Source organism: Nonomuraea sp. K271 (genome assembly GCF_009908215.1).
Taxonomy (GTDB): domain Bacteria; phylum Actinomycetota; class Actinomycetes; order Streptosporangiales; family Streptosporangiaceae; genus Nonomuraea; species Nonomuraea longispora.
This window is the reverse complement of record NZ_JAAAHR010000033.1, coordinates 1-56,266: the sequence shown is the minus strand read 5'-3', so window position 1 is coordinate 56,266 and position 56,266 is coordinate 1. Positions and strand designations below refer to the sequence as shown.

The 56,266-nt window shown below is 70.8% G+C and carries 52 protein-coding genes, 2 tRNA genes and 1 pseudogene (1 of these 55 cut by a window edge); 29 read left to right on the top strand and 26 right to left on the bottom strand.

Annotated features, from left to right (window positions below):
- Both GUY59_RS14620 and GUY59_RS14615 read right to left on the bottom strand, forming a co-directional pair.
- Positions 1–993, bottom strand: partial view of a BTAD domain-containing putative transcriptional regulator gene (locus GUY59_RS14620; RefSeq protein ID WP_138200375.1) — the 5' portion only. Its footprint begins 2,382 nt before the window's first position; the window shows 993 of its 3,375 coding nt (coding positions 1–993); the start codon lies at positions 991–993; the stop codon falls past the left edge of the window.
- A 279-nt stretch (positions 994–1,272) separates the two neighbouring features.
- Positions 1,273–2,331, bottom strand: coding sequence for a lysylphosphatidylglycerol synthase domain-containing protein (locus GUY59_RS14615; protein WP_138200374.1), 1,059 nt, complete (start codon positions 2,329–2,331; stop codon positions 1,273–1,275).
- A 149-nt stretch (positions 2,332–2,480) separates the two neighbouring features.
- Here GUY59_RS14615 and GUY59_RS14610 point away from each other — a divergent pair.
- Positions 2,481–3,686: pseudogene (locus GUY59_RS14610) on the top strand (RNA-guided endonuclease InsQ/TnpB family protein); the annotation flags it as partial.
- Positions 3,687–3,759: 73 nt separating this feature from the next.
- Here the strand turns inward: GUY59_RS14610 and GUY59_RS14605 are convergent.
- The gene (locus GUY59_RS14605; RefSeq protein WP_252374891.1) at positions 3,760–4,578 is read right to left on the bottom strand and encodes a PIG-L deacetylase family protein; all 819 of its coding nucleotides are present in this window, start codon (positions 4,576–4,578) and stop codon (positions 3,760–3,762) included.
- Positions 4,579–4,601: 23 nt separating this feature from the next.
- Here GUY59_RS14605 and GUY59_RS14600 point away from each other — a divergent pair, with 23 nt between their 5' ends.
- Positions 4,602–5,744: a glycosyltransferase gene (locus GUY59_RS14600; protein WP_171055351.1), complete on the top strand. Its 1,143-nt coding sequence runs from the start codon at positions 4,602–4,604 to the stop codon at positions 5,742–5,744.
- Here GUY59_RS14600 and GUY59_RS14595 read toward each other — a convergent pair.
- From GUY59_RS14595 to GUY59_RS14585, 3 genes are all read right to left on the bottom strand, one after another.
- Positions 5,720–7,192 (bottom strand): DUF2079 domain-containing protein, encoded by a 1,473-nt coding sequence (locus tag GUY59_RS14595; RefSeq protein ID WP_252374890.1) that lies wholly within the window; start codon positions 7,190–7,192, stop codon positions 5,720–5,722. The genes GUY59_RS14600 and GUY59_RS14595 overlap by 25 nt on opposite strands.
- A gap of 90 nt (positions 7,193–7,282) precedes the next feature.
- A complete protein-coding gene (locus GUY59_RS14590; RefSeq protein WP_138200372.1) occupies positions 7,283–7,657 on the bottom strand; it encodes a hypothetical protein in 375 nt (124 codons plus the stop codon).
- Positions 7,658–7,744: 87 nt separating this feature from the next.
- Positions 7,745–8,308, bottom strand: a complete 564-nt coding sequence (locus GUY59_RS14585) for a TetR/AcrR family transcriptional regulator (protein WP_138200371.1) — start codon at positions 8,306–8,308, stop codon at positions 7,745–7,747.
- Positions 8,309–8,358: 50 nt separating this feature from the next.
- Here GUY59_RS14585 and GUY59_RS14580 point away from each other — a divergent pair, with 50 nt between their 5' ends.
- Together GUY59_RS14580 and GUY59_RS14575 are read left to right on the top strand one after the other, a co-directional pair.
- Positions 8,359–9,489, top strand: coding sequence for an FAD-dependent oxidoreductase (locus GUY59_RS14580; RefSeq protein WP_161714543.1), 1,131 nt, complete (start codon positions 8,359–8,361; stop codon positions 9,487–9,489).
- A gap of 63 nt (positions 9,490–9,552) precedes the next feature.
- The gene (locus GUY59_RS14575) at positions 9,553–10,665 is read left to right on the top strand and encodes an aromatic ring-hydroxylating oxygenase subunit alpha (RefSeq protein ID WP_132330561.1); all 1,113 of its coding nucleotides are present in this window, start codon (positions 9,553–9,555) and stop codon (positions 10,663–10,665) included.
- On the opposite strand, the gene GUY59_RS14570 is transcribed toward GUY59_RS14575, so the two are convergent.
- A complete protein-coding gene (locus GUY59_RS14570; protein ID WP_236667149.1) occupies positions 10,635–11,189 on the bottom strand; it encodes a DUF1707 SHOCT-like domain-containing protein in 555 nt (184 codons plus the stop codon). The genes GUY59_RS14575 and GUY59_RS14570 overlap by 31 nt on opposite strands.
- 180 nt (positions 11,190–11,369) lie before the next feature.
- Between GUY59_RS14570 and GUY59_RS14565 the strand changes: the two genes are divergently transcribed.
- Complete coding sequence (locus GUY59_RS14565; protein WP_138200369.1) at positions 11,370–12,299, top strand: sensor histidine kinase; 930 nt, start codon at positions 11,370–11,372, stop codon at positions 12,297–12,299.
- Positions 12,300–12,308: 9 nt separating this feature from the next.
- Here GUY59_RS14565 and GUY59_RS14560 read toward each other — a convergent pair whose 3' ends face one another.
- Positions 12,309–13,283, bottom strand: a complete 975-nt coding sequence (locus tag GUY59_RS14560) for an aldo/keto reductase (RefSeq protein ID WP_138200368.1) — start codon at positions 13,281–13,283, stop codon at positions 12,309–12,311.
- Positions 13,284–13,518: 235 nt separating this feature from the next.
- Here GUY59_RS14560 and GUY59_RS14555 point away from each other — a divergent pair, with 235 nt between their 5' ends.
- The 6 genes from GUY59_RS14555 to GUY59_RS14530 all read left to right on the top strand — a co-directional run bounded on the left by GUY59_RS14555 (position 13,519) and on the right by GUY59_RS14530 (position 18,472).
- Complete coding sequence (locus GUY59_RS14555) at positions 13,519–14,148, top strand: DUF998 domain-containing protein (protein ID WP_138200367.1); 630 nt, start codon at positions 13,519–13,521, stop codon at positions 14,146–14,148.
- Between the two features lie 70 nt (positions 14,149–14,218).
- Complete coding sequence (locus GUY59_RS14550; protein WP_132330569.1) at positions 14,219–14,689, top strand: universal stress protein; 471 nt, start codon at positions 14,219–14,221, stop codon at positions 14,687–14,689.
- A gap of 109 nt (positions 14,690–14,798) precedes the next feature.
- Positions 14,799–16,367 carry a class I tRNA ligase family protein gene (locus GUY59_RS14545; RefSeq protein WP_236667148.1) on the top strand — a complete coding sequence of 523 codons (1,569 nt, stop codon included), beginning with the start codon at positions 14,799–14,801 and terminating at the stop codon, positions 16,365–16,367.
- A gap of 38 nt (positions 16,368–16,405) precedes the next feature.
- Positions 16,406–17,383, top strand: a complete 978-nt coding sequence (locus tag GUY59_RS14540; RefSeq protein ID WP_138200366.1) for a phosphotriesterase family protein — start codon at positions 16,406–16,408, stop codon at positions 17,381–17,383.
- Positions 17,384–17,424: 41 nt separating this feature from the next.
- On the top strand, positions 17,425–17,811 hold the full coding sequence (locus tag GUY59_RS14535) for an STAS domain-containing protein (RefSeq protein ID WP_138200365.1): 387 nt from the start codon (positions 17,425–17,427) through the stop codon (positions 17,809–17,811).
- A gap of 217 nt (positions 17,812–18,028) precedes the next feature.
- Positions 18,029–18,472 (top strand): hypothetical protein, encoded by a 444-nt coding sequence (locus GUY59_RS14530; RefSeq protein WP_138200364.1) that lies wholly within the window; start codon positions 18,029–18,031, stop codon positions 18,470–18,472.
- Positions 18,473–18,515: 43 nt separating this feature from the next.
- Here GUY59_RS14530 and GUY59_RS49985 read toward each other — a convergent pair whose 3' ends face one another.
- From GUY59_RS49985 to GUY59_RS14520, 3 genes are all read right to left on the bottom strand, one after another.
- A complete protein-coding gene (locus GUY59_RS49985; RefSeq protein WP_269128796.1) occupies positions 18,516–18,638 on the bottom strand; it encodes a hypothetical protein in 123 nt (40 codons plus the stop codon).
- Between the two features lie 55 nt (positions 18,639–18,693).
- Complete coding sequence (ilvD, locus tag GUY59_RS14525) at positions 18,694–20,343, bottom strand: dihydroxy-acid dehydratase (RefSeq protein ID WP_138200363.1); 1,650 nt, start codon at positions 20,341–20,343, stop codon at positions 18,694–18,696.
- 75 nt (positions 20,344–20,418) lie between these two features.
- On the bottom strand, positions 20,419–21,639 hold the full coding sequence (locus GUY59_RS14520; RefSeq protein ID WP_138200362.1) for a saccharopine dehydrogenase family protein: 1,221 nt from the start codon (positions 21,637–21,639) through the stop codon (positions 20,419–20,421).
- A gap of 97 nt (positions 21,640–21,736) precedes the next feature.
- Between GUY59_RS14520 and GUY59_RS14515 the strand changes: the two genes are divergently transcribed.
- Genes GUY59_RS14515 through GUY59_RS14505 form a run of 3 tightly spaced genes read left to right on the top strand, consistent with a single transcriptional unit; the run spans position 21,737 to position 24,283 of the window.
- A complete protein-coding gene (locus tag GUY59_RS14515; RefSeq protein ID WP_132330585.1) occupies positions 21,737–22,435 on the top strand; it encodes a TetR/AcrR family transcriptional regulator in 699 nt (232 codons plus the stop codon).
- Between the two features lie 9 nt (positions 22,436–22,444).
- A complete protein-coding gene (locus GUY59_RS14510; RefSeq protein WP_138200361.1) occupies positions 22,445–23,191 on the top strand; it encodes a DNA-formamidopyrimidine glycosylase family protein in 747 nt (248 codons plus the stop codon).
- 18 nt (positions 23,192–23,209) lie between these two features.
- On the top strand, positions 23,210–24,283 hold the full coding sequence (locus GUY59_RS14505; protein WP_138200360.1) for a spore photoproduct lyase family protein: 1,074 nt from the start codon (positions 23,210–23,212) through the stop codon (positions 24,281–24,283).
- Between the two features lie 491 nt (positions 24,284–24,774).
- Here GUY59_RS14505 and GUY59_RS14500 read toward each other — a convergent pair whose 3' ends face one another.
- Entirely contained in the window at positions 24,775–25,770 is a 996-nt protein-coding gene (locus GUY59_RS14500) for a hypothetical protein (RefSeq protein ID WP_138200359.1), read from the bottom strand.
- Positions 25,771–26,153: 383 nt separating this feature from the next.
- On the opposite strand from GUY59_RS14500, the gene GUY59_RS14495 reads away from it, so the two are divergent.
- Entirely contained in the window at positions 26,154–26,576 is a 423-nt protein-coding gene (locus tag GUY59_RS14495) for a hypothetical protein (RefSeq protein WP_138200358.1), read from the top strand.
- A 135-nt stretch (positions 26,577–26,711) separates the two neighbouring features.
- Here the strand turns inward: GUY59_RS14495 and GUY59_RS14490 are convergent, their stop codons facing one another.
- The 6 genes from GUY59_RS14490 to GUY59_RS14465 all read right to left on the bottom strand — a co-directional run bounded on the left by GUY59_RS14490 (position 26,712) and on the right by GUY59_RS14465 (position 31,361).
- Positions 26,712–29,252, bottom strand: a complete 2,541-nt coding sequence (locus tag GUY59_RS14490; protein ID WP_138200357.1) for a Tex family protein — start codon at positions 29,250–29,252, stop codon at positions 26,712–26,714.
- A gap of 27 nt (positions 29,253–29,279) precedes the next feature.
- Positions 29,280–30,443: an amidohydrolase gene (locus GUY59_RS14485; protein ID WP_138200356.1), complete on the bottom strand. Its 1,164-nt coding sequence runs from the start codon at positions 30,441–30,443 to the stop codon at positions 29,280–29,282.
- A 63-nt stretch (positions 30,444–30,506) separates the two neighbouring features.
- Positions 30,507–30,728 (bottom strand): hypothetical protein, encoded by a 222-nt coding sequence (locus tag GUY59_RS14480; RefSeq protein WP_138200355.1) that lies wholly within the window; start codon positions 30,726–30,728, stop codon positions 30,507–30,509.
- A gap of 15 nt (positions 30,729–30,743) precedes the next feature.
- Positions 30,744–31,178 carry an RpiB/LacA/LacB family sugar-phosphate isomerase gene (locus GUY59_RS14475; protein ID WP_132330595.1) on the bottom strand — a complete coding sequence of 145 codons (435 nt, stop codon included), beginning with the start codon at positions 31,176–31,178 and terminating at the stop codon, positions 30,744–30,746.
- A gap of 34 nt (positions 31,179–31,212) precedes the next feature.
- A tRNA-Arg gene (locus GUY59_RS14470) sits at positions 31,213–31,285 on the bottom strand.
- A gap of 3 nt (positions 31,286–31,288) precedes the next feature.
- Positions 31,289–31,361 (bottom strand) — tRNA-Met (locus GUY59_RS14465).
- Between the two features lie 229 nt (positions 31,362–31,590).
- Between GUY59_RS14465 and GUY59_RS14460 the strand changes: the two genes are divergently transcribed.
- Genes GUY59_RS14460 through GUY59_RS14430 form a run of 7 tightly spaced genes read left to right on the top strand, consistent with a single transcriptional unit; the run spans position 31,591 to position 39,475 of the window.
- A complete protein-coding gene (locus tag GUY59_RS14460) occupies positions 31,591–32,661 on the top strand; it encodes a DUF917 domain-containing protein (protein WP_138200354.1) in 1,071 nt (356 codons plus the stop codon).
- Complete coding sequence (locus tag GUY59_RS14455) at positions 32,654–34,312, top strand: hydantoinase/oxoprolinase family protein (protein WP_138200353.1); 1,659 nt, start codon at positions 32,654–32,656, stop codon at positions 34,310–34,312. Before GUY59_RS14460 ends, GUY59_RS14455 begins: the two co-directional genes overlap by 8 nt.
- 23 nt (positions 34,313–34,335) lie before the next feature.
- Positions 34,336–35,949: an ABC transporter substrate-binding protein gene (locus GUY59_RS14450; RefSeq protein ID WP_138200352.1), complete on the top strand. Its 1,614-nt coding sequence runs from the start codon at positions 34,336–34,338 to the stop codon at positions 35,947–35,949.
- A 4-nt stretch (positions 35,950–35,953) separates the two neighbouring features.
- Positions 35,954–36,970, top strand: coding sequence for an ABC transporter permease (locus GUY59_RS14445; RefSeq protein WP_138200351.1), 1,017 nt, complete (start codon positions 35,954–35,956; stop codon positions 36,968–36,970).
- Complete coding sequence (locus GUY59_RS14440) at positions 36,967–37,833, top strand: ABC transporter permease (RefSeq protein ID WP_138200350.1); 867 nt, start codon at positions 36,967–36,969, stop codon at positions 37,831–37,833. The genes GUY59_RS14445 and GUY59_RS14440 overlap by 4 nt, the downstream gene beginning before the upstream one ends.
- A complete protein-coding gene (locus tag GUY59_RS14435) occupies positions 37,830–38,582 on the top strand; it encodes an ATP-binding cassette domain-containing protein (protein WP_132330607.1) in 753 nt (250 codons plus the stop codon). Before GUY59_RS14440 ends, GUY59_RS14435 begins: the two co-directional genes overlap by 4 nt.
- A gap of 2 nt (positions 38,583–38,584) precedes the next feature.
- Entirely contained in the window at positions 38,585–39,475 is an 891-nt protein-coding gene (locus GUY59_RS14430) for an ABC transporter ATP-binding protein (RefSeq protein ID WP_201760873.1), read from the top strand.
- On the opposite strand, the gene GUY59_RS14425 is transcribed toward GUY59_RS14430, so the two are convergent.
- Positions 39,468–39,935 carry a MarR family winged helix-turn-helix transcriptional regulator gene (locus tag GUY59_RS14425; protein WP_138200348.1) on the bottom strand — a complete coding sequence of 156 codons (468 nt, stop codon included), beginning with the start codon at positions 39,933–39,935 and terminating at the stop codon, positions 39,468–39,470. The genes GUY59_RS14430 and GUY59_RS14425 overlap by 8 nt on opposite strands.
- A 75-nt stretch (positions 39,936–40,010) precedes the next feature.
- Here GUY59_RS14425 and GUY59_RS14420 point away from each other — a divergent pair, with 75 nt between their 5' ends.
- On the top strand, positions 40,011–41,411 hold the full coding sequence (locus GUY59_RS14420; protein WP_138200347.1) for an MFS transporter: 1,401 nt from the start codon (positions 40,011–40,013) through the stop codon (positions 41,409–41,411).
- A gap of 61 nt (positions 41,412–41,472) precedes the next feature.
- Here the strand turns inward: GUY59_RS14420 and GUY59_RS14415 are convergent, their stop codons facing one another.
- From GUY59_RS14415 to GUY59_RS14405, 3 genes are all read right to left on the bottom strand, one after another.
- Positions 41,473–43,104, bottom strand: coding sequence for a glycoside hydrolase family 27 protein (locus GUY59_RS14415; RefSeq protein WP_201760870.1), 1,632 nt, complete (start codon positions 43,102–43,104; stop codon positions 41,473–41,475).
- A gap of 352 nt (positions 43,105–43,456) precedes the next feature.
- Positions 43,457–43,825: a DUF742 domain-containing protein gene (locus tag GUY59_RS14410; protein ID WP_132629126.1), complete on the bottom strand. Its 369-nt coding sequence runs from the start codon at positions 43,823–43,825 to the stop codon at positions 43,457–43,459.
- Entirely contained in the window at positions 43,818–45,680 is a 1,863-nt protein-coding gene (locus GUY59_RS14405) for a sensor histidine kinase (protein WP_138200346.1), read from the bottom strand. Before GUY59_RS14405 ends, GUY59_RS14410 begins: the two co-directional genes overlap by 8 nt.
- A 187-nt stretch (positions 45,681–45,867) precedes the next feature.
- On the opposite strand from GUY59_RS14405, the gene GUY59_RS14400 reads away from it, so the two are divergent.
- Positions 45,868–47,427, top strand: coding sequence for an ABC transporter substrate-binding protein (locus GUY59_RS14400; RefSeq protein WP_138200345.1), 1,560 nt, complete (start codon positions 45,868–45,870; stop codon positions 47,425–47,427).
- On the opposite strand, the gene GUY59_RS14395 is transcribed toward GUY59_RS14400, so the two are convergent.
- Positions 47,411–47,593 carry a hypothetical protein gene (locus GUY59_RS14395; protein ID WP_138200344.1) on the bottom strand — a complete coding sequence of 61 codons (183 nt, stop codon included), beginning with the start codon at positions 47,591–47,593 and terminating at the stop codon, positions 47,411–47,413. The genes GUY59_RS14400 and GUY59_RS14395 overlap by 17 nt on opposite strands.
- A gap of 20 nt (positions 47,594–47,613) precedes the next feature.
- Here GUY59_RS14395 and GUY59_RS14390 point away from each other — a divergent pair, with 20 nt between their 5' ends.
- Together GUY59_RS14390 and GUY59_RS14385 are read left to right on the top strand one after the other, a co-directional pair.
- The gene (locus GUY59_RS14390) at positions 47,614–48,240 is read left to right on the top strand and encodes a hypothetical protein (RefSeq protein WP_201760871.1); all 627 of its coding nucleotides are present in this window, start codon (positions 47,614–47,616) and stop codon (positions 48,238–48,240) included.
- Positions 48,241–48,359: 119 nt separating this feature from the next.
- On the top strand, positions 48,360–51,374 hold the full coding sequence (locus tag GUY59_RS14385) for an AfsR/SARP family transcriptional regulator (RefSeq protein WP_138200342.1): 3,015 nt from the start codon (positions 48,360–48,362) through the stop codon (positions 51,372–51,374).
- 13 nt (positions 51,375–51,387) lie between these two features.
- Here GUY59_RS14385 and GUY59_RS14380 read toward each other — a convergent pair whose 3' ends face one another.
- Positions 51,388–52,116 carry an AfsR/SARP family transcriptional regulator gene (locus GUY59_RS14380; protein WP_161714541.1) on the bottom strand — a complete coding sequence of 243 codons (729 nt, stop codon included), beginning with the start codon at positions 52,114–52,116 and terminating at the stop codon, positions 51,388–51,390.
- A gap of 142 nt (positions 52,117–52,258) precedes the next feature.
- Here GUY59_RS14380 and GUY59_RS14375 point away from each other — a divergent pair, with 142 nt between their 5' ends.
- The 3 genes from GUY59_RS14375 to GUY59_RS14365 all read left to right on the top strand — a co-directional run bounded on the left by GUY59_RS14375 (position 52,259) and on the right by GUY59_RS14365 (position 54,244).
- Positions 52,259–53,023 carry a hypothetical protein gene (locus tag GUY59_RS14375; RefSeq protein ID WP_161714540.1) on the top strand — a complete coding sequence of 255 codons (765 nt, stop codon included), beginning with the start codon at positions 52,259–52,261 and terminating at the stop codon, positions 53,021–53,023.
- Positions 53,024–53,122: 99 nt separating this feature from the next.
- Positions 53,123–53,920 (top strand): exodeoxyribonuclease III, encoded by a 798-nt coding sequence (locus tag GUY59_RS14370; protein ID WP_138200339.1) that lies wholly within the window; start codon positions 53,123–53,125, stop codon positions 53,918–53,920.
- Between the two features lie 90 nt (positions 53,921–54,010).
- Positions 54,011–54,244, top strand: a complete 234-nt coding sequence (locus GUY59_RS14365) for a hypothetical protein (protein ID WP_132330626.1) — start codon at positions 54,011–54,013, stop codon at positions 54,242–54,244.
- 197 nt (positions 54,245–54,441) lie between these two features.
- Here the strand turns inward: GUY59_RS14365 and GUY59_RS14360 are convergent, their stop codons facing one another.
- The gene (locus GUY59_RS14360; RefSeq protein ID WP_138200338.1) at positions 54,442–55,386 is read right to left on the bottom strand and encodes a cobalamin biosynthesis protein; all 945 of its coding nucleotides are present in this window, start codon (positions 55,384–55,386) and stop codon (positions 54,442–54,444) included.
- Positions 55,370–56,266, bottom strand: an 897-nt coding sequence (locus tag GUY59_RS14355; protein WP_330849165.1) for a phosphotransferase, incomplete at its 5' end; no start/stop codon positions are given. The genes GUY59_RS14360 and GUY59_RS14355, both read right to left, overlap by 17 nt.

Below are 56,266 nucleotides of genomic sequence, written 5' to 3'. Positions count from 1 at the left end.
CTCCACCTGGCGCAGCAGCGTGGTCTTGCCCGCGCCCGCGACCCCGGTGACGATCGCGACCTGGAACCTGCCGGTGCGTGAGGCCGCCGTGGTCAGCCGGGTCAGCTCGGCGTCGCGGCCGACGAACGGCTCGGGCTCCAGTGGCGGCGGGTCGACGGGCGTGGCCGGCCTCGGCGGCCAGGTGTCGGTGACCGGCGCCGGCCGGGCGGGCCGCGCCGGGGCGGCCAGTTCGAGCTCGGGCGACTGGGCCAGGATGTCGGACTCCAGCTTGCGCAGCGCCGGCCCCGGGTCGATGCCCAGCTCGTCGGCCAGGATGTTGCGCGCCCTGCGCAGCGCGGCCAGCGCGTCGCCCTGCCGGCCGCAGCGGTAGAGGCCGAGCGCCAGCAGCCGCCACCCCTCCTCGCGCAGCGGATGCTCGGTGGTCAGCGCCTCGAGGTCGGGCACGGTCTCGGCGTGCATGCCGAGCCGCAGACCGGTGTCGGCGTGCCGCTCGCGCGCCACGAGGCGCAGCTCGGTCAGCCGGTTGACCTCGGCCTCCGCCCACGGCTGGTCGGCGAAGTCGGAGTAGGGGGTGCCGCGCCACAGGCCCAGCGCCTTCTCCAGGCGGCCGCGGGCGGCCTGCGGGTCGCCCTCGTCGAGGTGCTCGCCCGCCGCGCGTACGAGCTGCTCGAACCTGAGCGCGTCGACCTGGTCGGAGGCCACGCGCAGCGCGTAGCCCGACGCGACCGTCACCAGCAGCCGGTTGGGCCCGCCGCGCGGGCGGCCCGGCTCCAGCACCCTGCGCAGGCGCGAGATGTAGACCTGCAGGCCCGACTGCGCGCCCTTCGCCGCGTCGTCGTCCCACAGATCGTAAAGAAGCGTGTCAACGGGCACGACCTGGCCTCTGGCCACGAGGAGCCGGGCGAGGACGGCCCGCTGCCGCAACCCGCCGAGGTCGAGTTCGTCGTCGTGTTCGTACGCCTCGACTGGCCCCAGAACTCGGAACGCCACCATGTCAGCCGCCACGCTATGCGGGCCTGCGAATCATGCACAAGGTCTTTGTTGGCTTTGGGATTGTCACCGATCTCCCTCGGCATGGAAACCGCGTCCCCCCGGTGCGGTCGGTCGTTGCAGGGTGCCAGGACATGGTGTTCACCTCATGGTCGTGGTGCAGTGACCCGGAGTGCGTGCCGTCGGCGGCCGGGCGCGGCGTGCGGCGCGTCCCAGGTCGGGGAACTCGGGGAACTCGGGGAACTCGGGGAACATCGTCGGCCCAGCGGGCCGCGGCGGTGGTCAAGAGGGGGCCTTCGAGATCGTGGACGGGGGCTCCGCCTCGGCGTCCCGGCCGTTGCGCCTGCGCAGGAGCGCCCATGCGCCCAGTGCCAGGCCGCCGAACGGGATCTCGATAGTGTAAGTCCAGAAGCCGAAAAGCAGTGCGGTCGCGATCGCGGGGCTGCCCTGCACCCCGAAGGCGATCAGCAGGGCGGCCACGCCGCTCTCCATGATGCCCGCGCCGCTCGGCGTGATCAGGGCGCTGGTCAGGACTCTCGACAGCGCGAAGACGGCGATCGACTCGGCCAGGCCCGGCCAGGCGCCGGTGGCCTGCATGCAGGCGGCCATGATCGCCCACTGGAAGCCGAGGAAGAAGATCATGCCGAGTGACAGGCCGGGCCATCGGGTCCTGACGACTCCGGCGGTGTCGGCGCGCAGCCGGTGGAAGGCCGCGGAGGCGTGCAGCTTCAGCCTCAGCAGTCTGGTGAGGCCGTCGAGCGCCCGGCCGAGCAGCGTGGCGGCGCGCTCCCAGTAGAGGGCCGCGGCCATGACCGCGCAGAGCACGAGGATGGAGATCGCGCCCGTCCAGCCCGCCTGGGCGACGGTCGGGTTGGGCACCTCGTCGGCCATCAGCAGCGCGATGATGCCGACGGCCGGCAGGACGAACCTGAACAACGTGTTCCAGATGCCGCTGACCAGCGTCATGACCACGAAGGCGCGGTTGGTGAAGCCCCATCCCTTGGTCATCGCGAACGACAGCGCCACGCCGACCGCCCCGCCGAACGGCAGGAGGTTGCTCACCGCGCTGCCCGCCGCGTTGAGGGTGAGGCCCTGCAGGTTGTTCAGCCCCGGCAGCGAGTTGGTCAGCACGAACGTGTAGGCCAGCAGGCTCAGCAGCCACAGCACGGTCATGATCGCGATCTCGCCCGCGCCGAGCGCGCCGAACACGGCCCCGATCTCGGCCCAGGAGACGGGCTTGCCGGTGAGCGTGCGCACGATCTGGGGCAGGTAGACCACGAGCAGCACGGCCAGCCCGAGCGACAGGACGGACAGGGCGATCTGGAGCCACTTGTTCTTCATCGGATACCTCCGAGGAGACCTCCGTCTTCAGGTGGGGGAGGAACCGGTCTCCTGCGGAGCAGGGCAGGGTAAGGCGATTCGCCGCCAGGGGGGCCGTCGCATAGAACACACACACGATTTTCAGCTGGTCGTGCGGTAAGACGTGAGGCATGGCGCAGATCGTGAAGCGGGCCTACAAGTACCGCTTCTACCCGACCCTCCAGCAGGCCGAAGAGCTTGCCCGGACGTTCGGCCGCGTCCGCCTCGTCTACAACAAAGCCCTGGAAGAACGGACCCGCGCCTACACGCTGCAAGGCCGTCGCGTCTCCTATGCGGAGTCCTCTGTGGAGTCCTCGGCCGCCCTCACGGCGTGGAAGCGCAGCGGAGAGTACGACTTCCTGTCCGAGGTGTCGTCGGTCCCTCTTCGGCAGGCGCTTCGTCATCTCCAGGCCGCGTTCGCGAACTTCTTCGCCAAGCGCGCCAAGTACCCGACCTTCAAGTCCCGCAAGAGGTCGCGGGCGTCGGCCGGGTACACCCGGTCGGCGTTCCGGTGGCGCGACGGCGCCTTGACGCTGGCGAAGATGGACGCCCCGCTGGCGATCGCATGGTCGCGCCATCTTCCTGAGGGTGCGGAGCCGTCCACGGTGACCGTCTCGAAGGACGCTGCGGGACGCTGGTTCGTGTCCCTGCTGGTCGAGGAGGAGATCAGCCCGCTGCCGCCCGTTGCGGACAACGTGGGGATCGACGCGGGGATCACGGCGCTGGCCACACTCTCCACCGGCGAGAGGATCGTCAACCCTCGTCACGAGCGCCGCGACCGGCGCAAGCCGGCCAAGGCTCAGCGGGCGCTCGCCCGCAAGGAGAAGGGGTCGGCCAACCGGGCCAAGGCCCGCCTGCAGGTGGCCCGCGCCCACGTCCGCATCACCGACCGTAGAAGGGACCACCTGCACAAGGTCACCACACGGCTTGTTCACGAAAACCAAGTGATCGCCGTGGAAGACCTGACCGTCCGCAACATGGTCAAGAACCACAGCCTGGCCCGCGCCGTCTCCGACGCCTCCTGGCGGGAGATGCGCTCCATGCTGGAGTACAAGGCCGCCTGGTACGGGCGCACGCTCGTGGCGGTGGACCGCTGGTTCCCCTCCGGCAAGCTGTGCTCGGCATGCGGAGCCTTGCAGGACACGATGCCGTTGCACGCCCGCGCATGGCAGTGCGCCTGCGGCGCGGCCCATGACCGTGACGTGAACGCGGCCAAGAACGTGCTCGCCGCCGGGCCGGCGGAGAGCTGAAACGCCTGTAGAGCTGGTGTAAGACCTCAACGAGAGTCCTCTCGGACGGGGCAACCGGCGATGAAGCAGGAACCCTCACGGGCGACCGTGGGAATCCCCCTCCTTCAGAAGGGGGAGGATGTCGACGGGATCCAGTCTGACGGGCGGGTGCATGTGGAAACTAGGTCGCCCACTGGTCGAAGGGATGAGTGAGGCGGGCGCCCGGAGGAAGGTCACGGCGAACGTACCACTCCGTGCCGAAGACCAGGCGGTAGAGAGGGCGGGGGACCTTCAGCATGACGGCGAGGGTGCGGTCGCTGTCGCCGCCGCTGGCCTGCGAGGCGTGTGCGGCCATGGACGCCCTCTTCTGTTTCGCATATTTCCGGACATTGACGCGGTGGGTGATCGTCTCACTCGCCGAGTACGCGCTCTCGAACGTCCGTACGTCGAACTCCGGCGGGAACCTGTAGAACCGGCTCGCCAGCCGAAGGAGCCTGACGAGCGGATCGCGGTTGACCGTCGCCTCGAGGACGACCGGCGTTCGGGCGATCGTCGACGCCCGTTTGCCCACCCGGTGGACCTGCACATGGTCGGGATGGCCGTAGCCGCCCGCCGGGTCGTAGATCGCCAGCAGGTCGGCCTCCTCCTCCTGAAGGATCGCGGCCAGCGCCTTGGCGGCCTCCTCGGTGTCGGCGTCGATGAAGGCGTTGTCGGGCCGTTCGTCGGCGCTGCCGCCCTTGGGGCTCAGCCCCGAGTCGCCGTAGCCCAGGCACTCCACGCGGGCGCAGCCGAGCAGCGCGGCCGAGGTGTAGAGCTCCTTGAGCCTGGTCTCGCCGAGCGCGTCCCCGGGCTCCATCTCGGCCAGGCCGCGCTCGCCCGCCGTGGCCACCACGAGCACCACGCGGTGCCCCTCGGCGGCGAGCATCGCCATGGTGCCCGCCGTCAGCAGGGCCTCGTCATCGGGGTGCGCATGAAAGAACACAGCGGTACGTGGAGGCACACGCCCAGATTAGTCTGGGAGGGGTGCGGATCTTTCACGTGAGCGACTGTTACCTGCCCCGGCTCGGGGGGATCGAGGTCCAGGTCGCCGATCTCGTACGAGAGCAGCGGGAGGCCGGCCACGACGTCCGCGTGGCCACGGCGACCAGGGGGGAGCCGTTGCCGGGCGTGCGCAGGATCGTCGCCAGGATGCCGTTCGACCTTCCCGTGCACCCGTTCGGAGTGGGGCATCTCACGCGCCGGCTCACCTCCGACCGGCCCGACGTGGTCCACGTGCACGCGGGCGCGGTCTCGCCGTTCGCCTGGATGGGCGTGCGGGCCGCGGTGCGCGCCGGGGTGCCGTGCGTGGTGACCGTGCACAGCATGTGGGATCCGCTCACCAAGGGGCTCTACCGCCTGCTGCGGCTCGTGTTCGGGTGGGACCGATGGAGGCTGGTCGCGACCACGGTGAGCAACGCCGCCGCGGTCCCCATCCGCGACGTGGCGGGGCCCGGGATCCCCGTGCGCGTGGTGCCCAACGGGCTCGACCTGTCGGGCTGGGCGCCGCCGCCAGGGCCGCCCGTCCCGCGTGACGAGGTGCACGTGGTCGCGGTCGGCCGGCTCGCTCCGCGCAAGCATCCCGTACGCCTGCTGAAGCTGCTGCAGGCGGCCCGCGCGCGCGTCCCCTCCCGGATCCCCATGCGGGCCACGATCGTCGGCGACGGGCCCGCACGGGGCCGGATGGAACGTTTCCTCGCCAGGCACGGCATGGCCGACTGGGTCTCGCTGCCGGGGCGGCACACCCGGGAGCAGATCGCCAAGGTCCTGGAGTCGGCTGACGTGTTCGTGGCGCCGGCGCCACGCGAGTCGTTCGGCATCGCGGCGCTCGAGGCGCGGGCGGCGGGGCTGCCCGTGGTGGCCAGGACGCAGAGCGGGGTCGCCGACTTCGTCAAGGACGGCACGGAGGGGCTGCTCGGGCGCACGCCGGGTGACCTGGCGCGAGCGGTGGCGCGGTTGTGCGCCGACCCCGGCCTGCGCGGGTCCATCGCGGCGCACAACCGCGCCACGCCGCCTGCCGCGGGCTCGTGGCCGGCCGTGATCGAGGGCTTCGACCGGGCGTACGCGCAGGCGATGTCCATGCGCGGCCCCCGTGACCCGCGCGGTCAGTCGCGGCGCAACACCACGTAGCCGTCGCGCTCGAACACCTTCTCGTACCCCTGGGCCTCCCGCTCGGCGATCGCGGCGAGCTGCTGCTCGGGCGAGCCGAAGGGGTAGTCCCAGCGCGAGGTGTCGGCCACCACCCACGGAGCGCCGTGCGAGGTGGGCCCCCACAGCAGGACGGTGGTCCTGGACGTCAGCGCGGGACCGACGGAGTTGGCCGCCTCGACGGTGACCCCCGAGGGCACCCGGGCGACGGCCTCGGCCGCGGCGGCCGCCTTGGGCTCGGTGTAGAAGTCCGGATGGTAGAGCTGGTCGAGGGCGAATCGGGGCACGAGGGTGAGCGCGACCGCGCAGGCGGCCGCCGCCCACGCGAGCCGGAGCGAGCGGTCGCGGGGGCGCTTGATCAGCCGTGACAGGCGCGACAGGCCGTCCACGCCCGCGCAGAGCAGGATCACCACCGTGAACGCGCTGTAGTGGAAGTCCGCCTGCCACCACTGGGACCGGTCGGCCAGCATGCGGACGAGCACGTGCGGCAGCGCGACCAGCGACAGCGGTGAGAGCAGGCACAGTAACAATGTCGGCCACACCATCAGCAGCAGGGTGTCGACCTTGGTCTCCTCGCTGAAGAGGAGAAGCACCGCGGCCAGGGGGTCGCTCAGGACGCCGAGGAGCGCGCCGGGCAGGTCGTCCCCGAGATGCCCGTAGGCCCAGTAGTCCTTGGCGTCGCCGCCGAACACGGAGATCGTCAGGCCGCGTACGAGCAGCACGGTGCCGAGGCCGAGCAGCGCGCTGAGCACGCCGCGCCACCGGTCGCCGAGGGCGATCAGGCACGCCCCCGCGCCGATCACCATGAGCCCCATGTCCTCCTTGACGAGGAGGAGGGCGGCCATCGCCAGGAACGCGGGCGGCATGCGTCCCGCGTGGTAACGCTCGATCATGATCGCCGTGAGCACGGGGACGAACATGACCTCGTGCACGTCGAAGGCGACCGCCTGCGCGACGGGCCACGACAGCGCGTACGCGGCGCAGACCAGGTAGGCGGGCCAGGTGCCGAGCACGCGGCGGGTGAACAGCCAGACGAACGGGATCGCGGCGGCGAACAACACCGCCTGAGCGACGATCAGCGTCTCGGGGCCGTCGTGGATCCAGTAGAACGGCGCCAGCACCGCGTAGATGGGTGAGAAGTGGTCGGCGAGCTGGACGTAGTCCATGCCCCGGTCGCCGAACATGCCGCGCACCGGGATGTACGGGGGCCGCAGGCCCGCGTAGTTGCGCACCGCCTGGTCCACGATCACCAGGTCGAACGTGGTGGCCCGGAAGGTGGCCAGCTTGACCAGCCCGAGTACGGCGTAGGCCACCGCGGCGGCGAGCGCGACGGCGCCCACCAGCACGCGGTGGCCCGGCAGCCTGCTCTTCCATGACGGCGCCCGCGCGCTGCCGGCCCCCACCGGCGTCGCAAGCAGTTGTCCCGTCACGGAAGGCAAGACTAGAACGAATCCGCCCGAACGGGGCACGGCCGCCGAGCCCTCCCGCCCCCACGGGCGGAGCGGCGACCGTGCGCCCGGCTAGGAGCAGGCGGCCGTGATCTTGCTGGTGAAGCCGTTCACCTTGCCGCTGAAGTCGGAGACCGAGCTCAGGTCGCCGCCCTTCATGGAGTCGAACCCGGCCGCCAGGTCGTTCAGCGCCGAGGCGACCTCGCCGTCGTACTTGCCCGCGAGCTCCTTCGTCTTGTCGGCAGCCGTCTGCGAGGCGGTGCCGATGGCGTCGGTGTCGCTGGCGTTCTTCGTGACGGCGGTGCTCCACTCGCTGGCGATCTTGCTGGCCTCGCTGGCCGCGGTGTTGCAGTCAACGGCGTTGCCCAGGGCACCACAGGCGGTGGTGAGGACGGCAAGAGTAAGCGTCGCGGCCGCGACGGCCAGACGACGGCGTGGGGGAGTCATTTCCGTGCCCTTCGTAGGTTTGCTAACGAAGGGAACATTATGGAGCACGACTTGACCGTCACTTGCACCCCACTAACACCACGCGCGTCAGACCGGTGTAAAGCCGTGCAGCAGGACCTGCACGATCTGCTCCGGCTCGGGTAGGGGAAGATCCAGGAGTCCCCGGTAAGCGACGAAACCGGCAAACATATCTGTAAGCATCCAAAGGTCGGCATTCGGCGGCAGTTCTCCGCGTTCGATCGCGCGCTCGTACACGATCCACGAGCGCTCCATCCGGGTGCGCATCCCGGTACGGATGATCTGGGCGACCGCCGGGTCTCGGCCGGCCTCGCCGAAGACCTGCTTGGTCATGCGCGACACGTCGGGATGGTGGAAGAGGGCGAGGGTGTCGGAGACCACCACGCGCAGGTCGCCCTCGAACGAACCCGTGTCGGGGATGGCGACGTGCGTGTTCATGATGGCGGCGAGGGCTTCGAGCAGCATGTCGCGTTTGGTGGCGTAACGGCGGAACACACTGGCCCGGCCCACGCCCGCCGCCGTCGCGACGTCGTCCATGGTGAAGTCGAGGCCGCGCGCGAGCACGAGCCCGGCCGCGGCCTGCCTGATGCGGTGGTCGACCGTGGGATCGGGCTTGCGCCCGCGCGCAGACATAATGATACTCCAAGTATCTGATATCGATGGTCTCACAAACAGGGGTTGCTATGAGGGTAATCGTGGTCGGAGCGGGCGTCGCGGGGCTCGCCGTGGCGCGCGGCCTGCTCAACGCCGGTCACGAGGTCGAGGTCTACGAGGAGGCCCCCGAGCTGCGTACGGCCGGCGGCTCCGTCTCCCTGTGGCCGGCCGCCACGGCCATACTGCGGGAGCTCAAGGTCGACTACTCCACGACCGGGCGGCGTCTGGAGACCATGGAGACCTGGGCCGTCGACGGGCGCAGGCTGGTCACGATCGACCTCACCGCGGCCGAACGCCGTTACGGCCACCCGAGCGTGCACGTGGCCCGCCGCGACCTGGTCGAGCTGCTCGCCGACGGCGTGCCGGTGACCTACGGGGTCCCCGCCGAGCACGTGGTGCCCGAGTGCGCGGAGGTGCGCCTGTCCGACGGGCGCACGGTCCGCGGCGACGTGCTCGTGGGGGCCGACGGGCGGCGCTCGGTGGTGCGCGAGGCCCTGTGGGGAGACGACCGCGCGACGCTGGGCGACTGGGTGACCTGGCAGGGGTTCACCACCAGGCCCACCACGCTCACCGAGCAGCGCAGGGCCGTGATGATCGCCGGGGCGCGGGGGTTGTGCGGGCTGATCCCGGCGGGTGAGGGCCGGCTGTTGTGGTGGTTCGACGTCAGGTCCGCGCCGGGCAGGCCGTTCTGGGACGGCGACCCCCGCGTGGCCGAGCGGCTGCGCGAGCGGTTCCGCGGATGGGCGGACCCGGTGCCGGACGTCCTGGAGACGATCACGGACATCGACTTCTTCCCGCACCACCGGCAGCCGTTCTCCGCGGTCTGGGGCAGGGGGCCGACCACCCTGGCCGGCGACGCGGCCCATACCATGCCGCCCACCATGGCCCAGGGGGCCAACCAGGCGCTGGAGGACGCCTGGTCGCTGGCCGGCGCGATCGGCGGCCTGCGCTCCGCGTCGGGCCGCGCGGAACCGGGCGGCGCGTTGCGCGCGTACGAGCGGGCGAGGGCGAAGGTCGTGCGCCTGCCCGCCCGGCTGGCCGCCACGGAGATCACCGACATGCACCGCCCGTTCGCCGGGTTTTTCCCCGACCGGCTCGCGACCTGGCTGTATGTCAAGTGGTTGCGGAGAGTCAGCACTTACCTCTTGACAGCGTCCTGAGCGCGACCTGACGATGTTGCATATAGGGCAACTCGGTGCGTAATACGCAACAAGAGGTGACGGTTGACGACGACGTCAAGCCTGATCGCGACCCTTCAGGGGAACTCCTACACGGACCCCGAGGTGTTCGCGCGAGAGCAGGCAAGCATCTTCGAAAGCCTCTGGTTCTGCGCCGTCAGGACAGAGGATCTGCCGAAGCCGGGAGCGTTCAAGACGGTCCAGGTCGGCAGGGAGAACGTGATCGTGGTCCGCGGCCGGGACGACCTGCTGCGCGCCTTCCTCAACGTCTGCAGGCACCGTGGCGCCCGGCTGTGCGTGGAGGAGCAGGGCGAGGTGCGCAGGACGATCAGGTGCGCCTACCACGCCTGGTCCTACGACCTCGACGGCCGGCTCGCCGCCGCGCCCAACCTGGTCAAGATGCCCGACATCGACCGCGTGGCGTACGGGCTGGTGCCCGTGCACCTGCGCGAATGGCTGGGGTACGCATGGGTGTGCCTGGCCGCCGAGCCGCCGTCGTTCGAGGAGACGGTGCAGAACGCGGCCACGGAACGCCTCGGTGACCCGGCCGCCCTCGACCGCTACCACGTCGAGGACCTCGCACTCGGCCGCAGGATCCGCTACGACGTCAAGGCCAACTGGAAGCTCATCGTCGAGAACTTCATGGAGTGCTACCACTGCGCCACCATCCACCCCGAGCTGACGGCCGTGCTGCCGGAGTTCGCCGGAGGCTACGCGGCGCAGTACTACGTCGGCCATGGCGCCGAGTTCGCCTCCCGGGTCGAGGGCTTCACCGTGGACGGCGGCCCGGGCTTCGGCCGGCTGCCCGAGCTGTCGCACGAGCAGGACCGGCGCTACTACGCGGTCACCGTCAGGCCGCAGGTGTTCGTCAACCTGGTGCCCGACCACGTGATCATGCACCGGATGTACCCGATGGCCGCCGACAGGACCGTCGTCGAGTGCGACTGGCTCTACCACCCCGACGTGATCGCCTCGGGGGCGGACCTGTCGACGTCCGTCGAGCTGTTTCACCGGGTCAACGAGCAGGACTTCGACGCCTGCGAGCGGACACAGCCCGGCATGTCGTCACGGGCGTACGTGGAGGGCGGCGTGCTCGTGCCCAGTGAGCACCACATCGCCCTCTTCCATCAGTGGGTGAACCAGCGCTTGCGGGGATAGCGCACGGTGAGACCGCCGTACTTCGCCCGGCCGCTGATCACCACCTGGAGGGCTCCGGGGCGCGGTCGGCTCGGGACGGCGCTCGTCGAGGTGTTGCCCCAGTCGCTCTGGAACCCGTCCACGTTCACCACCGCGCCCTCGGGCAGGATGATCTTGGCGTAGCCGTACGTGAGGTCGAGCTCGATGTCGACGACCGGGTGCGGGATGACGGCCTGGGAGAGGTCGAGCTCCGCGCTGCCGTACTTGGAGGACACGCGCAGCCGCCGGGGGACCGCCCAGTCGCCTGAGCGCTTGAGTTGCCCGTGCTTCGACTGCAGCTCGACCACGTCGTTGGCACGGGGCTGCTCGACCGGCAGATCGTCGATCAGGTTGAGCAGATCGCCGTAGGTCTTCGCACTCAGGGCGACTTCGAGCCGGTCTTCGAGCTCCATCTGGGTGAGACGACCCTCGGAGAACGCACGCTGAAGCTGCTGGGTGGTGCGTTCCCGATCTTCGTCGGAGACCCGCATCTGCATTTCCGACATGTCTTGAGCATAGGTTCACAAAGCTCAGAACGGGAGACGTCGGCCGGAAGGGGTGCGTAGATCGAGGGGAGGGGACGGGCGGACACGCTGAGGGCGGCGGCTGACCTGTATTCTCTTCACAACTATGAGGTACCCAGTGGATCGCCGGGAAGTCGCGGTCCTTGGGTAGCGTGAGGGCTGATGCTGGCAGAACCGTTCGCGCATCCGGCTCTCCTCTATCGAGGCGAGCCGGAATATGTTGCTGCCACGACCGCCTTCGTCCGTGAGGGCCTGGCGGCCGGCGAGCCCGTCGCCGTCGCCGTCCCCGCCCGCAACCTCGCCCTCATCGAGGCGGCGCTGGGTCCGGACGCCAGAGCTGTCCGCCTGCTCGACATGGGCGTGGCGGGGCGCAACCCCGGACGCATCATCCCCGCCGTGCTGCGCGACTTCGCCGACCGGCATCCCGACGGCCACGTGCGCATCATCGGCGAGCCCATCTGGCCCGGCCGCACCCCGTCGGAATATCCCGCGTGCGCCCAGCACGAGGCGCTGATCAACCTGTCGTTCGCGGGCCGGCACGTCACGATCCTGTGCCCCTACGACGTCGAGGGCCTCGACCCGGCGGTGATCGAGGAGGCGGCCCGCACCCATCCCGTGCTGCGCGACGCCTCCGGCGAACGACGCAGCCCCCTCTTCGCGCCCGAGCTGGTGATCGACGCGCACAACCGGCCGTTCGACGAGCCCGCGCAGTGCGCCACGCTGCGCTTCGACAACGGCAACCTGTCGGAGGCGCGGTCGATGGCCGCGCGCGAGGCCGTCGCGCTGGGTTTCCACGGCGACCGGCTCGACGACGTACGGCTGGCGGTGGCCGAGTTGGGCGCCAACAGCCTCGACCACGGCGGCGGCTCCGGCACGATCAAGGTGTGGACCGTCGATGGGCGGCTCGTGTGCGAGGTCAGCGACGCCGGCCACATCACCGACCCGCTGGCCGGGCGCAGCCCGGTCGACCCGCGTCAGGCCGGCTCGCGCGGGCTGCTCATCATCAACCTGCTCAGCGACCTCGTACGCGTGCACTCGACGCCGGAGGGCACCACCGTCCGGATCTATTTCGACGTCCCGGGCCGGCGCTGAGCGGCGCCGTCAGAGCTCGACCTCCGACATGCTGGGATAGCGGGTGCCGCGCACCGCGTCGGCGGGCACGGCCGCGTCCAGCGCGCCGAGTTGCTCGGGCGTCAGCGTGATGTCCGCGGCGGCGGCGTTCTCCTCCAGATAGCGCAGCCGCTTCGTCCCCGGGATCGGCACGACGTCCTCGCCCTGGGCGAGCACCCAGGCCAGCGCGAGCTGTGCCGCGGTGACGCCGGCCGCGTCGGCGATCCGCTTCACCTCGGCCGCCAGCGCCTGGTTGTGCCGGGCGTTCTCGCCCACGTTGCGCGGCATGTGCTTGCGGAAGTCGTCGTCGGGCAGCTCGTCGGCCGGCGGCAGCGTGCCGGCCAGAAAACCGCGGCTGATCGGGGAGTAGGCCACCAGCGCGACGCCGAGCGCGCGGGCCGCCGGCAGGATCTCCTGCTCGATGCCCCTGGTGAACAGCGAGTACTCGCTCTGCAGCGCGGCGATCGGATGCACGGCGCACGCCTCGCGCAGCGTACGCGCGCTCACCTCGGACAGACCGAGATGGCCCACCTTGCCCTGCTCGACCAGTGCGGCCATGGCGCCCACCGACTCCTCAACGGGCACGGCGGGATTGCGGCGGTGCATGTAGTAGAGGTCGATGCGGTCGACGCCGAGCCGCTTGAGCGAGGCGTCGCAGGCGGCCTTGATGTAGGCGGGGCTGTTCTCGATCGAGCGACTGTCGCCTTCGCGGTTGACGCCGAACTTGGTGGCCAGCACCACCTCGCCGCGGCGTCCCTTGATGGCGCGGCCGACCAGCTCTTCGTTGGCCCCCTTGCCGTACATATCGGCTGTGTCCAGAAAATTCATGCCGAGGTCGAGCGCGCGGTTGATGACGGCGATCGACTCGCTCTCGTCGGCCTGGCCGTAGAATTCGGACATCCCCATGCAACCGAGCCCCAGCGCCGAGACCTCGGGACCGCCGTTGCCGAGCGTTCGTCTCTTCATCCCTGCCTCCTTGGTCCTTCTCTTTCAGGGTCACCCCTCGAGCGCGCTCCAAGTCAAGCCGGCGTCCGGCCGGCGCCACCCACCCTGAGGGGGAACGCCCTACTCAGGGTCACGTCCCGGCAGGTCATCAGGGTCGGCCCGGGTCCAGTGAGACCAAGGTATTAAGGGAAGCTTCAGGGCCGGTTCGGGCCCATCTCCGATAGTCGCAAAGCTCGCATTACACGAGCTTGGAGGCATGAGGGGATTGCTTGCCACGGGATTCACCGCCATCGGCACCGGAAGCGCCGCCATGCTCACCCTGCACGCGGGCTCCGACCTGGACCCGCTGCACAGCGTGATCAGCGAGTACGCGTTCCAGTCGGCGGGATGGCTGCTGCCCGCCTCGCTGACGTTGCTCGCGGCCGGCTCCGCGCTGATCGCAGAGGCACTGCGCCGGTCGGGGACGGACCGCTGGGTCGTCGTGCTGCTGCTGGTGTGGGGGGCGAGCATGTTCCTGGTCGGAGCCTTCCCCACCGACCGGCCCGGGGTGCCGCTGTCGTTGTCGGGCGGCATCCACCGCTATGCCGCCTTCCTCGCCTTCCTGGTGATGCCCGTGGCGGGCATGCTGCTGGCCCGGGCGAACGTGCGCTTCGCCAGGGCGGTACGGGTGCTCAGCGGGGTGGCGCTGGGCGCGCTGCTGCTGGTCGTGGTCCCGTACGTGGTCCGCATGTTCGGCATTCCGCTGGCCGACCAGGACATCCCGGCCGGCCTCACCCAGCGGGCCGTGGTGATCACGGAACTCGGTGTGCTGGCGCTGGCCGGCCTGTCGATGCTCAAGCCGTCGGCCAGGACCTCCGACCGCGGTGTCACGCCGATCATGGCCTAGCGCGAGGAGTGAAAGCCGCCCCTCGGGATAGAAGGGGGTTCCGATTGATTTCGCCTGAGGAGTGGCTGGTATGACGATTCTGATCGCGTACGACGGTTCCGACGACGCCAATGCCGCGATCGCGTTCGCGGCCGAGATGTTCCGCGGCGCCGACGCGGTCGTGCTGACCGTGTGGGAGCGGCTGGCCATGACCTCGGCCAGGGCCTCCGCGGGACTGCTGATGGCCATGGACCAGTCGGGCCTCGAAGACGAGGCGATCGCCAAGGCGATGCGCGAACTGGCCGGGCGCGGCGCGGACATGGCCAGGGAGGGCGGGCTGAACGCCGTGCCCCGGTGCGACGTGGACTCCGTGGCCGTCTGGTCGACCATCGTCGACGTCGCCAACGAGATCGACGCCAAGCTCATCGTGACCGGCACCCGCGGGCTCGGCGGTGTGCGCTCGCTGCTGCTCGGCAGCACGTCGGACCGGGTGCTGCACCACGCGGGCAGGCCGGTGCTGGTGGTGCCCGCCCCGCCTGCCGGGCCCGAGGGGAAGGATTGACGGGCCCGCGCGGGGGTAAAATGGCGGCAACGCAACGTCGATGGCTCGGGCGTGCCGCTGAAAGCGCCTCCCACATGCACATCACCCAGAGGAGCACCCTCCCGCGCGCATGAGCGGGATCCGGGTGCGCACCAGGGAAGATCTCCGGTCCCAGCGGCGGCGCCGGCCGCCCCGCTGCCTCGGCCACCTCACCGTCGCTCCGCTCTGGCCGATGCACAACGCCAACCTCGGCACCCTCCTGCGCACGTGTGACGCGGTCGGCGCGTGCATGGCCGTGCCCCGCCTGCCGTGGGTGCCCGAGGCGCTGGCCAAGGGCAACACCCTGCGCACGAGGGCGTGCGTGCACTGGGTCCGCCCGCTGGACTGGCTGGCCCGCAGACAGGAGCGGGTGCTGAAGAACGTGCTGGCCGCCGAGGCGGAGGGCGTGCCGGTGCGGGAACTGGTGGACAGGAACGCCGCCGCGTTCGAGGGGTTGCGGGGACCGCTCGACCTGTCGTTCGACGCGTTCATCAGGACGAGCAGCCATCCCGGGCATCGCGCGGGCGTCGAGCGGATCTGGGAAGCCACCCGTCACGACCTCTACCAGCGCCACTACGAGGGCCTCTACTGCGTCGGCTGCGAGCAGTTCTACCCGGCCGGGCCCTGTCCCGACGGCCATGAGGCGCCGCTGCAGCCCGTCTCCGAGCAGAACTGGTTCTTCCGGCTCTCCCGCTACCAGGACGCCCTGCTCGACCTCATCCGCGGCGGGCGGCTCAGGATCGAGCCGGCGGTACGGCGCAACGAGGTGCTGGCGTTCGTCGAGGCAGGGCTGGACGACATCAGCGTCTCGCGGTCGGCCGCGCGCGCCAGGGGATGGGGCATCCCGGTGCCCGGCGATCCCGGCCAGGTCGTCTACGTGTGGTGGGACGCGCTGGCCAACTACGTCACCGCGCTCCAAGGCGGCGACTACGAGCGCTGGTGGGTGGCCGAGCCGCGCAAGGTGCACCTCATGGGCAAGGGCGTGATCCGCTTCCACGCCGTCTACTGGCCCGCGATGCTGCTGTCCGCGGGCAGGCCGCTGCCCACGGGGATCTTCGTGCACGACTACCTGACGGCGGACGGCCGCAAGATCAGCAAGTCGTCCGGCGGCGCCGCCGACCCGGTGGCGCTGGTGGACGCGTACGGGGTCGCCGCCGTGCGGTGGTGGCTGCTGCGCGAGGTGCCGCGCGTGGGCGACGCCGACTTCACCGAGGAACGCCTGGTCGCCCGCGCCGACGAGGATCTCGCCAACGGACTGGGGAACCTGGTCAACCGGGTCGTCACCATGGTGCACCGGTTCCTGGACGGCCGGGTCCCCGTGGAGGCCCGGGAGGAGGAGCCGTTCGAGGCGCACGAGGCGGTGCACGAGGCGCTGGAGGCGTTCGACTTCCGGAGGGCCGCGACCGCCGTGCAGGCGCTCGTCGAGCAGGCCAACCGGTACGTCGAGCGAACCCGGCCCTGGGCGCGGCCGCCGGCCGGTCAGGAGGTGGCCCTGGCCACGCTGGTGCACGCTTGCCGGACGCTGGCCGTACAGCTGGAGCCCTTCCTGCCCACGGCGGCGGCGCGCGTGGCCGCCGCCGTGCGCGCGAACGCGGAGGGGCGGCTGCCCAGGCCCGAGCCGCTGTTCCGGCGGCTGGCCGGGTCCCGGCAGCCGGTGTAGGTTGGCGCGCACCCGACCAACCGGTATGGAGGTGCCGCATGCCCACCGTCGACACCCTGCGCGGTCCCGTGGACGTTGAGGAGCTCGGTCAGACCCTCATGCACGAGCACATCTTCGTCGTGTCCCCGGAGCACCTGGACAACTACGGCACGGGCGGGTGGTGGGACGAGGAGTTCCGCGTGGCGGACGCGGTGGGCAAGCTCAACGCGGTGGCGGCGAAGGGCGTACGGACGCTCGTCGATCCGACGGTGTGGGGGCTGGGGCGCTACATCCCCCGCATCCAGCGGGTCGCCGAGCAGGTGCCCGGCCTGAACATCATCGTCGCCACCGGCCTGTACGTCTTCGAGGAACTGCCGCACCAGTACGAGCACCGGGGCCCCGGCCTGTTCCTCGACATGCCGGACCCCATGATCGACGACTTCGTCCGCGACCTCACCGAGGGCATCGCCGGCACCGGGGTCAAGGCGGCGTTCCTGAAGTGCGTCGTCGAGGCCAAGGGCCTGACGCCGGGCGTGGAGCGCATCTGCCGGGCCGTCGCGCGGGCGCACGCCCTCACCGGCGCGCCGATCACCGTGCACACCAACGCGTTCACCCAGAGCGGCCTCATCGCGCTCGACCTGTTCGCCCAGGAGGGAGCGGACCTGGAGAAGGTGATCGTCGCGCACGCGGGCGACAGCAACGACCTCGACTACCTCATGCGCATGGCCGACACCGGCGCGACGCTCGGAATGGACCGGTTCGGGCTGGACGTGTACAACCCGACCGCGCAGCGGGTGGCCACGATCGCGGCGCTGTGTCAGCGCGGATACGCTGACCGTATGGTCCTCAGTCACGACACCGCCTGTTTCATGGACTACTTCGGCGGTGCGTGGGACGACGCCCGCGGCACGCTCGCGCCCAACTGGCGCTACGATCACATTCACGACGACGTGTTGGCCGCACTGCTCGACTCGGGTGTGACCGATGGCCAGATTGAGCAGATGCTGGTGTTCAACCCGAAGCGCTACTTCTCGTAGAGTGGTCGGATCGGGCAAGCAACGCAGGTAGGTGGAGCTGGGTGACTTCGGAGCAGGCCTTGTCGATAAGCCTCGGACTCCAGGGACCCTGTGTCATCGCGCGGTTGACGGGGGATTTCGACTTCGGCTCCGCCGCGGAGGTTCGCGACCGCGTCACCAAGGCTCTCGACTTGACCCAGCCCCCGCTGCTCGTCATCGACATGCAGGCGGTCAGCGTCTGCGATTCCTCCGGCCTGTCCGTGCTGGTCTACCTCCACAAAGCGGTCACCGCCTCGGGGGGCCGGCTGCTGTTGTCGGGGCTCAACGGCCGCTGCAAGCACCTCTTCGCGATCACCGCGCTCGACAAGTTCTTCGACATCCGCAGCACGGCCGAGCTGGCCATAGCCGAGCTCAACGAGGCCGGCGACCAGCCGCCGTTCACCGGCTGAGCGTCGCGGGTCCTCGCCCGGGGTGCGCCTGCCGTGCTGTCCCCGCTCAGCGGCATGGGCGCCTTAGGCGTTTTCGTATAAGGCGGGCATAAAAGAATAACCGTTCTATATCAGATTGCCTCGGTGAAATGTTGGCGCTTCCGGATTCTTGATGTAATCAACGGAATACCAGCCGCTGCCACAGGGGGAAGCAGCTGTTCAGGCACAGGGGGCATGCATGATCAAGAGTCTGGCTGGAACGGTCTTAGTCGCCGCTGCCGCGACGTCGCTCATGGCGGCGCCCGCCAACGCGTCGACCGCGGCGAGCACGTCCGTGGCCGCCACGGCGTCCAAGGCGGCCATCACCGCCCGGCCTCAGCTGATCCGCACCAACGCGTCCTTCGGCAGGTGCAGGAACACCTGCCGGGTCAAGGTCCGGATCAGGAACATCTCACGCAAGAACCTGTTCGACGTGAAGCTCAACGTCAGGCTCACGGTGAACGGCAGGAAGGCAGGGACCTGCTACGACCACGTCGGCAGCATCCGGGCCCGTAAGGTCCGCCACGCCAGCTGCACCGTGCGGACGAGCACGCTGAACCGGCTCTACAACCGTTACCTCGACGGTTACACCGGTTTCCGGTACCGCGCCAACACGTCCGTGGCGTACAGGTATTACCGCTAGATGACGGTTCGAGGGCCGGCCGTGTCCTGGCCGGCCCTCGGGCCTACGCGGTGACGAGGAGCGCCAGCCCGATCAGCACCACGACCGGGACCAGCCACATCACGGCCTCGACAGCGAACTCCTTGTACATCGCGCGAATCTCCTTCTCGGGGCGGCCACACGTCAAGGGGCAGCATAGCCGTCCGCCGACCATGCCGAGCTCCCGGAGGCCGCCGCCGGGTTCAGGCGGTGACCGCGCCGTCGGAGGCGGAGCGCACGGCGGCCACGTACTTGGTCAGCACGCCGCGTTCGACCTCGCGCTCCGGGCGCCGCCAGGCGGCTCGGCGGCGTTCCAGCTCGGCCTCGGGCACCAGCAGGTCAAGGGTGGCGGCGGCGCTGTCGATGACGATCGGGTCGCCGTCGCGTACGAGCGCGATCGGGCCGCCGTGGTAGGCCTCCGGGGCCACGTGGCCGATCACCCGCCCGTGCGAGACGCCGCTGAAGCGCCCATCGGTGACGAGGGCCACCGAGGCGCCGAGGCCCCGGCCGACCAGCGGGCCGGTGATCGAGAGCATCTCGCGCATGCCCGGCCCGCCCGCCGGGCCCTCGTAACGGACCACGATGACGTCGCCGGGCACGATCAGGTCCGCCTCGATCGCGGCGATGCACGCGTCCTCCGAGTCGAACACCCTGGCCGGGCCCTCGTGACGGAAGTCGTCCTTGCCGCCCAGCTTGAGCACGCATCCGTCGGGTGCGAGCGAGCCGCGCAGGATGGCCAGCGCGCCGCGGGCCTTGAACGGCTGCCGCGCGTCGGCCACCACCTTCTGCCCCGGCCTCTCCTCGGCCTGCGCGGCGACGTCGGCGAGCGTACGGCCGTCGACCAGGGTGACGTTCTCCCTGAGCAGCCCGGCCTCCAGCAGGCGGCGGACCACGAGGGAGGTGCCGCCCGCCCGCCACAGGTCGGCTGCGGTGTAAGGGCCGCCGCTCGGCTTGAGCCCGGTGATGATCGGCACCTGGCGGCACACCTCGCCGATCGTGTCGATGGCGAGCGGCAGCCCCGCCTCGCGGGCGATGGCGAGCAGGTGCAGGACGGCGTTGGTGGAGCCGCCCATGGCCGCGACCGAGACGATCGCGTTGTGCAGGGCGTCCTCGGTCAGGATGCGCGACGGGCGCGCGTCACGGGCCAGCGCCTCCATGGCCATCTGGCCGACGCGCCGGGCCGCGGCGTCCTTCTCCGGGGCCACCGCGGGAATGTCGCCCGTGCCGAAGGGCGCCAGGCCGAGGAAGTCGGCGACGCTGCCCATGGTGTTCGCGGTGTACTGGGCGGCGCAGGTGCCGGCGCCGGGACAGGCGTGCCGGGCCAGGTCGTCGAGCTCGCTCTGGTCGAGGCGGCCGACGGCGCGTTCGCCGAGGGCTTCCCACATGTCCTGGATGGTGACGTCGCGTCCGCGCCAGCGGCCCGGCAGCATGCTGCCGCTGTAGAGGACGACCGCGGGCACGTCCAGCCGGGCCAGCGCCATGATGGCGGCCGGGACGGTCTTGTCACAGCCGACGATGGCCACCAGGGCGTCGAAGGAGTGCGCCCGGCCCATGAGCTCGATGGAGTCGGCGATCACTTCGCGGCTGATCAGCGAGGTGCGCATGCCGGGGGTGTGCATGGTCAGGTTGTCGGAGACGGCGATGGTGTTGAACTCCATCGGCAGCCCGCCCGCCGCGCGTACGCCGTCGGCCACGTGCGCGGCCAGCTCGCGGTGGTTCAGGTTGCACGGCATGGTGCCGGTCCAGGTGGAGGCGATGCCCACCACGGGGCGGCGCATGTCCTCGTCCGACAGGCCCATGGCATAGAGGTGGGAGCGGGCGGGGGCGCGGTCGGGATCGTCGGCGATGCTCAAGGGGTCAACCTCCGGTGTACGGGTCGTCGCACCTCAATGATCCTGTGTCCGTTCCCTGTGTTTCCTCCGGCCCCCTCACTGCTCGCGCAGGCCCCACGGTGAGCCGTACGCGGCCAGCAGGTCCAGGAACGGGCGCGCGTCGAACGCCTCCGGCCCCAGCACGCCCGTGCCCTTCCACACCCCACCGGCCAGCAGTTCGAGCGCGACGACGGGGTTGACGGCGGTCTGCCAGAGAACGGCCTGGGAGCCGTACTCGCGCATCGACCATGCGTTGTCCACCACGTGGTACAGGTACACCTCGCGTGGCCGTCCGTCCTTGACGCCCTTCACCCACGTGCCGGCGCAGGTTCTGCCGCGCATGTGCTCACCCAGCCCTGCCGGGTCGGGGAGGGCGGCGGCGACCACGTCGCGCGGGGCCACCAGGACGGTCCCCTGGCCGGACCTGACCTCGATCGGCTCGGTGCCGGCCAGGCCCATGGCGTGCAGGGCCTTGAGCTTGTCGATGAAGTCCTGGCCGAGGCCGTACTTGAAGGTGACCCGGCCGGCGTCCACCCAGCGAGGGACCAGCACGACCTCCTCGTGCTCGACGTTGACGCACTCGACCGGGCCGATGCCCTCGGGGAAGTCGAAGATCTCCGGCTCGCTGAACGGCTCCGTGGTGTACCAGCCGCGATCCTTGTCGTAGACGACGGGCGGGTTGAGGCATTCCTCGATGGTGGTCCAGATGGAGAACGACGGCGCGAACGCGTACCCCTCGACGGTCAGGTCGCCGCCGTCCCTGACACCGATCTCCTCGATCTCGTCGAAGAGCTCGTCGGCGGCGTAGCGGGCGAAGACGTCGGACAGGCCCGGCTCCACGCCCATGCCGACCAGCGCGAGCCTGCCGGACGCGGCCCACGCGTCCGCCCGGGCGAACTGCTCGTCGCCCAGTTTCACCCCCACCTCCTCGTACGGCCGGTCGGGGTGCGGCCGCGACAACGACATCGCCATGTCGAGATAGCCCGCCCCGGCCGCGAGCGCGGCCTCGAACAGCGGCGACACGAACCGGGGATCGGTGGCGTTCAGCAGCACGTCGCAGCCGTGCCCGGCGAGCAGCGCGGTGACGGCGGCGCCGTCGGCGGCGTCGACCCTGGCCGAGGTGAACCTCCCCGCCCGCTCACCCAGTGCGGCCACGGCCGCCTGGGCGCGGGAGAGGTCGTGGTCGGCGACGACCATGTGCTCGAAGAAGGGACGGCGCGCCGCGATCCTGGTGATGGCGGTGCCTACGCCGCCGGAGCCGACGAGGAGGATACGCATGACGATAGATCCCCTTTTATGCGAGTTTGAGGGGTGCGTCGTTTATCCAATGCCTTAGGGTCATTAACGTCAATGGCGTTGGCATAAGGGGCATACTGTGGCAAAACGGGTGGTCGATGAGGCGTCACGCAGGCGGCGGCGCCCCACCAAACACGGACAGGTCCTGACCCACCGGCTCATCGTCGAGACCGCGCTGCGGATGTTGCGCGAGCACGGCGCGGCCGGGCTCACCGCCCGCCGTCTCGGCCTCGCGCTCGGGGCCGACGCCAGCGCCGTCTACCGCTACTTCCGCGGCATGGACGACCTGGTCCTGGCCATCGCCGACGAGCTGTACGGGCACGCCATGGCCGGCTGGACGGCCACCGGCGACTGGCGGGCCGACCTGCGCGACCTCGGCCTGCGCATCCACCACGCCTATCTCGCCCACCCGCAGGCCGCCGTGCTGACCGCCAGCCGCGTCACCGGCCGGCCCAACGAGGTGGCGGGAGACGAGGCCATCCTCGGCGTCCTGCGCGGCGCCGGCTTCCCCGACGACGACGCCGTGCGCGTCTACCACGCCTTCATCGACCAGAGCCTGGCCTTCGCCATCCTCGACGCCGCCACCCTCGCCCTCCCCAAGGCCGCGCGGGAGGCCGACGAGGAGGTGTGGCGCGACACGTACGCCCGGCTGCCCGCCGCCACCCACCCCAACATCGCCGCCACCGCGCCGCTGCTCGTCGCCCACATGAACGACAGCGCGTACCCGACGGCGCTCGACATGTTGTTGTCCAGCGCTTCGGCCCAGCTCAGCGGGTAGATCGGAGATATGCCCGAAGGTCACCTCGTCCACCGCCACGCCGGCGAGCAACACGCGGCGCTTTCCGGCCGCGTCGTACGCGCCACCAGCCCTCAGGGCCGCTTCGACGCCCGCCCCTACGACGGGCGGGCCGTCACCGAGGTGGAGGCCGTGGGCAAGCACCTCCTGTACCACGTCGACGGAGCCCCCACCATCCACGTGCACCTCGGGATGCGCGGTCTCTTCCTGCGCCACGCCGACCCGGCAACCGCTCCCAGGCCCGGCACCCGGCTCCGGCTGGCCACCGAGGAGGTGGCGTACGACCTCATCGCCCCCATCCGGTGCGAGCCGCTCGGACCACAGGCCCTCGCCGAGCTGCGCGCCTCACTCGGCCCCGACCCGCTCCGCCGGGACGCCGAGCCCTCCGAGGCCGTCGAACGGCTCACCGCCTTCCGCGGCCCGGTCGGCGCGGCCGTGCTCGACCAGGGCGTGCTGGCGGGTATCGGCAACGCGTGGCGGGCGGAACTGCTGTTCCTGACCGGCCTGCACCCGGGTGCGCGCGGCATCGGCCCCGACGCCGCCGCCCGCCTGTGGGAGGCGGCGACCGCGTACATGCCGCTCGGGCGCGACGCCGGGCAGGTCGTCAGCGACCCGGACGCGCCCGACGAACGCTGGGTCTACAAGCGTGAACGGTGCCGGCGGTGCGGGGCCGACGTACGGACGTGGCAGCTCGCCTCCAGGACCGCCTATGCCTGCCCACTGGACCAGCCCCGGTAGCCTGGCAAGGGGAGTGACATGAGCATCACCACACGTGACAACCTGCTGGACATCCGGCGCATCTACCTCGAACCCGCGGCGGCCGAGTTGCCCCGCGGCCGGGAGATCCTCGCCCGTTATCCCGACGCCGAGCTCGTCGGGATCGCCGGCCACCACCGCATCCCCGAGCTCTACGGCGACGAGGCCAACGTCGCCCGCTGGGTGCGCATCAAGACCGAGGCACTGGTCCTCGGGGTGAAGAAGTCGCTGACGGCCCGCCCCAACGGCCGCTCCGCCGACTTCATCGCCCCATCCACGGCCAACGGCTGCGCGATGGCCTGCGCCTACTGCTACGTCCCGCGCCGCAAGGGCTACAGCAACCCGATCACCGTCTTCGCCAACATCGAGAAGATCATCGCCTACCTGCAGCGCCACGCCGCCCGGCAGGGCGTCAAGCCCGAGCCCAACCAGGTCGACCCGCACGACTGGGTCTACGACATCGGCGAGAACTCCGACTGCTCCGTCGACGCCACGATCTCCCGCAACGTCCGCGACCTCGTGGAGACGTTCCGCGACCTGCCCGGCGCCAAGGCCAGCTTCGCCACGAAATACGTCAACCGCGACCTGCTCGGATGGGACCCCCGGTCGAGCACCAGGATCCGCTTCAGCCTCATGCCCGCCGCCGACTCCAAACTCCTCGACATCCGCACCTCGCCCATCACCGAACGGATCGCGGCGATCAACGACTTCGTCGCCGCCGGTTACGAGGTGCACGTCAACCTCAGCCCGGTCGTCGTCCGCGACGGCTGGCTGGAGAGCTGGGCCGAACTGCTGGAACACCTCGACGACGCCCTCAACGCCGAAGCGCGACGGCAACTCGCCGCCGAGATCGTGTTCCTCACCCACAACGACCGCCTCCACGAGGTCAACCTGGGGTGGCATCCGCAGGCGGAGGAGGTGTTGTGGCGGCCGGACGTGCAGCAGGCCAAACGGTCACAGACGGGCGGCTGGAACGTCCGCTACCGCACGGGTCTCAAGGGCCGCTACGTGAGCGCCCTCACCGACCTGATCACCACCAAGCTGCCTTACTGCCGCATCCGGTACGCCTTCTGAGCCCGTTGGGAGCGCTCTGTCCGGCCGCGAGGCGAGGGCTCGCGGGAAGTGACGTAAATCAAACCGAAAGTCCTCGTACTTACGCTCGTCACTTGTCCTCCAACCGCAAGGTGGCTCGTGTACGGAGACGAGGTGATGCCTGGATGCAGTTCAAGATTCTCGGACCCTTGGAGGTCACCGGCCCCGACGGTGAAGTGCCCATCGGCCCGCCGCTGCGCCGGATGCTTCTGGCCACCCTGATAGTGGAGGGCGGGCATCTGGTTACGCAGGAGCGCTTGGCCGACGTCTTGTGGGGCGACGATCCACCGTCCACTGCAACCAAGAACATCCAGACCCACGTCTTCCATATCCGCCTGTCCCGGCCTTCGCTGTGCGCATGCAACGCCCAGGGTCAGTGCCGCGTCGACGCGTCCAGCGCCCGTTTTCGGCGAGATGTGCGCCGGCCCGGGACCTCTGGTCGGGACTGGGTACGTTCGGGGCCCGGTCAGGGGTCAGAGGCGGTTCTGGGCGATGCGTTTGCCCAGCCCGGCCAGGGAGTCGTCGGCCATGAGCGCCGGCAGGCGGGGCGCGTCCTCGTCGACCTGGCGCAGCACCGCCGGATGACCGCCGCTGAACCGGCTCCAGGCCCGGACCACCTCCGGCATCGCCGCGATGGCCGCCTCCGACAGGATCGCCTCCCTGGGCAACCACGACGTCAGGAACGCCGAGACCCGCCGCGGGCTCCACCACAGCGGCCGGTCCCCGACGAACTCGGCCAGCTTCTCGAACGCCTCCCGTGCTCCCGGCACGTCCGGCAGATCCCGGAACCGGGCCAGGGTGTCGTCGGACGCTCCGCGTACCAGCCCAGGGACACCCTGGGCGCGTGTGATCGCCAGCGGTCGCACACTCGCCAGCGTGTCCGCGACCTCCACCCCCATGATCCGGTCACCCAGCTCGAACGCGTCCAGGATGCGCCCGGCCACCGTCCCCGGTTCGGCCGCCGCCAGCCCCAGATCGTCGAGGAACTTCACCTCCTCGACCAGCGCGTCGACCGCCAGCCCGCCATGCGGCTGGTCGATGCCGACCACCAGGATGTGCGGCTCCTTGCCGTTGTCGTAGCGGTAGGAGAGGACCGCCAGCACCTGCTCGCCGTACGGGTCGGCCTTGCCGTACCAGGCGCCCTCACACGTCACCCGCCCCATCCGGCGCACCCATCCGGCAAGGGTCTCGTCGAGCCCTCGGGCGGCGTCGGTGTACACCCCGGCTCCCGCCACCGCGTCGCCGTCCCGCACCGTGTCGCCGTCCCCTGCCAGGGGGTCGGCCGCCACGTCCGGCGCATCGGATGCGCTGGGGGAAGGCGACGGACGGCCGGCGTTGACCGCGGCGAGAGCGACCAGTGTGAGCCGCGCCTCTGGACCGCCGTCCGCCGCCAGCTCGTCCAGGAAGGGTCGTACCTGCTCCGGCGCCAACCCGGCCGCGATCCGGGCCGCCCAGAGCTCGGTCCGCAAGGGCGAACGCCACCTGAGCAGGTCACGAGCCTGGACGACAGCCGTGGAAAACGCCTCTGTGCTCACCATCCGACCGTACCGCCCCTGTCGCCAGCAGCCTCATCCCGCAGGCCTGAGCCCCCGCTCCGGCCCGTCCGAGCCTGCCACTCGGAACCGGCCCCTCGCCGGTCCGCCCTCCGGACACGAGGACCACACGTGCCCGCATGAGCGTTCCGCCCGGCGACCCCGCGGAGCGACGGTGAACGCGTAGCTAAGAAGTGTGGGTTGTCGCTCAACAATTCGCACGCGCGCTTGGGCAGCCTGGAGCTGGCAACCCACCGAACACCGAGGTCGGCCACCGAAAGGGCTGTCGCCGATCTGTCAGTCGCTGAAGGGAAACCTACGTGTCCAAGCTCTCCACCCGTCTGACGGCATTCTGCGGCGCCGCCGTGACCGCGATCAGCCTGGCCGCCACGACGACCCCAGCCCAGGCAGCCGCCGCCAAGACGCTGTCCCTCTCGTGCGTCTCCAACGCCGGATATGGCTCGGCGTACGTCTACTACACCAACGGCGGCAGGACGATCACGAAGATCGACTATTACATCTACAACGAGAACGGCAGGCGTACGAAGAACAACATCACCATCGGCGACTCCGGAACGGCGCCGACCACGAAGACGTCCACCGACAGCGCCATCTCGAACGACGGCGTGCGCAATCTCCGCGAGAAGAACTACTCCCGCGGCCAGGGCTACATCCGGTTGGAGGTCATCTTCGACGTGCCGAACGCCGGCGACCCGAGATGCGAAACCTCGGAATACCTCTAGTCGCCGGCGGGTCGGCCCACGTCCTGCTCCGGGGGACGATCGCCCTCCTCTGGTCCGGCTGCTTCGCCCGGCCGAGTGCCCCGTCCGGTCGGGTCGTCTGTCCCTGGCCTGAGACAGGGTGAAGCGCTGCGGAGGTCAGTCGTCGCCGGTGAGGCCGGCCTTGCGCAGGGCCTCGGCCATGGCGCCCGTGGGCGCGGGGCGGCGCTGGCCGCCGCGCCCACGCTGGCCTCCGTCGCCGTTGCCGCGCTGGCCGTTGCCTCTGCCGTCGTCGCCCCGGCGGTCGTCGCGACCGCCCTGGCCGCCGCGACCGCCCTCCCCGCGGGTGCCCTGGCCGCCCTGGCCGCGACCTCCGTCGCCACGGGCGCCCTGGCCGCGGCCGCCGCTGCCACGCCCGGCGTTGCCTCTGCCGCCATCGCTGCGATCGCCGTCGCCCCGGTTGCCGGTGCCGCGGCCGCCGTCGCGGCCGTCGTCGGCGGGGCGCGTGCCCTGGCGGCCGGCACCGCGGCGGGGGCCGTCGGAAGGCGACTGGGGGGTGATCTCGTCTTCCAGGCGCAGCGTCAGGGAGATGCGTTTGCGGGGGATGTCGACGTCGAGGACCTTGACGCGCACGATGTCGCCGGGCTTGACCACGTCGCGGGGGTCCTTGACGTAGGTGCGGGACATGGCCGACACGTGGACGAGGCCGTCCTGGTGCACGCCGACGTCGACGAAGGCGCCGAACGCGGCCACGTTCGTGACGACGCCCTCCAGGATCATGCCCGGCGTCAGGTCGGAAAGTTTCTCGACGCCCTCCTTGAAGGTGGCCGTCTTGAACGCGGGCCTCGGGTCACGGCCGGGCTTCTCCAGCTCGCGCAGGATGTCGGTGATCGTGGGCAGGCCGAACGTGTCGTCGGTGAAGTCGTCGGGCCGCAGCGAGCGCAGCGCCGCGCTGTTGCCGATCAGCGATTTGAGGTCGCTCTTGACGGCGTCGAGGATGCGCCGCACCACGGGGTAGGCCTCCGGGTGCACGCTGGAGACGTCGAGCGGGTCGTCGCCGCCACGGATGCGCAGGAAGCCGGCGCACTGCTCGAACGCCTTGGGCCCGAGCCTGGGCACGCTCTTCAGCGCCGAGCGCGTGCGGAAGGGGCCGTTGGCGTCGCGGTGGCGGACGATGCTCTCGGCCAGCGTGGAGCCGATGCCGGACACACGGGTGAGCAGCGGCGCCGACGCGGTGTTGACCTCGACCCCGACGGCGTTGACGCAGTCTTCGACCACCGCGTCGAGCGAGCGGGAGAGCTTGGACTCGGCGAGGTCGTGCTGGTATTGGCCGACGCCGATCGACTTGGGATCGATCTTGACCAGCTCGGCCAGCGGGTCCTGCAGCCTGCGGGCGATGGAGACCGCGCCGCGCAGCGACACATCGAGGTCGGGCAGCTCCTGCGAGGCGTAGGGGGAGGCGGAGTAGACCGAGGCCCCGGCCTCGGAAACCACGATCTTCGTCACCGACGGCATGTGCTGGACCAGCTCGCCGGCCAGCTTGTCGGTCTCGCGCGACGCGGTGCCGTTGCCGATGGCGATCAGCTCGACCCCGTGCCGCTGCGCGAGCGCGCCGAGGACGGCGAGCGACTCGGCCCACTGCCGCTTGGGCTCGTGGGGGTAGATCGTGGCCGTCTCGACGACCTTGCCCGTGGCGTCGACCACGGCGACCTTCACGCCGGTGCGCAGGCCGGGGTCGAGGCCCATCGTCGGCCGGCTGCCGGCCGGGGCGGCGAGCAGCAGGTCGCGCAGGTTGGCCGCGAACACCCGCACCGCTTCCTCCTCGGCCGCCTGCCACAGCCGCATGCGCAGGTCGATGCCCAAATGCACCAGGATGCGCGTGCGCCAGGCCCAGCGCACGGTCTCGGTCAGCCACTTGTCGGCCGGTCTGCCCTGGTCGGAGACGCCGAACCGGGAGGCGACGCGCATCTCGTAGTCGGGGCTGTCGTCGGGCTCGAGCGTGACGGAGAGGATCTCTTCCTTCTCGCCCCTGAACATGGCCAGGATGCGATGGGAGGGCAGCTTGGTGAACGGCTCGCCGAAATCGAAGTAGTCGGAGAACTTGGCCCCCGCCTCCTCCTTGCCCTCGCGCACTTTCGACACCAGCCGCCCGCGGTTCCACAGCTGCTCGCGCAGGGCGCCGATGAGGTCGGCGTCTTCGGCGAAGCGCTCGATCAGGATCGCCCTGGCCCCTTCGAGGGCCGCGGACGCGTCGGCGACCCCCTCGGTGACGAAGCCGTCTGCGGCGGCGACCGGGTCGATCGAGGGATCGGCGAGCAGTCGGTCGGCCAGCGGCTCCAGCCCCAGCTCCCGGGCGATCTGCGCCTTTGTGCGCCGTTTGGGCTTGTAAGGCAGGTAAATGTCTTCGAGCCTGGCCTTGGTCTCGGCCGCCATGATCTGCTCGCGCAGCTCGTCGTCGAGCTTGCCCTGCGACTCGATCGACTCCAGGATGGCCACCCGGCGCTCCTCCAGCTCGCGCAGGTAACGCAGTCGCTCCTCGAGCGTGCGCAGTTGCGCGTCGTCGAGGGCGCCGGTGGCCTCTTTGCGGTATCGCGCGATGAACGGCACGGTCGCGCCGCCGTCGAGCAGATCGACGGCCGCCTGCACCTGCCCGTCGCGTACGCCGAGCTCTGCCGCGATCCGCTGGTGAATAGAGAGCACTTGGTTGCCTTTCGATGGTCCCGCCGGTCAATTGTGCAGGACTACGCCGTCTTTCATGACCAGAGTGCGCGCAGGGTGAACGACCACGGCCTCCGCCGGGCCTCCGGAGGGCACGACCACCAGGTCGGCCCGGTCGCCCTCGGACAGGCCGTAGCTTGTCAGCCCCAGCGCATGTGCGCCGCCGTAGGTGGCGGCCTCCAGTGCCAGCTCGATGTCCTCGTCTCTGCGGAACGTGCTGCGGTAGGCGACGTGCATGGCCCGCTCCAGCATGTCGCCGCTGCCGTAGGGGCCCCACAGATCGCGGATGCCGTCGTGCCCGCACGCGATCGTGACGCCCGCGGCCCGCAGCTTCTTGATCGGCGGCACGGGATAGCTGTAGACGGCCCCGGTCGCGAGCGCCACGCCCGCTTCGGCGAAGCCCCGCGCCAGCCGGTCGACGTAGGCCTCGTCGAGCTGGCCGAGCGCGTAGGCGTGGCTGACCGTGACGCGGCCGCCCAGCCCGAGCACCCGGGTGCGCTCGGTGATGAGCTCCAATTCCCAGCCACCCAGCGAGCCGCCGTCGTGCAGGTGGATGTCGAGGTGCGTGCCGTAACGCTCGGCCAGGCCGAAGACCAGGTCGAGGTGGCGCACGGGATCACGGTCGACGCCGGCCGGGTCGATGCCGCCGACCGCCTCGACGCCGCCCTTCAGCGCCTCTTCGAGCAGCTCGGCGGTGCCCGGGTTGGTCAGCACGCCGTGCTGGGGGAAGGCGACCTGACGCACGTCGACCGGGGAACGTGCGGACGCCTCGCGCACGGCCTCCACGCCGCGCAGCCCGACCTCGGGGTCGATGTCGGTGTGGGTGCGCACATGGGTGGTGCCGGCCGCGCTCATGCGCTCCAGCAGCGCGCCGATCCGCTCGACGCTCGGCACGCCCAGCTCACCGCGGCGGGCGAGGTCGTTGCCGATGCGGCCGGCGAGCGTGTCGTCGGCGGAGTGAGGCACCCAGGGCCCGCCGTAGAGGGTCTTGTCGAGGTGGCAGTGGGCCTCGACGAGGCCGGGCAGCACCAGTTGACCCGCGACGTCGACCACGTGGGCGGCGGGCGCGTCCACGCCCTGGCCGACCCGGGCGATCCGGCCGTCGCGGACGAGGATGTCGGCGGTTGAGCCGAGCCTCCAGGGGAGCCCGCCACGGAGCAGCACGTCGGTCATGCCCAGCACCCTAAACGCCCGCACCGACGATTTACGTGTCTCCGCTGCGACGGTTCCGGACCGTCAGCCGGGTAGGCCGGCGAAGAGTTCGAGGTGGCGGCGCCTACGGCAGCGGAAGGCCTCGACCGGCCACTTGGTCCGGCCGAAATGCGTGGCCCCGCTGAACACGCCGCGTTCGAGCGGGCCTTGAACCCACGTGACGCATCCCTGGGAGCTCTGGCCGGAGTCCATGACGAAGCCGGTCTCCAGCGCCTGCCCGCAATGCGTGCACCGCACATTGGACATGCGCCCCAAGCGCAGTCAGATTTCGTCGAGATGGGAGACGTTCGCGAGGTCGGCGGCGTCGGTGCTGGGCCGCCCCTCGAACCAGGCGTCGAGGATCTCGCCGAGCACCACGTCGGAGGTCAGCCGGAGGCTGAGCGCGAGGACGTTGGCGTCGTTCCAGGTGCGGGCGCCGTCGGCGGTGTAGGCGTCGACGCAGAGCGCGGCCCGTACGCCGGGCACCTTGTTCGCCGCGATGGACGCGCCCGTGCCCGTCCAGCAGCAGACGACCGCCTGGTCGGCCCGCCCTTCGCTGACGTCTTTCGCGGCGAGCTCGCAGGCCCACGCCCAGTCGGCGCGCTCGCCGTCGCCGAGCGCGCCGTGGGTGACCACGTCGTGCCCGCGCCTGCGCAGCTCCGTCACGACCCGCTCGGCCACGCCGTCCTTGCTGTCGGCGGCCACCGAAATCCGCATGCGTCCTCCCGGTTGCTCACCTCAGATGTACCAGCGCCCCCGGCTGGAATCGAACCAGCGGCCTCCTGTTTCGGAAACAGGTGCGCTCTCCGCTGCGCCACGAGGGCTCGTGGCGGGTGCGGGAATCGAACCCGCCTGGAGCGACGTATGAAATCGCCGGGCACACCAGCGCCCCCACCCGCCTGGGAGATGTCCGGGCGGGGCCGGGGCCGGGAGGATCAGCCTCGGCGCACCCAGGACACGCCCGTACGGCGCCGCACGCGCATTCGCCGGGTGGTCATGGGAGGTCCTTTCCGCTGGTTCAGGTGCCGGTATCGAGCATGGCGGCCGCCCGTACGACGGCGCAACCTGTTTTGTCCCTCACATGTCAGACTGGCACATTGAGGCGGTATGTGCTTGGTTGTGCAGCCATATGAGCATTGACGAGAGTGACATTCCCGCACTCGCCCGCGGGTGCGCGATCCTCGGCACGGGCGGCGGGGGAGACGTGCGCGCGGGTTCGCTGGCCGCGGTCAGGGCCATCCGCGCGTACGGCGAGGTGCCGCTGGTCGATCTGGCCGACCTGCCCGGTGACGCGCTGGTCGTGCCGCTGTCCGGGATCGGGGCGCCGACGGTCGGGCACGAGATGATCCAGGGGGAGGACGAGCCCAAGCGCGTCGCCGAGGAGGTCGAGCGGCTCTTCGGCCGCCCGCCGAGCGCGATCATGTCCTCCGAGATCGGCGGCTCGAACGGGGTGGCGCCGGTCGCCTGGGCCGCGCGCCTCGGGGTGCCGCTGCTCGACGCCGACGGCATGGGCCGGGCGTTCCCCGAGGTGCAGATGGTGTCGATGTACGTGGCCGGGCTCCCGGCAGACCTCGTGATCATGTCTGACATCGTGGGAAATGTGGTGACCATCCGCCCGATCGACGGGCTCTGGTCGGAACGCCTGGCGCGGGCCGTGTGCGTGGCCGCGGGCTCGCACGCGCTGATGGCCGACTACGTCCTCACGGCCGACCGTGCCCGCGGCGCGGTCATCGAGGGCACGGTCACCCGCGCGATCGGGATCGGCAGGGCCACCGAGGGCGCGGCCGACCCGCTCGGCGCGCTGCGGGACCGCCTCGGCGCCGTACGCCTGATCACCGGCAAGCTGACCGACGTGGACCGCCGCACCACCGGCGGTTTCGTGAGGGGGACCGCCACGATCGAGGGCACCGGAGACGACCGCGGCCGCCGTCTCACCGTGGAACTGCAGAACGAGAACCTCATCGCCGTCGAGGACGGCGCCGTGCGGGCCATGGTGCCCGACCTCATCACCGTCGTGGACACCGAGACGGCCGCCGCCGTCCAGACCGAGAGCCTGAGGTACGGCCAGCGCGTCAGCGTGCTCGCCTGGCCGTGCGACCCGCTCTGGCGCACGCCCAAAGGACTGGAGACGGCCGGTCCCAGGGCGTTCGGCTACGACCACGACTACGTACCCGTCGAGGAGTTGACCGCGCATGGCTGACCTGCCGGAGCTCGGCATCGGGATCGACGTCGGCGGCACGAACACCGACGCGGTCGTGCTCGGCCCGGGCGGCCGGGTGGTGGCCAAGGCCAAGCGTCCGACCACCCCGGACGTTACCGGAGGGCTGCGGGCGGCCATGGACGCGGTGCTGGCGGAGCTGGAAGGAGCCGAGGACCCGCCCGCTGCGCGGGACGGGCAGGGCGGCGGCGCACGTAGCCGCGTGGCCAGGATCATGCTGGGCACCACGCACGCGACCAACGCGATCCTGGAACGCAGGAACCTCGGCCGGGTCGCCGTGCTCAGGCTCGGCGCCCCCGCCACCACCGCCGTGCCCCCGCTGTCGGGCTGGCCGAACGACCTGCGCGCGGCCGTGTCGGCGGGGGAGGCCATCGTCCCCGGCGGGCACTACGTCGACGGCCGCGAGATCGGCGCGCCCGGCCTCGGAGCCGTCCGCCGCTTCCTGGACGGCGTGCGGGCCGACGCGGTGGCCGTCACGAGCGTCTTCAGCCCGGCCAGCGACGAGCACGAGCGCCTCGTCGCCGAACTGGTCACCTCCGAGTACGGCCTGCCGGTCTCGCTCAGCCACGAGATCGGCACGCTGGGGCTGCTCGAACGCGAGAACGCCACCGTGCTGAACGCCGCCCTGTACGGCGTCGCCGCCCACGTGACCGGCGCGCTGACCGCCGCCCTGGCCGAGCGTGGCCTGGGCGCGCGCCCGTACCTGGCGCAGAACGACGGCACGCTCATGGCGGTGGAGCACGCCGAGCGGATGCCGGTCGCGACGATCGGCTCGGGCCCGGCCAACTCCCTGCGCGGCGCCGCGTACCTGTCCGGCGTGGCGGACGCGGTGGTGGTGGACGTCGGCGGTACGTCCACCGACCTCGGGGTGCTGACCGGCGGTTTCCCTCGCGAGTCGGCGGCGGCGGTCGAGATCGGCGGGGTGCTGACCAACTTCCGGATGCCGGACATCCTCGCCATCGCCCTCGGCGGCGGGAGCGTGGTGCGCGGCGGTGGCGTCGGCCCCGACTCCGTCGGCTACCGGATCGCCGGCGAGGCGCTGGTCTTCGGCGGGGACACGGCCACGATGACCGACGCGGCGGTGGCGGCGGGCCGTACCCCGCCCGGGTCGGCCGGCTGGCGCGGCCGGCTCCCCGAGTCCGTCCTGGCCCGACAGGCCGCGCGCTCCGGGCCGGAGAAAGGACCGCGCGCGGGGGACGGGCGGGAGACGATCGCCGACGTCCTGGCCAGGGCGGTGCTCGTGGCCGACGAGATGGTCGTGGACGCGGTGGACCGCATGACGCTCGGCAGGACCGACCGGCCCCTGGTCGCGGTGGGCGGCGGGGCGTTCATCCTGCCCGGCCGCATCCCGGGCGTGAGCGGGGTGATCCGCCCTGAGCACGCCGAGGTGGCCAACGCCGTGGGGGCCGCGATCGCCCTCGCGAGCGGCAGAGTGGATACGATCTTGCCTGCGGGAGATAGTCGGCCGAAAGCCATCGAAAGGGCCAAGGAAGAGGCGGCGGCGCGAGCTGTGGCGGCGGGGGCGGACCCTTCCGGCGTCGAGATCGTGGATCTCCTCGAGGTGCCACTGAGCTATCTCTCCGAGCCCGCCGTACGCGTACACGTCAAAGCAGCCGGACCCCTCGCCCGGTGACAGATCGAAAGGATCCCCCCACCATGCGCTGGCACAAGCGCTTGCTCGTAGCCGGGCTCACCGGCGTCCTGGCCATGACCGCCGCCGCGTGCGCGGGCGGCCAGGTGCGCGGCGCCGGAGGCACACCGCAGCCCGCGGACAGCACCGGACCGGCCGCCAGGCAGACCGCGAAGGCCAACGACAGCACGTTCGTCTACGCGCCGAACCTCGACGTCGTCACCGACTGGGACCCGGCCACCTCCTACTCCAACGAGATCGTCGCCCTGTCGAACATCTACGAGGGCCTGACCCGTTACAACTTCCAGACCCGCGAGGCCGAACCGCGCCTGGCCACCGAGTGGACCTCGGCCGACGGCGGCAAGGAGTGGACGTTCAAGCTCCGCCAGGGCGTGAAGTTCCACTCGGGCGCCACGATGGACGCCGCGGCGGCGAAGAAGGCGATCGAGCGCACGATCAGGAAGAAGGGCGGCGCGGCCTACATCTGGGACCCGGTCGACAGGATCGAGGCCGTGGACGCGACCACGCTGAAGTTCACCCTCAAGCGCGCCGCGCCGCTCGACCTCGTCGCCTCCTCCGGCTACGCCGCCTACATCTACGACGTGGACGCGGTGGACGCCGACGGCAAGACGACCGCCGGCACCGGCCCGTACACGATCGACTCGTGGCAGAAGGGCAAGGAGACCGAGCTCACGCTGAAGGCGTTCGAGGACTACTGGGGCGGCTGGACGCCCGAGCAGTACAGGAAGGTCTCCTTCCGGGTCACTCCCGAAATCACCACCGCGTGGCAGCTGCTCCAGAAAGGCGAGGTCAACTTCGTCCAGCGGCTGAACCCGCAGTTGTTCGAGCAGGCCGGTATGACCGACAACGTCCGGACCGCGCGGTCGGCGTCGTTCCAGAACCTGCTGGTGCTGTTCAACACGGCCGCGGGCCCGACGAAGGACGTCAGGATCCGGCAGGCGCTGCAACTCGCGATCGACTACGACGGCCTGGCGGCGGCGTTGAAGGGCTCGGGCTCGAAGGCCAGCGGCCTGGTGCCGGAGGGGCTGCTCGGCCACGTGAGCGGCATGGAGCCCAAGCCCGACCTGGGAAGGGCACAGGAACTGCTGGCCGAGGCCGGGTACGGCCCCGACAACCCCGAGCTGAGGCTCTCCCTCACCTACGCGCAGGGCGACGAGGACCAGAAGATGCTGGTCACGCTGCTCAGCTCGGCGCTGAAGAAGCTCAACATCACGCTGCAGGCCAAGCCCATGACGTGGAGCGCCCAGTGGGACCAGGGCAAGCAGCAGGGGCAGGACATCTTCGTCATGTACTGGTATCCGGACTATCCGGACGCATACTCGTGGTTCCTCAACGTGTTCAAGAGCGAGGACGAGCCGCGGTTCAACCTGTCGTACCTGAAGGACCGTGAGATCGACGCGGCCATCGAGAAGCTGCCCGAACTCATGGCGACCGACGCGCTCAAGGCGGACGACGCGTTCAAGGACCTGCAGAAGAAGATCATCGAGGAGCAGGCGGCGGTGGCGGTGCCGTACGTGCAGACCTACCAGCGCGCGCTCACCGCGGACGTCAAGGGATACGTGGACAACCCCGCCTATCCCAACGTCGTCTTCTTCTACGACCTCCAACGCGCGCGCTGACCGCATGCTGCGCTATCTGGCCCGCCGGCTCGGCCAGGCCCTCCTGGTCGTGGCCGGCGTGGTCGTGCTCACGTTCACCGTCATGCGGCTGGTGCCGGGAGATCCCGCGGTGGCCTTCGCCGGGCCGAAGGCCACTCCCGAGGAACTCGACGCGGCGCGCGAGAGGTTCGGGCTGGACGATCCGCTGCCGGTGCAGCTCGTCGCCTACGTGCGGGACCTGGTCACCGGCGACTGGGGTGTCAGCCTGCACACCCGGCAGCCCGTGCGCGACGACCTCTATCTCGCCTTCCCCGCCTCGCTCGAACTCGTCGGGGCGGCGCTGCTGATCGCGGTGGTCGTGGGAATCCCGATCGGCGTGCTCGCCGCCCGCTACAAGACGAAATTTCCGGACTTCGGGGTACGGTTCGGCAGCATGCTGGCCGTCTCCGTCCCCGTCTTCTGGCTGGCCCTCGCCCTCCAGCTCGTCCTCGCCGGCCGGCTCGACTGGTTCCCCGTGGCCGGTGAGTACGACTCCTCGCTCGACACCACCAGCCCCCTCACCCTGTGGACCAACATCACCGTCGTCGACGCCCTCATCACCGGCAACTGGCCCATCCTCACCAGCACCCTCCACCACCTGGTGCTGCCGGCCCTGGTCGTGGCCGCCTACCCCACGGGCGTCATCGCCCAGATGACCAGGGCGACCCTCATCGAGGAGTCCGGCCAGGACCACGCCCGGCTGGAACGCGCGCTCGGGTTCGGCGAGACGTCCATCCTGACCAAGTTCGCCCTGCGACCGGCGCTGAGCCCCGTGTTGGCGCTGATCGCCCTGGTCTTCGCCTACTCGATCGTCAACGGCTTCCTCGTCGAGGCGATCTTCAACTGGCCGGGCCTGGGCAGCTACGCCGCCGAGGCGATCCGCTCGCGCGACACGCCGGCGATCGCGGGCGTCACGCTCCTGGTCGCGCTGGTCTACGTGCTGGCCAACCTGGTCGTGGACGTGCTCCAGGGTTTCCTCGACCCCCGGGCGAGGACCCGATGACGAGCCCCCAGGAGACCACCGCCGAGGTGCCGCTGCGCCGCCTGCTGCCGCGGGTCCCCGACCGGTTCGCCGCCTTGGGGGCGGTGCTCATCGTGCTGATCGTGCTGGCCGCGATCATGGCGCCGTGGCTCGCCCCGTACCCGGACGAGCCGCGCCCTCTGGAGGGGTCGCTGCCACCGGGCGCCGCGCACTGGTTCGGCACCGACCAGCTCGGCCGCGACGTGCTCACGAGAATTCTGTACGGCGCCCGCACGTCGTTGTCCATCGCCGTGTCCGTGCTGGCGGTCTCGGCGCTGGCCGGTGTCACGCTGGGCGTGGTGGCCGGCTACGCGGGCGGCTGGGTCAGAGATGTGATCATGCGGGTCACGGACGTGTTCCTGGCCTTCCCCGCGCTGCTGCTCTCGCTGGCGCTGGCGGTCGTGCTGCCGCCGAGCGTGACCACGGTCATCCTGGCGATCGCGGTGACCTGGTGGCCCTGGTACACCCGGCTGGCGGCGTCCGTGGCCGCCTCGATCGCCACCCGCCCCTACGTGGACGCCGCCCGGTGCCTCGGTGTGCCCGCGCCGCTGATCGTCTGGCGGCACGTGCTGCCGAACTCCCTCACGCCCGTCCTCGTCCAGATGTCGCTGGACGCGGGCGGCGTGATCCTCACCGCGGCGGCGCTGTCGTACCTGGGACTGGGCGCGCAGGAACCGACGGCGGAGTGGGGGCTGATGGTCCAGCAGGGGCAGACGTTGTTCACCACGAACTGGTGGATCGGCACGTTCCCCGGGCTGGCGATCCTGGTGACGGCGTTCGCGTTCAACATGCTGGGGGAAGGGCTGCGCAACGCGCTCGACCCCAGGGCGAGGAAGGTCACGTGATCGAGGTACGCGATCTCCAGGTGCGCTACGCGGGGCGGCTGGTGGCCGGCGTGCCCGAGCTGGACGTGGGCGCGGGCGAGTGCGTCGCGATCGTGGGGGAGAGCGGCTCCGGCAAGTCGACCACGCTGCTGTCGCTCCTCGGCCTTACCGAGAACGCCGACATCTCGGGGCACGTCAGGGTCTGCGGGGTCGACGTGCTGACCGCCTCGCCGCGCCGGCTGCGCGAGATCCGCGGCGCGAGGGCCGCGCTCGTCATGCAGTCACCCCAGTCGGCGCTCAGCCCCGCCACCCGTCTCGGCGTGCTGATGCGCCGAGCGCTCAGGCTCCACGGCGTCGGGAGCGGCAAGGACGGGCGCCTGGACGAGATCATGGCGGAGTCCGTGGCGGCGGTCATGCTCGACCGCGCGATCCTGCGCCGCTACCCGCACGAGATCTCCGGCGGCCAGGCCCAGCGCTTCGCCATCGCGCTGGCCATCGCCCTGGGTGCCGAGGTGATCCTCGCCGACGAGCCCACCAGCGCCCTCGACGTGACCGTGCAGGCCGAGGTGGTCGGCGTGCTGCGCCGGCTCAGGGAGGAACGCGACCTGGCCCTCCTGCTCGTCTCCCACGACCTGGCCCTGGTCTCGACGATCGCCGACCGGGTGCTCGTCATGAAGGACGGGGAGGTGGTGGAGTCGGGGCCCGCCGCGAGGGTGCTGACCGAGCCGTCGCACCCGTACACGCGCGAGTTGCTGGAGGCGCTGCCGTGACCATGCTCAGGGCCGAGCGGGTGACTCTCGGGTACGCCGGGCGCGACGTCGGCCACGCGGTCGTGCACGACGTGAGCCTGGACATCACCGCGGGCGGGGTCGGGCTGATCGGGGAGAGCGGCTCGGGCAAGACGACCCTGGCGCGCGCGTTCCTGGGCCTCCTCACCCCCATCTCCGGAAATATCTGGTACAGCGACCAAATACTCAAAAAAGCGGACATGCGGAAGTTCCGGAAGGACGTCCAGCCGGTCTTCCAGGCCGAGGCCCTCGACCCCAGGATGCGCGTCGGCACCTCCGTGGCCGAGGCACTGCCGGTGCGAGGGTCCCGCGCCGCCAGAGCCAGGGTGCCGGAGCTGCTCGAACAGGTCGGCCTCGACCCCGGCCTGGCCACGCGCAGGCCGCACCAGCTCTCGGGAGGCCAGCGCCAGCGAGTGGTGATCGCCAGGGCCCTGGCGGTCGGCCCCCGCCTGCTCATCCTGGACGAGCCCACGAGCGCGCTCGACGTCACCGTGCAGGCGCGGATCCTCGACCTGATCGCCTCGCTGGACACCGAGCGCCTGCTGATCACCCACAACCTCGCCGTCGTGGAGCGGCTCTGCCGCACCTCGCACGTGTTGTTCGCGGGCCGGGTCGTCGAGTCGGGGCCTACGCGCGACCTGCTGGCGAACCCCGCCCACCCCTACACCCTGGCGCTGCGCGACGCGGTGCCGAAACTCGGCGGCCCGCCGCCGCAGGCCCGGGGCGTGACGGAGGCCGTGCCGGCGGAGACGGGCTGCCCGTTCAGGCTGCGCTGCCCGCTGGCCGCGCCCGAGTGCGAGCGGCCGCCCGCGCTCAGGGAGGTGCGGAGGCGTCAGGTGGCCTGCCACCGGGCGGAGGACGTGCTGGTCACGTAGCCGGGAAGAGCTCCTTGAGGTGCGCGGTGATGTCTTCGCTGAGCTTGTCCATCAGCCTCGCCAGCTCCGCGCGCTCCTCGGCGGGCCAGCCGGCCATGGCGCCCTCGAACCACTCCGTCGTCACCCGGCGGCACCTGCGCGCGGCCTCGGCGCCGTCCTCGCTGAGCGCGATGCGCCAGGCCCGGCCGTCGTCGGGGTCGCGCACCCGCTCGACGAGCTTGCGCCCTTCCAGCGCGGCGACGTGCCGGGTCACGTGAGGGCTCTCCACCTGTAGTCCCTGGGCGATCGCACCGACCCTGCACGGCTCGCCCGCGTCCAGCAGGTGAACGAGGATCTGCACGTCGGGCCGGTCGAGCCGGACGCCCGCGGCCTCGGTCAGCCGCTCATGCGTCTTGGCGCGCTGGAGCGTGGCCGCGAGCCGGCGGTAGGCGGAGACCGTCTTGATGAGATCGTCGTCCATCGGGTTGCTTACCTAACTTAGGTATGTATCATCGTTCCTCGACTACTTACCCAAAGTATCTAAAAGGAGCGGAACATGGCGACAGCCGTCGCACCCGCGCGCCCTGACACGTCGTCGGCGCGAAACCCCTGGCCGGCCGTGGTGGCACTGGCCTTCGCGGCGTCCATCGCCGCCCTGCAGAACACCGCGGTCGTGCCGTTGCTTCCCGTGCTGCAACGCGAGCTGCACGCCTCTCTCACCGCCGTGAGCTGGACCCTGACGTTGAGCCTGCTGGTCGCCGCGGTCGCGACGCCGTTGTTGTCGCGCTTCGGCGACATGTACGGCAGACGCCGCATGATCCTCGGCGCCCTCGCGCTGCTGGTCGCGGGCTCTGTGATGGCGGCGCTGGCGACGTCGCTGACCTGGTTGATGGTGGCGAGGGTGCTGCAGGGGTTCGTGGCCGCGCTCGTGCCGTTGTCCATCGGCGTGGTGCGCGACACACTGCCCCGCCGCCAGCTCGCCACCGGCATCGGCGTGCTGAGCGCGACCATGGGGTTCGGCTCGGGTGGCGGCATGATCCTCGCGGGGCTCGCCTCCGGGGATTGGCACCTGGTCTTCTGGATCACCGCCGCCATCTCCCTGGCGGCCTCCGTCTTTGTGGCCTTCCTCGTACGAGACCACGCGCCCGCCGTCAGGGGGCGGCCCGACCTGCTCGGCGCCGCGCTGCTGGCCGCCTGGCTGGTCGCCCTGCTGCTGGCCATCAGCGAGGGCGGCTCGTGGGGCTGGACCTCGCCCGGCGTGCTCGGGTTGTTCGCGGCCGCGGCGGTGCTGGCGGGCGTGTGGGTCGTGGTCGAGCGCCGGGTGGCCGAACCGCTGGTGCAGATGTCCATGCTGGTCCACCGCGGTACCGTCGGCGCGACGGTGGCCTCGATGCTGCTCGGACTCGCGTTCTTCACGCTGCTGACCGGCATCTCGGGCTTCGCCCAGGCGCCCGCCGCCTCCGGTTACGGCCTGGCCGCCTCCACCCTGCAGGTCGGCGTCTACCTGCTGCCCAGCACGCTGTTCATGCTGGTGATCTCGCTGTTCGCGGGCCGGCTGATGCGTCACTTCCACGCCTCGTCCATGGTGGCCGCCGGCTCGGCGGTGACGGGTCTCGCGGCGTTGTGGCTGGTGCTCCGGCACGACGGCCCCGCCGACCTCTACGTGGCGACCTCACTGATGGGCATCGGCTTCGGCATCGGCTACGCGGCGCTCGGCACCATGGCCGTCGAGCACGTCCAGCCCGGCATGACGGCCGTCGCGGCGGGCGTGAACGCGCTCGTGCGCATCGTGGGCGGCAGCACCGCGGGCGCCGCGATCGCCGCCATCCTGGCCGCCAGTCCCGGCGTGCGGGGCTACCAGTGGGTCTTCGGCGTGGCCGCGGCGGCCGGGGCGGTGGCCGCGCTGTTCGCGGCCACGTACGGGTGGCTCAACCGACGGGCGGTCACAGTGCCTTGAGCCCGCTGATCACCTCGAGCAGCACCTTCGCGCCGGGCGCGGGAGGCGGGCGAACGGCCCTTCACGCGCGGGTCCAGCGCTGGTTGGGCGCGCCGGTGCAGGTCCAGATCTGGAGCCTGGCGCCGTTGGCCGTGGCGTTGCCCGTCGCGTCCAGGCATTTGCGCGCCCCGACGGCGGTGATGCTTCCGTCGGGGTTGAAGCGCCATCGCTGGTTGCTCTGACCGTTGCAGTCCCAGATGATGACGCTGGTGCCGTCGGCGGTGGCAGCGTTGTTGACGTCCAGGCACTTGTTGCCGTAGACGCGCAGCTCACCTGCGGTGGTGGAGGTCCACTGCTGGTTGTTCTGCTGGTGGCAGTCCCAGATCACCACCTGGGTGCCGTTGGCCTGGGAGGCACCGGACACGTCGAGACACCTCCCCGAGCCGACACCCTGGATCCGGGTTGGGGGCGGCAAGGGGGTGCCGCCGCTGACCCGGAACACGACGGTGCCGTGGGGCGGGACGCTCGCCGAGATGCTTCCGGTCGTCGTGGTGACGGCGTTCGTCCAGGCATCCCGGAGTGTGAACGGGCCACCGGTCAGGCCGATGGCGGACGCGGTGGTGCTGATCGTGGTGGTGCTGCCGCCCTGATTGAACAGCGCGACCGCGACGTCGCCGTTGCTCAGCCGCTTGGCCAGGACACGGCGGGTTCCGTCGTTGCCGACCTGGGTGGCCTGGAGGCCGAGCGAATCCTGGTTGATGGCGATCAGGTTCTGGTTCTTCATGATCGTCGCGGTCGCGCCGTTCATGTTCCGGACGTCGTTCCCGGCGATCAGAGGGGCGGCCATGACGGCCCAGAGGGCGAAGTGGCTGCGCATCTCGGTGTCGTTCATGCCGCCCCGGCCGACGACCATCATGTCGGGGTCGTTGAACTGCCCCGGCCGGGCGTTGCCCGCCAGAGGGACGTTGACGTCGACGATGTTCTGGATGCCCATCGGGTAGCCGTTGGTCTGACCCGTGTTCCAGGCGTTGGTGATGTCCTCGGTCGTGCGCCAGATGTTGGCGACGTCGCCCCAGTTCCGCTGCGGCCCGGTCTTCTCGTGAATGCTGTTGGAATTGATGCTGTAGAGGACCGGCCGGCCGGTCGCCGCCAGCGCGTCCCGCATCTTGGCGAAGGTGCGCACCTGGTCGTCAATGGTGCCGGTGGGCGAGCACCAGTCGTACTTGAGATAGTCGACGCCCCAGGCGGCGAACTGCCGGGCGTCCTGGACCTCATGGTTGAGGCTGCCGGTCGCGCCCGGGTAGCTGCCGAAGTACTGGGCGCAGGTCTTGTCCAGCGGCGCCTGGTAGAGGCCGAACTTGAGGTTCCTGGCGTGCAGGTAGTCGCCGAGCGCCTTCATGCCGCTGGGGAACCGGGACGGGTTGGCCTGGAGGTTGCCCGCCGAGTCGCGGTTGGGGTCGAACCAGCAGTCGTCCACCACGACGTACTCGTAGCCGAGGTCGCGCATGCCGTTGCTGACGAGCGCGTCGGCCGTCTGCTTGATCAGCGTTTCGTTGATGTTGCAGCCGAAGGTGTTCCAGGTGTTCCAGCCCATCGGCGGGGTACGGCCGACGCCGTTGTCCAGCGCCTGCGCCGGAAGGGTCGTGGCCGCCGAGGTGCCCGTCGTCAGGGCCAGCAGCACGGAGACGGTGAAAGCGAGTCGTTTCCTGCTCATCGATGTCTCTCCTCATCGACTGTCCGCACGGTGCCGAGCCGGATGGTTAGCGTTAACATTTCATCGATGCATGGGCCTGCTCCGGTGAGCGCGTTGTCGCGGAGTACATCCGACGGTCCGGCCCGGCGTCAACGAGGGCCGGTCCTGCCGGCCTGGGTGCTGTCGCCGCAACGCCTTCTCGCCTGGAAATACGCCTCCACGGAGGGCCGTGCCGTACTCCCGCGGAGGTGAAAGTTTCAGCAAGAAGCCTCGTGCCGGCAGTTGACGTGCGACACGTTCGGTGTTGTGGCTGGTGCTCCGGCACGACGGCCCCGCCGACCGGCCACGTACGGGTGGCGGGGCCGACGGGCGGTCACAGTGCCTTGAGCCCGCTGATCACCTCGAGCAGCACCTTCGCGTCGGGCGCGGGGGGCGGGTGTTCGACCTGCACGAGCTGGCGCGCGTGCAGGTCGCCGACCAGCACCCTGATCACGCCGATGGGCAGGTTGAGCTCGGCCGCCACGTCCACGAGACGGGTCGGCTGGGTGCACTTCTGCAGGATGATCAGGTGCTCGGGGTCGAGGCCGCGCGGCGTCGTCAGGCCGCCGGACGTGATGATGACCGCGATGAGGTCGATGGCCTCGCTCGCGGGCACCGTACGGCCCCTGGTCAGCAGATAGGCGGGGACGATCGGACCGGCGTCCTCGTCCAGCCAGCGCTCTTCCGGGCTGTTGTCACTCACTGCGCACCACCCGCATGGGTCGAGCGGGTTCCTTGACGTGGGGCTCCGGGTTCGGATCCGCCACGTGCTCAGCCGGGATCAACACGATCGCGGTGGTCCCTCCATATGGTGAACCGCGTAGTGTCACGCGGATGTCATGCCTGGCGGCCAGTCGGGAGACGACGAAAAGGCCGAGCCTGTCGCTGTCGGCCAGGTCGAACTCCGGCGGGCTGGCCAGCCGCTCGTTGAGCTCGGCCAGCATTTCTGCGCTCAACCCGAGCCCCCGGTCCTCCACCTCGAAGACGAACCCCCTGGCCGCCTCCTCGCCCCGCACGATGACCTGGGTGTGGGCGGGGGAGTAGACGGTCGCGTTTTCGATCAGCTCCGCCACGAGGTGGATCACGTCGCCGACGACGGGGCCCGCCAGGCGCTGGCCGGACATCGGCTCGACGGTGACCCGCGGGTAGTCCTCCACCTCGGCGGCCGCGCCGCGGGCCACGTCGAGCAGCGGCACGGGGCGGCTCCAGCCGCGGCCCGGCGTGGCGCCCGACAGGATGATCAGGCCCTCGGCGTGGCGGCGCATGCGGGTGGTGAGGTGGTCGAGCTTGAACAGGTCCTCAAGGGCGTCCGGGTCGGTCGCGCGGTGCTGCATGTCCTCCAGCTGGATGCGCTGGCGGTGCAGCAGCGTCTGACTGCGCCTGGCCAGGTTGCGGAAGACGTGGCCGACGCCCTCGTTGAGCCGAGCCTGCCCGATGGCGGCCTCGACGGCGGTCTGCTGGACCGTGGAGAAGGCCTGCCCGACGTCGTCGATCTCGACGGTGCTGCTCGCCACCGACACCTCGGGCAGCTCGACCCGCTCGCCCCCGCGCAGCTTGCCGACCACGTGCGGCAGGCGCTCCTGCGCCACCTCCAGCGCGGCCAGCCGGAGCGCGCCGAGCTCGCGCGACAACCGGTTGCCCATCCGCAGCGAGAACACGATCGACACGATCACGAGGACGAGGGCCGTGCCCGCCAGCAGGTGCGCCCGGTTGAGCACCTCGTCGGCCACCGGGTCGGCGCGTGCGTTCAGGTCGGTGCTGGCCCGCATCTGGACGTCCTGGAACGACTTGGCCAGCTCCTCGCTCACGCTCAACCAGTCGCCCGGCGAGCTGCCCGAGATGATCTGGTCCTCCATCATGCGCATCCGCTGGTAGGCCGCGGACGTGATCAGGGCGACCTGGGGGTCGCGCAGCGGCGGGTCGAGCTCACCGAGTGCCTGGTCGACGAGGAAGCGCCGGTTGCCGACGATCTGCGTGAACGTCCTGCGCTCCGCCGCCGTGGTCGGCCCGAGCGCGATGGCCTGCTCGCGGGTGAGCAGCTCCTTGGCGTAGCTCATGTCGATGACCACACGTGACTGCTCGTAGATCGGGATGTCGTCGATGAGCGCGACGCGGCGGTGCAGGCCGAACAGGGTGTCGATGATCGCGTCGTAGGACTCCACGGCGTGCAGGCGGTCGCTCAGGCTCGTGTCGATCTCTCCTCTGATCACGTCGAGCCTGTTCAGTTGCGTGTACACCGCGTTCACCTGCGTGCGGATCTCTTCCGATTCGTCCTTGGAGCTTTCCGAGAGCCGCCTGAAAGTGAGTTCGGCGGCGTCGGTACGGCTACGCTGCGTCCCCACCGCGGGCTGGGCCGCCATGTGACGCAAGTGCTTGGCCGAGACGAGACGCTCCCGCTGGATCTCGTTGATCAGTTTGTACGCTGGATGGCGGAGGTTCGTCCAGAGTGTCTTGTACTCCCGTAGCTCCAAGCTCTCGGTGGCGGTGACGGCGGTGATGACGCCCCACAACACCACCATGGAGGTCAGAGGCACCAGTAGGATTCCGATGATCTTCATGCGGATCGTTCGGCTACGACCCATGGCACCTCACTCCGGTCGGTCCCCTGCTGGCAACCCCGGACGGGACAAGCCCTGAGGATAGCAATTCGATCACCAGATTGCCCAATTTTTCGGGAGTTTGGGACATGTTTTCATGATCATGCAGTAGGTTTCCCCGGGTACGTCGGTGACGGAGGAGGACGCGTTGCGCAGTCGTCTCGTTGCGGCCGCGGCGCTGGCGCTCCTCATGGCGTGCTCGCCTCCTGCAGAGGTGCGCCAGGCCCCGCAGGGGACGTCCCCCTTCGTGCACGTCTACAACGGCGACGTGATCACCGAGTGGGACCCGAGCCGCTCCTACTCCAACGAGATCATCGCCTTCCAGAACGTCTACGAGACCCTCACCCTCTGGAACCCGGTCACCAAACTCGCCACCCCACGCCTGGCCACGTCCTGGCAGGCCTCGGGCGACGGCCGCACCTGGACGTTCACCATCCGCTCGGGCGTGACCTTCCACACGGGCAGGCCGCTGGACGCGGCGGCCGTCAAGGCCTCGATCGAGCGCACCATCAAGGCCAACACCGGCGCCTCCTACATCTGGAACGCCGTCTCCTCGATCAGGGTCGACGGCCCGCTGACGGTGACCTTCACGCTGCGCTACCCCGTCCCGCTCGACCTGGTGGCCTCCGCCGGGTACGCCGCCTACATCTACGACACCAAGGCCGCCCCCGACCTGACGAAGTGGTTCGCGCAGGGAAGGGACGCGGGCACAGGGCCGTACACCGTGTCCCAGTGGCAGAAGGGGGCGGAGGAGGAGCTCACGCTCACCGCGTACGACGGCTACTGGGGCGGCTGGCACCGGCCGCACTACAACACGGTGAAGTACCGTGCCGTGTCGGACCCGAAACGGGCGTACCAGATGTTGCTGGACGGCGAGGCGACCTTCGTCGACCGGCTCTCACCCGGGTTGTTCGCCAGGGCCTCGGCCAAGGCGGGCATCCGCACGTCGGAGCGGCGCTCGTTCACCACGGCGATGATGCTGTTCAACACCGCGCGCGGCCCGATGAAGGACATCCGGGTGCGCCGCGCGGTCCAGAAGGCCGTCGACTACCAGGGTGTGGTGCGCGCGCTGCGCGGCGCCGTGGGCCCGGCCAGCGGCATCGTACCGGACGGGCTGCTCGGCCACGTGCCGGGCAAGGAGCCGAAGCAGGACCTGGAGGGCGCCGCCCGGCTGCTGCAAGCCGCCGGCCACGGGCCGGGCGGCGAGCCGCTGCGGCTGCGCGTGACGTACGGGCAGGGCCAGCCCGACCAGCACGTGCTCGTCTCCAGGTTGCGGGCGGCGCTGCGCCCGCTCAACGTCACCCTCGACGCCCGCCCCATGAACTGGAACGCGCAGTGGGAGCTGGGCAAGAAGCGCGGCCAGGACATCTTCATCATGTACTGGTGGCCCGACTACGCCGACGGCTACTCCTACTTCGGCAACGTCTTCCACAGCGCCGACAAGCCGGAGTTCAACCTGTCCTACTTGCGCGACCACAACCTGGACGCGCTGCTCGACTCCGTGCCCGAGCTGACCGTGACGGACAAGGCGGCGGCGCAGCGGGTGTACGAGCAGGCCACCGACAGGGTGCTCGACCAGCGGGTGGCCGCGGCGCTGCCCTGGGTGGTCTACTCCCAGCGCGCCTACCTCGGCGGGGTCGAGGGCTATGACGACAACCCCGCCTATCCCAACGTGGTCTTCGTCCACAGCCTCAGGCCGTCGGCGTGACCTCGTCCGGGCCGTCACCGCGCGCGGCGTCGACCCGATCGCGCAGGTGGGCCCTGATCTCCTCGGGGGTGTAGGCGCGGCGGCGCCGCTCGGCCCGCGCGATCACCACCCCCGTGGCCGCCACTCCCATGATTCCGGCCAGACCCAGCATCTTCCACCAGCGCATGTGCCTAGGCTAACGGTGTGCTGACTCTCGACGAGGCCGTCAAGGTGACGCGCACCGGCGACCTGTGGATCTTCCGCGGGCGCTCGGTGCCCGACCGCGCCATCCAGACGATGACCAACAGCCCGGTCAACCACGTGGGCATGGCCGTCGTGATCGAGGACCTGCCGCCCATGATGTGGCACGCCGAGCTCGGCCGGTCGCTGCTCGATCTGTGGGCCGGCACCCACCACCGCGGAGTGCAGCTGCACGACCTGCGCGACGCCGTGACGGTCTGGGCCGACCGGTACGACCAGCGGCCCTGGCTGCGCCAGCTGGACCCCGAGGCGACGCGCGAGATGGAGGACGCCGCCCTGCGCACGGTGGCCAGGCTCGACGGCACCCCGTTCCCCTCCACCACCCGGCTGGCCGCCCGCTGGTTCAGGGGCCGGATCCCGCGCCGCGGCCGCAGGGAGCAGACGCTGGAGAGCGCCTACTGCGCCGAGGTCGTGGCGGTCACGTACGAGGAGATGGGGCTGCTGCCCGCCGGTCGCCGGCCCAACTGGTACGACCCCGGCAGGTTCTGGAGCGGCGACGACCTGGGGCTGCTGCAGGGCTACCGGCTCGGCAACGAGATCACCGTGGGCGTCGAGCGTGGCGACCGAACGTAAAAAGCTGGCAAAGGACGCCGCGTTCCCAGGCCGCCGCGTCCGCGGAACCCGGCCGCAGGACGTGCTCTCTGCGCCAACAGCGAAGATGACGATGGTTTGACGCATTAGGCTCGGACCCAATGGACATCCGCGTGCTCGGCCCGATCGAAGTGTGCGACAGCGGTGCTGAAATCCCGATCGAGGGCGCCCAGCAGCAGTGCGTGCTCGGGCTCCTCGCGGCCTCGCACGGCGCCTACGTGCCGGTCGACCGGCTGATCGAGGCTCTGTGGGAGGAAGACCCGCCCAAGACCGCCAAGACCATCGTCCAGCTCAAGGTCTCACAACTGCGCAAGACCCTGGGCGGGCGCATCGCCAGCACCACGGCCGGCTACTCCCTCGCCGTACCCGCCGACGAGGTCGACGTGTGCCGCTTCCGCCGCCTGGCCGCCGAGGGGCGGGCGGCGAACCGGCCCGAGGACGCCGCCGCGGCCTGGGAGCGAGCCCTGTCGCTGTGGCGCGGGCAGCCCCTGCAGGGCGTCGGCACCGCCTGGGTCGACCAGCGCGTACGCGCCCCGCTGACCCGTGAGCGGTGGGACCTCGTCGAGGAGTACGCCTCCGCCCTGATCGAGCTGGGCCGCCACCGCGAGGTGCCCGCGCTGGTGCAGGAGCTCAGGGACGAGGAGCCGCTCAGGGAGACGCCGCACGCCCTGGCCATGACGGCGCTCTGGCACGACGGGCGCACGGCGGAGGCCCTGGAGCTGTTCCACGGAGTGCAGCGGCTGCTGGCGGGGGAGCTCGGCGTCGACCCCGGGCCCCGGCTGCGCGACCTCCACCAGCGCATCGTCGAAGGCCACCGACCCGTGGTGCCGCGCCAGCTCCCGCGCGACGTCGCCGGCTTCGTCGGCAGGCAGGCCGAGATCACGCGCGTACGCGAGCTCGTCCGCGAAGGCCGGGTCGCCGTGGTGACCGGCGCGGCCGGCATCGGCAAGTCGGCGCTGGCCGTGCACGTCGGCCACCAGGTCGCCCCCGAGTTCCCCGACGGCCAGCTCCACGTCGACCTCAACGGCTACGGGCAGGGTGAGCCGCTGCCGCCCGAGCGGGTGCTGCCCCGCCTGCTGGGCGCGCTCGGGGTGCCGGCGCCGGGCAGCACCGCCGAACAACTCGACCTCTACCGCTCGACGCTGGCCACCAGGCGGGTGCTCCTCCTGCTCGACAACGCCGCCGACGCCGAGCAGGTGCGCCCGCTGCTGCCGGGCGGCTCCTGCGGGGTCATCGTCACCAGCCGCGACACGCTGCGCGGGCTCACCCTGCAGGGCGCGCAGAGCGTACGGCTGGCCACGCTCACCCCCGGCGAGGCCCGCGACCTGCTGGCCGACCTGGTGGGCAGGGACGTCGTGCACACCGACCCCGAGGCCGTCGCCGAGCTGGCCGAGCTCTGCGGGCACCTGCCGCTCGCCCTGGCCATCGCAGGCGCCAACCTCATCGGCCGGGCCGACCTGCGCGAATACATCAAGGAGCTGCACACCGACCGCTGGAGCACGCTGGCCGTCGAAGGCGACGCGCAGGCCACGGTCGCCACGGCGTTCGCCAGCTCGTACGCCGCGCTCCCCGACGACGCGCGGATGCTCTTCAGGCGCTTCGGGCTCGTCCCCGGCTGCGACTTCACCGCGCACTCCGCCGCCAGGCTGGCCGGCACCGACCCGGCCGCGGCCACCCGGCTGCTGACCAGGCTCGCCTCCGCCCACCTCGTCGAGGAGCACACGCCCGGCCGCTACCGGCTGCACGACCTGGTCGCCCTCTACGCCCGCGAACACTGCACGGCCGGCGAGGACGACCCCACCGGGCTGCACGCCTACTACCTGCACACCGCCAGGGCCGCCGCGCCGCTCCTCGCGCCCTCCATCGAGCTGCTCCCGCTCACGCCCGAGGACCCGCCGTACGACGCGGAGGAGTTCGCCGACGCCGACGCCGCCACCGCATGGCTGGAGGCCGAGCAGCACAACCTGCTGGCGGTGATGGACCACGCCTCCGGGCGCGTGCTCTGGCGGCTCATCGAGACCCTGCGGGCCTTCATGTACGGCACGTACCAGCCCGAGCTGATCGCCGCCCTGGCCGCCAGAGGCCTGGCCGCCGCCGAACTCGACGGCGACCTCGCCGGGCAGGCCAGCATGCACCACACGCAGGCCAACGCGCGCTTCGTCCTCAACGAACCCCGCGCCGCCCTGCGCCACTACGAGCTCGCCGCCGAGTTCTACGAGCGGATCGGCTGGGGCACGGGCACGCTGCTGACGCTGACCAACTTCGTCGTGGCCACCTCCAGCCTCGGCGACTTCCACGAGGGCGCCGCCAGGCACGAGCGCATCGTCCGGCTGTGGGAGGCGCTGGAGCCCTCGACGAAGCTGGCCGCCACGCTGGAGAACCACGCCATCGTGCTGCTGTGGTCAGGGCGCCCCCGCGAGGCCCTGGAACAACAGCTGCGCGCCAACCGCATGCGGGAGACGCTGGGCGAGCCGTCCGCCTGGCGGGCCAGGGCCGGCTCCATCGTCGGCGACATCCGGCTGGCGATGGGCGACCTCGACGCGGCCGTAGAGGCGTTCGACCAGAGCCTGAAGTCGGCCCACGCGAGTCAGCTGCCGGGCACGTTGTCGAGCGCGGCCATGGCGAACCACCTGAAGGGCGACGCCGCCAGGGCGGCCGACCTGGCCAGGCGGGCCGTGCAGACGGCCAGGGCCGGCGGCCTGCGCAGCGAGTACGACGAGGCCCGCAGCACGCTCGCCCTGGTGGACGACTCCATCGAGCTCGGCGTGCGCATCGCCATGCTCAAGGAGGTCGTCGCCTCCTACCGCTACCGCACCTATCCCTACCTCGACACCCGCGCGCGCCTCTGGCTGGCCGAGGTCTGCCTGCGCGGCGGCCGGCGCGCCGAGGCCGTCGAAGCGGCAGATCAGGCGCTCGACGCGGCCACCCGGCACGGCCTGCGGCGGCTCGAAGGGCTGGCGCTCACCCTGCTCGCACGGGCCGACCTGCTCGACGGGCACCTCGACGCGGCGCGCGAACACGCCACGCGGGCCGCCGAGGTGCACGGGGAATGGGGGCACCGGTTCGACGAAGCCGCCGCGCGGGCCGTGCTCGACGAGCTGCTCGACCAACCGTGAGCCGGCTCAGGCCTCAGGCCTGAGCCGCCAGCAGCGACTCGAAGGTGCTGCGGAGCTCTTTGCCCGGGTCCACGCCGAGCTGGTCGGCCAGCAGGCGGCGGGTGCGCTCGTACAGCTCCAGCGCCTCCGCCTGCCGCCCCACCTGGTAGAAGGTCGTCATCAGCAGCGACACCAGCCGCTCCTGGTGCGGGTTGGCCGTCACGGTCGCACGCAGCGGCGCGACCAGCCGCTCCGGTTCGCGCAGCCGCAACCTCCTGCGGGCCAGCTCCTCGACCGCGGCCAGCCGCGCCTCCTCCAGCTCGACCGCCGCCACCTCCAGCGACCTGCCGCCCCCCGACTCGCCGAGCGCGGGACCACGCCACAGGGCGAGCGCCTCGTCCAGCAGATCGGCGCCGGACCTGTCGTCGCGCCGCGCCGCCTCGGCCACCATGCGGCGGAACCGCAGCGCGTCCACCGACTCCGGGTCGGCCAGCAGCAGATATCCCGACGAATCCGTCTCCACCCGGGCGCCGACCAGCGCCCTGCGCAACCGGTACACGTGTCCCTGCACGGTCATCCGCGCACTGTCCGGGGGATCACCCTCCCACACGGCGTCGATCAGCCGCTCCACCGGCACCGGACGGTTCAGGTCCAGCAGCAGCGCGGCCAGAACATAACGACGCTTACGCGGCCCGATGTCCAGGCGGCGTCCCCCGACACAGGCGTCAATGGACCCGAGCAGGCGAAACTCCAAGCGATCCATTCGCCTCAGCATGGGGGGAGGTGCTAAAGGGCGGCTAAACACCATGCCGTGCGGCGGATCCACGCGCCGCACCAACAGAACGCCAACCGCGTCTGTCAAGGTCTACCACTCACGATCTTCGGTTGAACAGGAAGAAAATAGAATGATCAGGAAGAAGGCCGCCATCGCCGTCATGGCGGGCACCCTCATCGCCGGACCGTTGGCCACCGTCGCCATGGCGCAGCCGAGCAACGCCGCCGTCGTCGCGAAGGACCGCCTCGGTCCCGGCGACTGGCTGCTGCCCGGACAGTCGCTGAGCAACGGCCGGTTCAAGCTCATCCAGCAGGCGCAGGGGAACCTGGTGTTCTACGACGGCACCAAGGCGTTGTGGAGCTCGCCCACCGCGGGCAAGCCGGGCGCCCGGGCGACCATGCAGAAGGAGGGCAACCTCGTCATCTACGGGCCCGGCAACAAGCCGCTGTGGTCCACGCAGACCGCCGGCAACCCCGGGGCCTACCTCAAGCTGCCCAACCAGAGCGGCAACCTGGTGATCTACTCCAGGGACAACAAGCCGCTGTGGTCCTCCAGGGCCTACATCAGCAAGCTGCCCTCCGGTCAGGTGCTGCGACCCGGGCAGTTCGTCCGGTCGAGCAACGGCCGCTACAAGCTGATCCAGCAGAAGGAGGGCAACGCGGTCCTGTACGACGGCAAGCGCAGCCTGTTCACCACGCCGACGGCGGGGCACCCGGGCGCGCGCTCCATCATGCAGAAGGAAGGCAACTGGGTCGTCGTCGACCGCAACGACAAGGCGCTGTGGACGACCAAGACCGCGGGCAACCCGGGCGCCTGGCTGTCGGTCAGCAACGACGGCCGCGTCATCATCTACTCGGCCGCCAACAAGCCGCTCTGGAACAGCCGAATGCGCTGACCGGAGACGCACGGCGGCGGAAACGGGCGACGGGCGGGCCGGCCCGCGTGGCGCGGCCCGCCCGGGACGCTCGACGCCGTGCGGTGGCAGGCTGGAAGTATGCGCCTGGCTACCTGGAACGTGAACTCGGTCAAGGCACGACTGCCCCGCCTGCTCGCATGGCTGGCCGAGGTCGAACCCGACATCGTCTGCCTCCAAGAGACAAAATGCCCCGCGGACGCGTTCCCCGCGGCGGAGGTGGGCGCGCTCGGCTACGCCACCGCGGCCCACGGCGACGGGCGGTGGAACGGCGTCGCGCTGCTGTCCACGGCCGGGCTCGACGACGTGACCCTGAGCTTCCCCGGCGAACCGGGGCTCGCCGAACTCGACGGGGTCGGCGCCGCCCGCCCCGAAGCCCGCGCCATCGGCGCCACCTGCGGCGGCATGCGGGTCTGGTCCCTGTACGCGCCCAACGGGCGCACAGTCGACTCGCCGCACTACGCGTACAAACTGGACTGGTTCGCGGCGCTGCGGGACGCGCTCCAAGCCGAGCTGGCCGCCGGGCCCGTCGTGGCGTGCGGCGACTACAACGTGGCGCCCACCGACGCCGACGTGTGGGATCCCGCGCTCTTCGCCGGCTCCACCCACGTCACCCCGGCAGAACGCCAGGCCCTCGCCGGCCTCCGCGCCCTGGGACTCCACGACGTCGTGCCGACGCCGATGAAGGGGCCGCACCCGTTCACGTACTGGGACTACCGGGCCGGGATGTTCCACCAGAACAAGGGCATGCGCATCGACCTGGTCTACGCCAGCGCGGACGTCGCGGGGCGGGTGCGGTCGGCGTACGTCGACCGCGAGGCCCGCAAGGGCAAGGGCCCGTCCGACCACGCGCCCATCGTGGTGGATCTGCGGCCATGAACTAATACCAAATCACGGCCATCCGAGTATTGTGTCTTCTCGAATGTCTCGGGGGTGTCAAGAACCATCAAGGCCCACAGGGGGAGCTCCGTGGAACCTGCAGACGGCCGTGTCATTCTCTTCATTCTCATCGCCTTCGCCGTGTTCGCCCTCGGCCGCCGCTTCCAGACCATGGTCATCATGCGCCAGGTCTGGAAGCAGAGCGCCAGGCAGGTCAGCGCCAGGAAGGCCGTCGCGAACAACGCCGCCAAGTCCATGATCGGAATCACTCTGCTCGCGATATTCGTCATCTGGCTGGTGCTCAACTTGAATCGCGTCATGTGAAAAGGCCGCGCAATTGCACGGGGTGGAGCAATGAATGCGCGGCCCTGCGAAAAGCACCGGCCCGGGCACGTAGGGGCGATCGAGCGGTGTACGTGTGCCGCGTGCCGCGTCCTGCGTGCGGGCGTGTGAGGCGGTTCCGGTCAGCCGCGTACGGGCGTGTGCGGCGGCGGTCGGGCGCGTACCGGCGGCAGGCTGCTTCAGCGGCGATGGCGGCCGGGGCCGCGGGACAGGGCCCAGGCGGCGAGGACCGTCGTTGCCGCGGCGGCCACGCTGACGGCGCGGGTCAGGCGGACGGCGCGGCGGATGTCCTTGACGTCCGGTTCGGGCCCGTCGCCCATCGTCGGACGGTGTTCGGCCCTGCCCTCGTAAACGTTCGTGCCGCCCAGCGTGACGCCCAGCGCGCCGGCGAACGCGGCCTCACAGCGCCCGGCGTTCGGGCTGGGGTGCCGGTGGCCGTCCCTCCAGAGCGCGGCCAGCGCGCCGCGCGGGTCCGGCCCGGTCAGCACCACCAGCAGGCCGGTCAGCCGCGCGGGCAGGTAGTTCGCCGCGTCGTCGAGCCTGGCGGCGGCCCAACCGAACCGCTCGTAACGCGACGAGCGGTGGCCGACCATGGCGTCCAGCGTGTTGATGGCCCGATACGCCAGCAGGCCCGGCACACCCGCCACCGCACCCCAGAACAGCGGGGCCACGACGGCGTCGGAGGTGTTCTCGGCCAGCGACTCGACCGTGGCGCGCGCCAGTTCCCCGGCCTCCAGCCGGGACGGGTCGCGGCCGCACAGGTGGGGGAGCCGGGCCCTGGCCCGGCCGAGGTCGCCGTGTTCCAGAGCGGCGGCCATGTAGGCGCCCTCGCGGGCCAGCGTGGTGCCTCCGAGCACGGCCCAGGTGGCGACGGCGGTCATGACCGTACGCGCGGCCCGGCCGGGGATGCGCTGGGCCAGCACGCCGAGCGTGGTCGCACCGCCCACGCACACGGCGACGTGCAGGACTCCGCGCGAGCGTGCGTCCTGGTGGAGCCTACGTTCCAGCTTCGCCGCGGTACGTCCGAAAAGCGCGACGGGGTGGGCGGGAGACCGCGGGTCGGCGACGAGCCGGTCGAGCGCCACGCCGAGGGCGAGGCCGAGGGGGTCAGACCAGGTGGGCATGGAGTTCATCTTCGTGCACGTCCAGCCATGCGGCGGCACGGCGGATGCGCTCGCCGGCGCCGCTCGCCCACATCTTCGCCCAGTTGCCGCCGGCCGAGGCGCGGGTGCGCATGGCGGTGTAGGAACGGTGGAAGCGGAGCCTGGCCAGTTCGAGGAGGCGGCGCCGGTCGCGGGGGAGGACGCCGTACGCGTCGCAGAACAGGCGCAGGCGCTCACCCACGTCGAGGGAGCGGAGGAGCGCGGGGCGGTCGACGGGGTCGGAGATCGGGGCCCAGTGGCGAAGCGTGGTGACGATGTCGAAGAGCCGCGTGGTCGGCCGGGCCAGATCGAAGTCGATCAACGCATAAGGCTGGCCGACCTGAAAAACCACGTTATCCATGGTTAAGTCACAATGCCCGATGACCTCCGGCGCTTTATCATCATTCGAACCCCCCTCCCAGCCGTTCAGCGTCAGCGGAAACCCCGCCGTCGCATCATGGAACTCCCGCACCAGCACCGCGAGACCGGCCAGCGCCTCATCACTGACGATCTCCGGCCGCAACCCGGTCGCGCCCGGCACGTAAGTGAGCACCTCGCGCCCGTACTCGTCCATCCCCACGACCCGTGGCGCCCCCTCGAACCCGACCGCCTCAAGGTGCCTGAGCAGGGCGTGCACAGAGGGCGTGGACGTACTGGCCGGTCTGCGCACGGTGTCACCGACGCGCACCACCCCGTCAGTCACATCCCCGCCCTGCAAGGGAATCTCATGCAGGACCGTCGCGACCATGGCACGGAAGCTTAGACTTTCCGCCCCGCCCGCGCCCGATATTTTCACCGGTTGGGGCGACAAGATCATCCCGTGCCCGCCCCCGGCATCCTCGCCCACCCGGCCGCGTCCGTC

Excerpts from the sequence above, each read along its gene's own strand:
- GUY59_RS14615 (WP_138200374.1), bottom strand. The coding sequence starts at position 2,331 with ATGAAGAACAAGTGGCTCCAGATCGCCCTGTCCGTCCTGTCGCTCGGG.
- GUY59_RS14590 (WP_138200372.1), bottom strand. The coding sequence starts at position 7,657 with ATGACTCCCCCACGCCGTCGTCTGGCCGTCGCGGCCGCGACGCTTACT.
- GUY59_RS14585 (WP_138200371.1), bottom strand. The coding sequence starts at position 8,308 with ATGTCTGCGCGCGGGCGCAAGCCCGATCCCACGGTCGACCACCGCATC.
- GUY59_RS14580 (WP_161714543.1), top strand. The coding sequence starts at position 8,359 with ATGAGGGTAATCGTGGTCGGAGCGGGCGTCGCGGGGCTCGCCGTGGCG.
- GUY59_RS14570 (WP_236667149.1), bottom strand. The coding sequence starts at position 11,189 with ATGTCGGAAATGCAGATGCGGGTCTCCGACGAAGATCGGGAACGCACC.
- GUY59_RS14565 (WP_138200369.1), top strand. The coding sequence starts at position 11,370 with ATGCTGGCAGAACCGTTCGCGCATCCGGCTCTCCTCTATCGAGGCGAG.
- GUY59_RS14560 (WP_138200368.1), bottom strand. The coding sequence starts at position 13,283 with ATGAAGAGACGAACGCTCGGCAACGGCGGTCCCGAGGTCTCGGCGCTG.
- GUY59_RS14555 (WP_138200367.1), top strand. The coding sequence starts at position 13,519 with ATGAGGGGATTGCTTGCCACGGGATTCACCGCCATCGGCACCGGAAGC.
- GUY59_RS14550 (WP_132330569.1), top strand. The coding sequence starts at position 14,219 with ATGACGATTCTGATCGCGTACGACGGTTCCGACGACGCCAATGCCGCG.
- GUY59_RS14545 (WP_236667148.1), top strand. The coding sequence starts at position 14,799 with ATGAGCGGGATCCGGGTGCGCACCAGGGAAGATCTCCGGTCCCAGCGG.
- GUY59_RS14540 (WP_138200366.1), top strand. The coding sequence starts at position 16,406 with ATGCCCACCGTCGACACCCTGCGCGGTCCCGTGGACGTTGAGGAGCTC.
- GUY59_RS14530 (WP_138200364.1), top strand. The coding sequence starts at position 18,029 with ATGATCAAGAGTCTGGCTGGAACGGTCTTAGTCGCCGCTGCCGCGACG.
- GUY59_RS14520 (WP_138200362.1), bottom strand. The coding sequence starts at position 21,639 with ATGCGTATCCTCCTCGTCGGCTCCGGCGGCGTAGGCACCGCCATCACC.
- GUY59_RS14510 (WP_138200361.1), top strand. The coding sequence starts at position 22,445 with ATGCCCGAAGGTCACCTCGTCCACCGCCACGCCGGCGAGCAACACGCG.
- GUY59_RS14505 (WP_138200360.1), top strand. The coding sequence starts at position 23,210 with ATGAGCATCACCACACGTGACAACCTGCTGGACATCCGGCGCATCTAC.
- GUY59_RS14485 (WP_138200356.1), bottom strand. The coding sequence starts at position 30,443 with ATGACCGACGTGCTGCTCCGTGGCGGGCTCCCCTGGAGGCTCGGCTCA.
- GUY59_RS14480 (WP_138200355.1), bottom strand. The coding sequence starts at position 30,728 with ATGTCCAATGTGCGGTGCACGCATTGCGGGCAGGCGCTGGAGACCGGC.
- GUY59_RS14475 (WP_132330595.1), bottom strand. The coding sequence starts at position 31,178 with ATGCGGATTTCGGTGGCCGCCGACAGCAAGGACGGCGTGGCCGAGCGG.
- GUY59_RS14460 (WP_138200354.1), top strand. The coding sequence starts at position 31,591 with ATGAGCATTGACGAGAGTGACATTCCCGCACTCGCCCGCGGGTGCGCG.
- GUY59_RS14455 (WP_138200353.1), top strand. The coding sequence starts at position 32,654 with ATGGCTGACCTGCCGGAGCTCGGCATCGGGATCGACGTCGGCGGCACG.
- GUY59_RS14450 (WP_138200352.1), top strand. The coding sequence starts at position 34,336 with ATGCGCTGGCACAAGCGCTTGCTCGTAGCCGGGCTCACCGGCGTCCTG.
- GUY59_RS14445 (WP_138200351.1), top strand. The coding sequence starts at position 35,954 with ATGCTGCGCTATCTGGCCCGCCGGCTCGGCCAGGCCCTCCTGGTCGTG.
- GUY59_RS14440 (WP_138200350.1), top strand. The coding sequence starts at position 36,967 with ATGACGAGCCCCCAGGAGACCACCGCCGAGGTGCCGCTGCGCCGCCTG.
- GUY59_RS14430 (WP_201760873.1), top strand. The coding sequence starts at position 38,585 with ATGCTCAGGGCCGAGCGGGTGACTCTCGGGTACGCCGGGCGCGACGTC.
- GUY59_RS14425 (WP_138200348.1), bottom strand. The coding sequence starts at position 39,935 with ATGGACGACGATCTCATCAAGACGGTCTCCGCCTACCGCCGGCTCGCG.
- GUY59_RS14420 (WP_138200347.1), top strand. The coding sequence starts at position 40,011 with ATGGCGACAGCCGTCGCACCCGCGCGCCCTGACACGTCGTCGGCGCGA.
- GUY59_RS14415 (WP_201760870.1), bottom strand. The coding sequence starts at position 43,104 with ATGAGCAGGAAACGACTCGCTTTCACCGTCTCCGTGCTGCTGGCCCTG.
- GUY59_RS14405 (WP_138200346.1), bottom strand. The coding sequence starts at position 45,680 with ATGAAGATCATCGGAATCCTACTGGTGCCTCTGACCTCCATGGTGGTG.
- GUY59_RS14395 (WP_138200344.1), bottom strand. The coding sequence starts at position 47,593 with ATGCGCTGGTGGAAGATGCTGGGTCTGGCCGGAATCATGGGAGTGGCG.
- GUY59_RS14385 (WP_138200342.1), top strand. The coding sequence starts at position 48,360 with ATGGACATCCGCGTGCTCGGCCCGATCGAAGTGTGCGACAGCGGTGCT.
- GUY59_RS14380 (WP_161714541.1), bottom strand. The coding sequence starts at position 52,116 with ATGGATCGCTTGGAGTTTCGCCTGCTCGGGTCCATTGACGCCTGTGTC.
- GUY59_RS14375 (WP_161714540.1), top strand. The coding sequence starts at position 52,259 with ATGATCAGGAAGAAGGCCGCCATCGCCGTCATGGCGGGCACCCTCATC.
- GUY59_RS14370 (WP_138200339.1), top strand. The coding sequence starts at position 53,123 with ATGCGCCTGGCTACCTGGAACGTGAACTCGGTCAAGGCACGACTGCCC.
- GUY59_RS14360 (WP_138200338.1), bottom strand. The coding sequence starts at position 55,386 with ATGCCCACCTGGTCTGACCCCCTCGGCCTCGCCCTCGGCGTGGCGCTC.